At 47.0% G+C, this 57,671-nt stretch carries 52 protein-coding genes and 1 riboswitch (2 of these 53 only partly in view); of the genes, 33 read left to right on the plus strand and 19 right to left on the minus strand.

The features are described from left to right. Positions 1 to 256, minus strand: the start of a protein-coding gene (locus Q0785_RS01170; RefSeq protein ID WP_298824020.1) for a glycerol-3-phosphate acyltransferase. The gene continues 389 nt to the left of window position 1, outside the view; the window shows 256 of its 645 coding nt (coding positions 1–256); it begins with the start codon at positions 254 to 256; its stop codon lies beyond the left edge, outside the window. Between the two features lie 132 nt (positions 257 to 388). Further along, a riboswitch (SAM riboswitch) is annotated at positions 389 to 505 on the plus strand. Between the two features lie 99 nt (positions 506 to 604). On the opposite strand from Q0785_RS01170, the gene Q0785_RS01175 reads away from it, so the two are divergent. Together Q0785_RS01175 and Q0785_RS01180 are read left to right on the plus strand one after the other, a co-directional pair. Beyond that, positions 605 to 1,897, plus strand: coding sequence for an O-acetylhomoserine aminocarboxypropyltransferase/cysteine synthase family protein (locus Q0785_RS01175; RefSeq protein WP_298824023.1), 1,293 nt, complete (start codon positions 605 to 607; stop codon positions 1,895 to 1,897). 12 nt (positions 1,898 to 1,909) lie between these two features. Then, positions 1,910 to 2,923: a homoserine O-acetyltransferase gene (locus Q0785_RS01180; RefSeq protein WP_298824028.1), complete on the plus strand. Its 1,014-nt coding sequence runs from the start codon at positions 1,910 to 1,912 to the stop codon at positions 2,921 to 2,923. Positions 2,924 to 2,979: 56 nt separating this feature from the next. Here Q0785_RS01180 and Q0785_RS01185 read toward each other — a convergent pair whose 3' ends face one another. Next, positions 2,980 to 3,210 carry a helix-turn-helix domain-containing protein gene (locus tag Q0785_RS01185; protein ID WP_215098966.1) on the minus strand — a complete coding sequence of 77 codons (231 nt, stop codon included), beginning with the start codon at positions 3,208 to 3,210 and terminating at the stop codon, positions 2,980 to 2,982. Between the two features lie 121 nt (positions 3,211 to 3,331). Between Q0785_RS01185 and Q0785_RS01190 the strand changes: the two genes are divergently transcribed. The 6 genes from Q0785_RS01190 (at position 3,332) to Q0785_RS01215 (ending at position 10,084) form a co-directional block, all read left to right on the plus strand. After that, on the plus strand, positions 3,332 to 4,207 hold the full coding sequence (locus tag Q0785_RS01190) for an EamA family transporter (RefSeq protein WP_298824793.1): 876 nt from the start codon (positions 3,332 to 3,334) through the stop codon (positions 4,205 to 4,207). A 94-nt stretch (positions 4,208 to 4,301) separates the two neighbouring features. Continuing rightward, entirely contained in the window at positions 4,302 to 5,564 is a 1,263-nt protein-coding gene (locus Q0785_RS01195; RefSeq protein ID WP_298824036.1) for a mechanosensitive ion channel, read from the plus strand. A 424-nt stretch (positions 5,565 to 5,988) separates the two neighbouring features. Then, positions 5,989 to 6,258, plus strand: a complete 270-nt coding sequence (locus tag Q0785_RS01200) for a hypothetical protein (protein ID WP_223639825.1) — start codon at positions 5,989 to 5,991, stop codon at positions 6,256 to 6,258. Positions 6,259 to 6,261: 3 nt separating this feature from the next. Then, positions 6,262 to 7,911 carry a sodium:solute symporter gene (locus Q0785_RS01205; RefSeq protein WP_298824040.1) on the plus strand — a complete coding sequence of 550 codons (1,650 nt, stop codon included), beginning with the start codon at positions 6,262 to 6,264 and terminating at the stop codon, positions 7,909 to 7,911. 3 nt (positions 7,912 to 7,914) lie between these two features. Next, positions 7,915 to 8,481 (plus strand): YIP1 family protein, encoded by a 567-nt coding sequence (locus Q0785_RS01210; protein ID WP_298824042.1) that lies wholly within the window; start codon positions 7,915 to 7,917, stop codon positions 8,479 to 8,481. A gap of 25 nt (positions 8,482 to 8,506) precedes the next feature. After that, a complete protein-coding gene (locus Q0785_RS01215) occupies positions 8,507 to 10,084 on the plus strand; it encodes an acyl--CoA ligase (RefSeq protein WP_298824045.1) in 1,578 nt (525 codons plus the stop codon). 558 nt (positions 10,085 to 10,642) lie between these two features. Here the strand turns inward: Q0785_RS01215 and Q0785_RS01220 are convergent. The 5 genes from Q0785_RS01220 to Q0785_RS01240 all read right to left on the minus strand — a co-directional run bounded on the left by Q0785_RS01220 (position 10,643) and on the right by Q0785_RS01240 (position 14,058). After that, positions 10,643 to 11,278, minus strand: coding sequence for a response regulator transcription factor (locus Q0785_RS01220; protein ID WP_298824048.1), 636 nt, complete (start codon positions 11,276 to 11,278; stop codon positions 10,643 to 10,645). Beyond that, a complete protein-coding gene (locus Q0785_RS01225; RefSeq protein ID WP_298824051.1) occupies positions 11,253 to 12,299 on the minus strand; it encodes a sensor histidine kinase in 1,047 nt (348 codons plus the stop codon). Before Q0785_RS01225 ends, Q0785_RS01220 begins: the two co-directional genes overlap by 26 nt. Further along, complete coding sequence (gene liaF, locus Q0785_RS01230) at positions 12,296 to 12,994, minus strand: cell wall-active antibiotics response protein LiaF (protein ID WP_298824053.1); 699 nt, start codon at positions 12,992 to 12,994, stop codon at positions 12,296 to 12,298. The genes Q0785_RS01225 and liaF overlap by 4 nt, the downstream gene beginning before the upstream one ends. 64 nt (positions 12,995 to 13,058) lie before the next feature. Further along, positions 13,059 to 13,697 (minus strand): PspA/IM30 family protein, encoded by a 639-nt coding sequence (locus Q0785_RS01235; protein WP_298824055.1) that lies wholly within the window; start codon positions 13,695 to 13,697, stop codon positions 13,059 to 13,061. 13 nt (positions 13,698 to 13,710) lie between these two features. Beyond that, positions 13,711 to 14,058 (minus strand): ABC transporter permease, encoded by a 348-nt coding sequence (locus Q0785_RS01240; RefSeq protein ID WP_223639878.1) that lies wholly within the window; start codon positions 14,056 to 14,058, stop codon positions 13,711 to 13,713. Between the two features lie 270 nt (positions 14,059 to 14,328). Here Q0785_RS01240 and Q0785_RS01245 point away from each other — a divergent pair, with 270 nt between their 5' ends. From Q0785_RS01245 to Q0785_RS01260, 4 genes are all read left to right on the plus strand, one after another. Next, positions 14,329 to 15,417, plus strand: coding sequence for a metallophosphoesterase (locus Q0785_RS01245; protein WP_298824062.1), 1,089 nt, complete (start codon positions 14,329 to 14,331; stop codon positions 15,415 to 15,417). 13 nt (positions 15,418 to 15,430) lie between these two features. Next, the gene (locus Q0785_RS01250) at positions 15,431 to 16,042 is read left to right on the plus strand and encodes a DedA family protein (RefSeq protein ID WP_298824065.1); all 612 of its coding nucleotides are present in this window, start codon (positions 15,431 to 15,433) and stop codon (positions 16,040 to 16,042) included. A gap of 75 nt (positions 16,043 to 16,117) precedes the next feature. Then, entirely contained in the window at positions 16,118 to 17,068 is a 951-nt protein-coding gene (locus Q0785_RS01255; RefSeq protein ID WP_298824068.1) for a D-glycerate dehydrogenase, read from the plus strand. A gap of 252 nt (positions 17,069 to 17,320) precedes the next feature. Further along, positions 17,321 to 18,283 (plus strand): rhodanese-related sulfurtransferase, encoded by a 963-nt coding sequence (locus Q0785_RS01260; RefSeq protein WP_298824070.1) that lies wholly within the window; start codon positions 17,321 to 17,323, stop codon positions 18,281 to 18,283. Between the two features lie 53 nt (positions 18,284 to 18,336). On the opposite strand, the gene Q0785_RS01265 is transcribed toward Q0785_RS01260, so the two are convergent. Both Q0785_RS01265 and Q0785_RS01270 read right to left on the minus strand, forming a co-directional pair. Further along, positions 18,337 to 18,465, minus strand: coding sequence for a hypothetical protein (locus tag Q0785_RS01265; protein WP_298824073.1), 129 nt, complete (start codon positions 18,463 to 18,465; stop codon positions 18,337 to 18,339). After that, a complete protein-coding gene (locus Q0785_RS01270; protein WP_298824075.1) occupies positions 18,458 to 19,327 on the minus strand; it encodes a MerR family transcriptional regulator in 870 nt (289 codons plus the stop codon). The genes Q0785_RS01265 and Q0785_RS01270 overlap by 8 nt, the downstream gene beginning before the upstream one ends. Before the next feature lie 385 nt (positions 19,328 to 19,712). On the opposite strand from Q0785_RS01270, the gene Q0785_RS01275 reads away from it, so the two are divergent. Continuing rightward, complete coding sequence (locus tag Q0785_RS01275; RefSeq protein ID WP_298824080.1) at positions 19,713 to 21,194, plus strand: aldehyde dehydrogenase family protein; 1,482 nt, start codon at positions 19,713 to 19,715, stop codon at positions 21,192 to 21,194. A gap of 18 nt (positions 21,195 to 21,212) precedes the next feature. Continuing rightward, entirely contained in the window at positions 21,213 to 22,379 is a 1,167-nt protein-coding gene (locus Q0785_RS01280; RefSeq protein WP_298824082.1) for a saccharopine dehydrogenase C-terminal domain-containing protein, read from the plus strand. Positions 22,380 to 22,478: 99 nt separating this feature from the next. Here the strand turns inward: Q0785_RS01280 and Q0785_RS01285 are convergent, their stop codons facing one another. Next, positions 22,479 to 23,390 carry a diacylglycerol kinase family protein gene (locus tag Q0785_RS01285; RefSeq protein ID WP_298824085.1) on the minus strand — a complete coding sequence of 304 codons (912 nt, stop codon included), beginning with the start codon at positions 23,388 to 23,390 and terminating at the stop codon, positions 22,479 to 22,481. A 109-nt stretch (positions 23,391 to 23,499) separates the two neighbouring features. On the opposite strand from Q0785_RS01285, the gene Q0785_RS01290 reads away from it, so the two are divergent. The 5 genes from Q0785_RS01290 to Q0785_RS01310 all read left to right on the plus strand — a co-directional run bounded on the left by Q0785_RS01290 (position 23,500) and on the right by Q0785_RS01310 (position 29,510). Continuing rightward, complete coding sequence (locus tag Q0785_RS01290; RefSeq protein ID WP_298824088.1) at positions 23,500 to 24,681, plus strand: DHHA1 domain-containing protein; 1,182 nt, start codon at positions 23,500 to 23,502, stop codon at positions 24,679 to 24,681. A 68-nt stretch (positions 24,682 to 24,749) separates the two neighbouring features. Then, complete coding sequence (locus Q0785_RS01295; protein ID WP_298824091.1) at positions 24,750 to 26,915, plus strand: beta-propeller domain-containing protein; 2,166 nt, start codon at positions 24,750 to 24,752, stop codon at positions 26,913 to 26,915. A 105-nt stretch (positions 26,916 to 27,020) separates the two neighbouring features. After that, the gene (locus tag Q0785_RS01300) at positions 27,021 to 28,160 is read left to right on the plus strand and encodes a zinc-dependent alcohol dehydrogenase (protein ID WP_298824093.1); all 1,140 of its coding nucleotides are present in this window, start codon (positions 27,021 to 27,023) and stop codon (positions 28,158 to 28,160) included. A gap of 114 nt (positions 28,161 to 28,274) precedes the next feature. Then, the gene (locus tag Q0785_RS01305; protein ID WP_298824096.1) at positions 28,275 to 29,030 is read left to right on the plus strand and encodes a threonine/serine exporter family protein; all 756 of its coding nucleotides are present in this window, start codon (positions 28,275 to 28,277) and stop codon (positions 29,028 to 29,030) included. 12 nt (positions 29,031 to 29,042) lie between these two features. Further along, positions 29,043 to 29,510 (plus strand): threonine/serine exporter family protein, encoded by a 468-nt coding sequence (locus tag Q0785_RS01310; RefSeq protein ID WP_223639946.1) that lies wholly within the window; start codon positions 29,043 to 29,045, stop codon positions 29,508 to 29,510. A 581-nt stretch (positions 29,511 to 30,091) separates the two neighbouring features. Here Q0785_RS01310 and Q0785_RS01315 read toward each other — a convergent pair. Then, a complete protein-coding gene (locus Q0785_RS01315) occupies positions 30,092 to 32,098 on the minus strand; it encodes a bifunctional diguanylate cyclase/phosphodiesterase (RefSeq protein ID WP_298824105.1) in 2,007 nt (668 codons plus the stop codon). 165 nt (positions 32,099 to 32,263) lie between these two features. On the opposite strand from Q0785_RS01315, the gene Q0785_RS01320 reads away from it, so the two are divergent. The 6 genes from Q0785_RS01320 to Q0785_RS01345 all read left to right on the plus strand — a co-directional run bounded on the left by Q0785_RS01320 (position 32,264) and on the right by Q0785_RS01345 (position 40,187). Then, positions 32,264 to 32,803, plus strand: a complete 540-nt coding sequence (locus Q0785_RS01320) for a copper resistance CopC family protein (protein WP_298824108.1) — start codon at positions 32,264 to 32,266, stop codon at positions 32,801 to 32,803. After that, positions 32,800 to 33,861 (plus strand): CopD family protein, encoded by a 1,062-nt coding sequence (locus tag Q0785_RS01325; RefSeq protein ID WP_298824110.1) that lies wholly within the window; start codon positions 32,800 to 32,802, stop codon positions 33,859 to 33,861. Before Q0785_RS01320 ends, Q0785_RS01325 begins: the two co-directional genes overlap by 4 nt. Before the next feature lie 54 nt (positions 33,862 to 33,915). Continuing rightward, complete coding sequence (locus Q0785_RS01330; protein WP_298824112.1) at positions 33,916 to 34,848, plus strand: EamA family transporter; 933 nt, start codon at positions 33,916 to 33,918, stop codon at positions 34,846 to 34,848. 792 nt (positions 34,849 to 35,640) lie between these two features. After that, positions 35,641 to 37,368, plus strand: a complete 1,728-nt coding sequence (locus Q0785_RS01335) for an ABC transporter ATP-binding protein (protein WP_298824114.1) — start codon at positions 35,641 to 35,643, stop codon at positions 37,366 to 37,368. Beyond that, a complete protein-coding gene (locus Q0785_RS01340) occupies positions 37,361 to 39,187 on the plus strand; it encodes an ABC transporter ATP-binding protein (RefSeq protein WP_298824117.1) in 1,827 nt (608 codons plus the stop codon). Before Q0785_RS01335 ends, Q0785_RS01340 begins: the two co-directional genes overlap by 8 nt. Positions 39,188 to 39,341: 154 nt before the next feature. Next, positions 39,342 to 40,187: a GNAT family N-acetyltransferase gene (locus tag Q0785_RS01345; RefSeq protein WP_298824120.1), complete on the plus strand. Its 846-nt coding sequence runs from the start codon at positions 39,342 to 39,344 to the stop codon at positions 40,185 to 40,187. A 95-nt stretch (positions 40,188 to 40,282) separates the two neighbouring features. On the opposite strand, the gene Q0785_RS01350 is transcribed toward Q0785_RS01345, so the two are convergent. Beyond that, complete coding sequence (locus Q0785_RS01350; protein ID WP_298824123.1) at positions 40,283 to 40,798, minus strand: YusW family protein; 516 nt, start codon at positions 40,796 to 40,798, stop codon at positions 40,283 to 40,285. Between the two features lie 137 nt (positions 40,799 to 40,935). On the opposite strand from Q0785_RS01350, the gene kynA reads away from it, so the two are divergent. Next, positions 40,936 to 41,790 (plus strand): tryptophan 2,3-dioxygenase, encoded by an 855-nt coding sequence (gene kynA, locus Q0785_RS01355; RefSeq protein ID WP_223639976.1) that lies wholly within the window; start codon positions 40,936 to 40,938, stop codon positions 41,788 to 41,790. A gap of 10 nt (positions 41,791 to 41,800) precedes the next feature. Then, positions 41,801 to 42,514 (plus strand): glycerophosphodiester phosphodiesterase, encoded by a 714-nt coding sequence (locus Q0785_RS01360; RefSeq protein ID WP_298824128.1) that lies wholly within the window; start codon positions 41,801 to 41,803, stop codon positions 42,512 to 42,514. A 52-nt stretch (positions 42,515 to 42,566) separates the two neighbouring features. Here Q0785_RS01360 and Q0785_RS01365 read toward each other — a convergent pair whose 3' ends face one another. The 4 genes from Q0785_RS01365 to Q0785_RS01380 all read right to left on the minus strand — a co-directional run bounded on the left by Q0785_RS01365 (position 42,567) and on the right by Q0785_RS01380 (position 46,704). Continuing rightward, positions 42,567 to 43,586, minus strand: coding sequence for a DUF2804 domain-containing protein (locus Q0785_RS01365; RefSeq protein ID WP_223639982.1), 1,020 nt, complete (start codon positions 43,584 to 43,586; stop codon positions 42,567 to 42,569). A 135-nt stretch (positions 43,587 to 43,721) separates the two neighbouring features. Then, on the minus strand, positions 43,722 to 44,579 hold the full coding sequence (locus Q0785_RS01370; RefSeq protein ID WP_298824135.1) for a DegV family protein: 858 nt from the start codon (positions 44,577 to 44,579) through the stop codon (positions 43,722 to 43,724). A gap of 94 nt (positions 44,580 to 44,673) precedes the next feature. After that, positions 44,674 to 45,246: a glycerol-3-phosphate acyltransferase gene (locus tag Q0785_RS01375; protein ID WP_298824138.1), complete on the minus strand. Its 573-nt coding sequence runs from the start codon at positions 45,244 to 45,246 to the stop codon at positions 44,674 to 44,676. A 78-nt stretch (positions 45,247 to 45,324) separates the two neighbouring features. Continuing rightward, a complete protein-coding gene (locus Q0785_RS01380; RefSeq protein WP_298824796.1) occupies positions 45,325 to 46,704 on the minus strand; it encodes a dipeptidase in 1,380 nt (459 codons plus the stop codon). A 146-nt stretch (positions 46,705 to 46,850) separates the two neighbouring features. Between Q0785_RS01380 and Q0785_RS01385 the strand changes: the two genes are divergently transcribed. The 3 genes from Q0785_RS01385 to Q0785_RS01395 all read left to right on the plus strand — a co-directional run bounded on the left by Q0785_RS01385 (position 46,851) and on the right by Q0785_RS01395 (position 50,434). Continuing rightward, a complete protein-coding gene (locus Q0785_RS01385; RefSeq protein WP_298824141.1) occupies positions 46,851 to 48,095 on the plus strand; it encodes a CNNM domain-containing protein in 1,245 nt (414 codons plus the stop codon). 217 nt (positions 48,096 to 48,312) lie between these two features. Then, positions 48,313 to 48,849 (plus strand): RNA polymerase sigma factor, encoded by a 537-nt coding sequence (locus tag Q0785_RS01390; RefSeq protein WP_223640006.1) that lies wholly within the window; start codon positions 48,313 to 48,315, stop codon positions 48,847 to 48,849. Between the two features lie 130 nt (positions 48,850 to 48,979). Beyond that, positions 48,980 to 50,434 carry a phospholipase D family protein gene (locus Q0785_RS01395; RefSeq protein WP_298824150.1) on the plus strand — a complete coding sequence of 485 codons (1,455 nt, stop codon included), beginning with the start codon at positions 48,980 to 48,982 and terminating at the stop codon, positions 50,432 to 50,434. A gap of 42 nt (positions 50,435 to 50,476) precedes the next feature. Here Q0785_RS01395 and Q0785_RS01400 read toward each other — a convergent pair whose 3' ends face one another. Next, positions 50,477 to 52,042 (minus strand): ABC-F family ATP-binding cassette domain-containing protein, encoded by a 1,566-nt coding sequence (locus Q0785_RS01400; RefSeq protein ID WP_223640012.1) that lies wholly within the window; start codon positions 52,040 to 52,042, stop codon positions 50,477 to 50,479. A gap of 37 nt (positions 52,043 to 52,079) precedes the next feature. Next, entirely contained in the window at positions 52,080 to 52,262 is a 183-nt protein-coding gene (locus tag Q0785_RS01405; RefSeq protein ID WP_298824156.1) for an SE1832 family protein, read from the minus strand. A gap of 147 nt (positions 52,263 to 52,409) precedes the next feature. On the opposite strand from Q0785_RS01405, the gene Q0785_RS01410 reads away from it, so the two are divergent. Together Q0785_RS01410 and Q0785_RS01415 are read left to right on the plus strand one after the other, a co-directional pair. Then, entirely contained in the window at positions 52,410 to 54,233 is a 1,824-nt protein-coding gene (locus Q0785_RS01410; protein WP_298824159.1) for a sodium:proton antiporter, read from the plus strand. 153 nt (positions 54,234 to 54,386) lie between these two features. Then, positions 54,387 to 54,950: an NAD(P)H-dependent oxidoreductase gene (locus Q0785_RS01415; protein WP_223640018.1), complete on the plus strand. Its 564-nt coding sequence runs from the start codon at positions 54,387 to 54,389 to the stop codon at positions 54,948 to 54,950. Between the two features lie 159 nt (positions 54,951 to 55,109). Here the strand turns inward: Q0785_RS01415 and Q0785_RS01420 are convergent, their stop codons facing one another. After that, positions 55,110 to 56,045 (minus strand): nuclease-related domain-containing protein, encoded by a 936-nt coding sequence (locus Q0785_RS01420; RefSeq protein ID WP_298824166.1) that lies wholly within the window; start codon positions 56,043 to 56,045, stop codon positions 55,110 to 55,112. Between the two features lie 268 nt (positions 56,046 to 56,313). Here Q0785_RS01420 and Q0785_RS01425 point away from each other — a divergent pair, with 268 nt between their 5' ends. Next, positions 56,314 to 57,671 carry the 5' portion of a DNA topoisomerase III gene (locus tag Q0785_RS01425; protein WP_298824169.1) on the plus strand. The gene runs 802 nt beyond the window's last position, so 1,358 of the gene's 2,160 nt are visible here — the first part of the coding sequence; it begins with the start codon at positions 56,314 to 56,316; its stop codon lies off the right edge, out of view.

Raw genomic sequence — 57,671 nt, forward strand, 5'->3', positions numbered from 1 at the left:
TCATTTCAGGAGAAAGACTGCTGGAATCCAGCAAAAGACGTAAGCCTGCAACAGCAGCAAAGCCTTTAGAAATATCGATGAAAGCGACAAGCAAACCATATTTCCATCCCAGTACGATGGCTGCATTGGAAGCCCCGGAATTTTTTACACCTTCCTTTTTGACGTTGACCCCTGATAGAGCCTGAGCTGCAAGTGATCCATGAAAACAGCCGATTACATAACAGATAATAAATAATAGCAACATCCAGATAAACATGCCAATTCCTCCTCTACCTTAAAAGATAACGTTTGAAGCAGGACAAGGTTTCAAAATTTTTTGACTAATGGACTTGACAAATCGCGCTGAAATTTTTATACTTCTCAACAAGATGAAAAACCAAATCAAATACTCTTATCAAGAGTGGCGGAGGGATAGGCCCTGCGATGCCCGGCAACCAACAGACACACATGTCTGGAAAGGTGCTAATTCCTACAGGATCGAACGACTGATTCTGACAGATGAGAGGAGGAAACTCCGTAATTTACGGCCCTCTTCTTAGCGAAGGGGGCTTTTTGCTGCTTTCTTCGACCATTATGGATCAATAAAAAACAGGGGGAATGGAAAATGACGAATTTGAAACCAGAAACTTTATTATTGCACGGGGGACAACAGCCAGATCCGACAACCGGATCCAGAGGGGTACCGGTTTATAAAACAACTTCCTATGTCTTTAAAGACACACAGCATGCGCAGGATCTGTTCGGCTTGAAGGATACCGGCAATATCTACTCGCGCATCATGAATCCCACAGTCGATGTATTTGAACAACGGGTGGCATTATTGGAAGGCGGCACTGCTGCGGTTGCACTATCCTCCGGAATGGCGGCTATTGCGTTTTCTGTTTTGAATATTGCAGAAGCCGGTGACGAAATCGTAGCGGACAGCAATCTTTATGGCGGTACGTACAATTTATTCGCCAATACATTGCCGCGTTACGGCATCAAGACAATATTTGTCGATGCGACAAATCCTGAAAACTTTAAAGCAGCTATTACAGATAAAACCAAAGCGTTATTCGGCGAAATTATCGGCAATCCAAGCTTGAATGTCTTTGATGTTGAGAAGGTAGCGGAAATCGCCCATGCGAATGGATTACCGTTATTGATCGACAATACATTCGCTTCTCCATACGGCAGCAACCCGATCGAATTCGGTGCAGATGTGGTCATCCATTCCGCTACGAAATGGATTGGCGGACACGGCACGACAATCGGCGGCGTCGCAGTAGATGCCGGGAAATTCAATTGGGACAATCCGCGTTTCCCGAATTACACAGAGCCGGATGAATCGTATCATGGATTGCGTTACGGCATTGATGTGCCGGATGCAGCATTTGCGACGAAGCTTCGGGTGCAGCTGCTGCGGGATTTTGGACCTTCACTGAGTCCGGATAGTGCGCATGCTTTGCTGCAGGGTCTTGAGACTTTGCATCTTCGCATCCCTAAACACAACACCAATGCTCAAATTATTGCGGATTACTTAAAACAGCATCCGCAAATCGAATGGGTCAATTTCCTGGGCTTTGAAGATCACCCATCGCATCAATTGGCGAAAAAATATTTGAAGAATGACGGTTACGGTTCGATTGTCAATTTTGGCATAAAAGGCGGACGGGAAGCAGGCCGTAAAGTGATCGACAGCGTCAATCTTTGGTCGCATGTCGCAAACGTAGGAGACGCTAAATCATTGATTATCCACCCGGCTTCCACTACGCATCAGCAATTGAACGACGAAGAGCTGAAAGCATCGGGAGTTACGGAAGAGTTGATCCGTTTATCTGTCGGGTTGGAAAACGCTGAAGATTTGATTGCTGATTTGGAGCAGGCGATAAAGGCGGCAGTATTGGAAAAGGCATAAGGAGGGATTTTCATGAAGACAGTATCCATTGGCTCGTTAACCCTGGATTCAACTAAGACTATAGACAATGTAGAACTTGCATACGAACGTCATGGAGATGAAAAAGCTCCGGCTGTCCTGGTATGCCATGCATTGACAGGCGATCAATATGCAGTTGGCACAGAAGGAGATCCAGGTTGGTGGGCAGGATTAATCGGACCAGGCAAGCCGGTGGATACAAATGTTTTTCAAGTGATCATCTTCAATGTATTGGGAGGGTGTCATGGATCGACGGGCCCATTATCGATCAATCCTGCAACCGGAGCCCCTTATCGTGCGGAGTTTCCAACCTTGACGATACGTGATTTGGTGCGGGCAGAATATCAGGCCTTAAACAAACTGGGCGTCAATCATCTCGTTGGAGTGGTTGGGGGATCGCTGGGAGGGATGAAAACCCTGGAATGGGGTAAAATGTATCCGGAATTTGTGGATGCAGTTTTTCCGTTGGCCGTGACTCCGTATTATAGTGATTATGGAGTAGCTTTTAACCACATCGGTATTTTGGCAATAGAGAATGATAAAGAATTCAACAACGGTAATTACGAAGATTCGTCTCTGTTGAAAGGGTTTGAAGTAGCCAGGATGGCAGGGATGGTCACTTACCGCAGCGGCAATATGTTTAACCAACGTTTTGGACGCATCAATGATGGGGATGAATTCAACGTACAGTCCTACTTGAATTACCAGGGAAAGAAACTGGCAGACCGCTTTGATGCCAACAGCTATGTGCTGTTGTTGAAAGCGATGAATACACATGATATTCAGGAGGCTGTCCTGGAAGTTCCTGTTTATTCCTTATCATTTACGCACGATCTCCTTTACCCAAGTGAACTGATGGTTCCTTGGTTGGAAAAGCAGAAAGATGCGACTTGGAAAATCATCGAAACGGATTTTGGCCACGACGGTTTTCTGGTGGAGTTTGAAAAATGGGGCGGCTTTATCGAAGAAAAGCTGAAACGTCTTGTGGTGCCTGAGCTCACGCGTTGAAAACTCGATCTAAAAAGCATCTGAGCGGGACTGCGGTCCCGGCTCAGATGCTTTTTTTAGTCTTCGTCCTTAATATCCACATCATCTGGTATAGGAATGGCGCGCCATTCTTCCAGCGCTTGCTTAGCCTGTTCCAATTGCTGGAAATGGGTTCCGAATTGAGAGGTGTTGATCATGTATTGCTCCCCATCATGGACTGCGCGGATACGGCCTTCCAATACATAACGATTGACTTGTTCTTCAGGCATCGATAAGAATGCGGCAGTTTCCTGGACTGTCATATACATAGGATCTCCTCCTCCATTCTTTTCTTTTATTATAATGGAAGAAGACAGCTATCTCAAACCATTCGCGTCATGGTATGTTAAGGGAAAAAGTCCGGAAATGGGAGTGTTGCTGTTGAATTATATGGCGTATCTATTAGTTTTGCTGGCTGCTATTTTATGGGGGACGACTGGGACCGCTCAATCTTTTTTTGAGGGGTCTGCACATCCGTTGTCAATTGGCGCTTTCCGCTTAGCGATAGGCGGTTTTTCATTGTTGATTTTTGTTCTTGCTACAAAAAAGTTATCGGTCCAAACGATTCCCTGGCCGGCTGCACTCCTTTCAGCCCTGAGCATGGCACTGTTTCAGCCCTTGTTCTTTTCATCTGTCCAATTGACCGGAATCGCAATTGGAACTGTTGTAGCTATCGGCAGTGCTCCTGTGTTGACAGGAATGATCGAATGGGTGGCTTTGAAAAAAAAGCCCGATAGAGTTTGGGTGATTGCCACCATGCTGGCTTTAATCGGATGTGTCCTGTTATTTGCCAACAGAGGCCAGCAGTTGGTGGATCCAGTGGGTATTGCCATGGCATTAGGGGCCGGTTTTTCTTTTGCCGTTTATGCCCTTGTCAGCAAAACTGTACTCAAGAGTATGGAAACCGTCTCCGCTGTAGCAGTGATTTTTTCACTGAGTGCCTGTTGTCTGCTTCCTTTTCTCCTGTTCTTTGATCTTTCCTACGTAACAGTGCCAGGAAACTTATCGATCCTAATCTATTTGGGGATTGGAGCAACAAGCTTATCGTATATCCTGTTTTCATTTGGGTTAAAACAGATTCCATCTTCTTCTGCAGTCACCTTGTCGTTAGCGGAACCGCTGACCGCAGCTATTTTGGGTGTGCTGGTAGTTGGGGAAGTACTGAGTGCGCTTTCTTGGAGCGGAGTAGGGCTTCTCCTGTGCGGCATACTGGTATTGACCATCGGCAAGAGACAGCGGCTAACTGCTCCGCAAGGGCTTAACTGATCTTCGGATTTATGTATTGTCTTTTTGGAGTTTAACTGAGCCAAGGGAGGGGGATACTAATTAAGATATAAAAAAATAAAAAGGGGTTGTGTATATGAACGAAGTGGGTAATTCTTTTAGAGGCGTCGGAAATACAATCATCGACTACATTCCAAACGTTTTAGGAGCATTATTATTATTATTGATTGCATGGGTTGTAGCGACAATTGTGCGGGCGATCTTCACTAAAGGATTGAAAAAAGCAGGGGCAGACAGAGCGATGGTCAGAGGCCATATGGCAAAAACAAAAGAAGACGCAGACAGTAAATTGGATTCCATCGGGAAAATCCTGTATTACCTAATCTTCATTTTGTTTATTCCGAGCGTCTTGCAGGCATTGAATATGCACCAAGTAGCACAACCGATTTCAAATATGATGGACAAATTGTTGGCATTCCTGCCGAATCTTCTGATGGCCATCATTATTGTAGTCATTGGCTATTTTGTAGCCAAGTTTGTGAAAAATCTTGTGTTCAGCCTTTTGACCGCGGTGAATATCGATAAATGGTTCAATAAATTCACCAGTAAACCAGGCAGTGCATCAACAGGGACAAAAAGAATGGATGCGGGTGACAAATCGACCTTAGCGAATGTTTTAGCGAATGTGGTCTTCGTCATCGTCTTGATCCCAATTCTGACGATTGCATTGGAAACCTTGAACATCCAGTCTATTTCTGAGCCGATTGTCAATATGCTCAACCAGGTTCTGAACATGATTCCGAATATCTTTGTCGCAATCATCTTGATTTTGGCGGGGGTTCTGATTGCTAAATTCATAGGTGATCTGTTGATCAGCCTGTTGAATGGTACAGGAATCAACCGTTTTTCGACTTACCTGAACCCGGACAAAACCAAATCGCCAAGCTTCGATATCGCGAATATCATCGGCAAGGTAGTCCAAGCGATCATCATCATCTTCTTTACAGTAGAAGCGATGAACGTATTGCAGCTTGATGTGTTGAATGGAATCGGTGAAGCCATCATCGGATACCTGCCATTGCTCATCAGCTCATTGATCATTCTGGGTCTTGGATTGATCGGAGGCAGCTTGCTTGGAAACTACATCAAACAGGCTTCCGGCAACCGCTTCCTGGGAGCCATCGTCAAATACGCCATCATCATCATTGCCGTATTCATGACGCTTGACCAATTGAATTTCGCAACAAATATCGTTAATCTGGCATTCTTATTCATCATCGCTGGACTTGCAGTGGCATTCGCGATCTCCTTCGGTATAGGTGGACGTGAATTCGCTAAACGCCAGCTTGAAAACCTTGAAAAGAAAATGCAAAAAGAGAACGATAAACCAAATCTATAAAACCATCATAGAAATCCCTTTAGGCAGATGTGGCCTAAAGGGATTTTATATTTTTTTGGATTTCTGTATAAATATTCGTTGCGATGATAAAAAGGGAATTATTTCAACTGAATTAAAGACAATAAAAGATATATCAAAATATGAAAAAATATTCAATATGATTAGAGTAATCTAACTTTTATACACTATCACTCCAGATTTCAATCAAGTTCTTTGAGGAAGAGTGCTTTAAATGGTTAAAAAACACTATCAATATAGTATTTGAAATAATTAAAAAATTCAGTTGACTTGATTTTATGCAAGCGGTTACAATCAAAGGAGTTATTATCCATATAATATTTAGAAGGGAGAGTATTTTATAAAACTGAGTGAACGCTCAGTTGGGAGGAATCAGGCTAGAAACTAAGATGAAATGGGGGATACGATGAAAGCGTACAAAAAAGAAGTTCAGTTTACAGTCTGGATGACAGTCGCCTTTATTTTAGTGGGAAATGTAGGATTGATTTTTTCCATCTTTCCAGTAGATGCTATGTTATTCGGCTTTCCGGTCATGTACATTGTGCCGATCCTGATGGGGTGGTTTGGTGTATTCTTCCTTACCATTGTAGCTGGCAAAATCGGTAATCGTATTGACGATGAAATTGATAGTGAAAACGACGCGCTCGGAGTTTCCGACGAAGTAAAGGATGTGTAGATGATGGAAGCACAAAACTGGCAATTATCCAATCCGATTCTTGGTTTAGCGGTTGTGGGAGCGACGTTTTTATTATTCTATATCGTCGGATTCGTCTCCAACCGGAAAAGTGCATCGGCAAAAGACCTTTACATAGGCGGCGGAAACGTCGGGGCCTTCACCAATGGGTTGGCGATGGCATCAACTTATATGAGCCTGGCAACATTCCTTGGCATCACGGCATTGATTCTGCAGCTGCAGGTCCCATTCATCATGTTGTGGATCCAATTGATTCTGGCGATTCCATTGATTACAATCATCTACGGAACAAGCCTGCGCCGTATGGGCGCTTTCTCTCCTACGCATTTTATCCGTGACAGATATGGAGTGACGGCTTCCATCATTGCGGCTCTATTCATGATTTTGGTTTCAATCATGTATGCGCTGGGTCAGATGATAGGAATCGCCATTACGTTTGAAACATTACTGGGAATTCCTTATTTAACAGGACTCTTTGTTTTTGGGATACTTATTGTCGGCTATATCACAATCGGAGGAATGGCGGGAGCGACAAACAACGCAGCGATTCAGATGGTCATAATCGCTTTGATGTTCATCATCCCGCTTGGCGCCATCATGAAAGCGGTAGGAGCTGACGGGTGGTATTTCCCGCCGTTGTTCTATTCGGACATGGTTCCGGCAATGCTGGAGTCTTTGCCTACATTCTTTGATTACCAGTTCTCGCCGAAATGGTATTTCTCCATTATTCCGGCTTTGACAATCGGGGCATTGGGGCTGCCGCACTTGGCAATGCGTGTCTATACGGCATCCAATCTGAAAAGTGCACGCTCGGCAATGGTCTGGTTCGCCTTTATTCTTGGGTTGGTGTTCTCAGCAACTTACGCAATGGGCTTTGTCGGTGTTTATGCGACAGCTACTCAAGGGCTGACGATTTCAGAAGGGGATGCTGATAAATTAACCATCATCCTCAATTTGGTCTATAACCCGGAATGGGTGACTGCACTTGTTATCGCCGGCGCCATTTCAGCGGGACTTTCAACTTTAAGCGGAAATCTATTGGCGATCGGTGCCTTAATTTCCCAGGATATCATCGCCACCTTAAAGCCGAATATCCCTCAGCGTCTGAGCCTTCGGATTGGCTTCATCGCCATCTTTGCAGGTGGATTGGTCAGTATCTTACTGGCAATCCAACCGCCGGCCTTCCTGGTCGTCAGTATCCTATGGGCTTTCGGTTTAGCGGGAGTTACGAATGCACCGCTAATTATAGTCGGAGTTTGGTGGAAAGAGGCCAATAAATTCGGTGCCATAGTGGCTTCTGTCGTTGGTGGTGCCATCTACATCATCGTGTCGCCATTCGTTTTCCCGAGCATCGTATTGACGGGGCACGGCGTTACCGATGGAATGGGCTTATCCGGCGCGATGCTTGCTGTGCCGATCAGCTTTATCCTGTTGATCGTCGTTTCCTATATCACAAACCGTATGCCGGGTCTTCAAAGCAAACTGACCAAGCAATCGGATATTGAATTGATTGAACGCATCCACGGATGGAAGGACATCAAATCGTATCGTTACAACAGTACGGTAGGTGCCGGAATTACGGTAGTGGTTTCTTCTGCTGTTGCAATCTGGGCACTGATGCCTTGGGGGATGTAGGGAATGAAAGAAAGGGTGAGTAAAATGGTCGGAAAAATGGTTGCTTTAAATGATTCATCTTTTCGGTCATTTTTAGAATTGCCGAAAACCCAATGGGTGAGCAATCTGCTGCTGCTCATCGTTGGTTTGGGCTATGGCGCGATTTCAATCGCGTCAAATGCCTCATACATAGCAAGTTTCGATTCGGCTTTGCTGCAAAACTTCATTGTTCCGGCAATTTTCATCCTTTTTGGGCTACTGATGGCTTTCATAACAAAAATAGGCCTGGCGCTGCTGCTTTGGGCAGGCTCAAAGGGTCTTGGCGGAAAAGGGTTGCTGCGGGACATCAATCGCGCGGCGCCGGTTGCTTTGCTGCCTGGTCTTCTGGGGGCGCCATACCTTGCCGATGCAGGAAATGGCCATCCGCTGGTCTATGTGCTGCTGGCGATCGGTCTCATCTGGATGTACTTGGTCTGCGTCAAAATCATTAAAACCACGCAGAATTTTTCAACTAAGAAAGCTTACCTGGCGACGTTGGCGGCATTCGTATTTTTAGCGAGTGTCTACTACCTGATCATCCCGCCAGCATGAAGATAAAACGATCGGAGGTTAACATATGGAATTCAAGGATTTAATTGCTCCAGAGCAGTACAATATCACATTGGAACTTGAAAAATACAAAGAAGAAAGCGACAGACTGGCGATTCGGTGGTTGGACAGTGAAGGCAATCGGGAAGATCTTTCGTATAAAGAATTGGTCGGCAAAATGAATCAATATGCACAGGCTCTGCTGAAACTGGGCATTGGTAAAGGCGACCGGATGCTGATCATCCTTCCCCGGATTCCGGAAGCCTATATTACGTATTTGGCCTGTCTCCGTGCTGGAATTGTCGCAATTCCTTGTTCGGAAATGCTCCGAAAGAAAGATTTAATATACCGGATGCACCATTCTGGCGCTAAAGGAATTGTTGCGCACTATAAAACCACTGCAGAAACCAACTCCATTGATGAAGACTTGGAAACACTGAATAATAAGTTGATCATCGGCGGGACAGAAGATGGCTGGCAGTCTTTCGAGGAACTGGCCGAAAAGGAATCACCGGATTTCGAAGCTGTGCCGACTCACCGGGAAGATATAGCTTTCCTGTCTTATACATCCGGCACCACCGGAAATCCAAAAGGCGTCGTGCATGTCCATGGCTGGGGCTATGCCCATGTACGGACTGCAGCGACAAAATGGCTTGGCGTACAAAGCGGAGACATGGTGTGGGCAACTGCAGCTCCAGGTTGGCAAAAGTGGATCTGGAGTCCATTCTTGTCGACGATTACACTAGGAGCAACTGCTTTTGTCTACAACGGACCCTTCGATGCATTGAAATACCTGGATTTATTGAAGGAAGAAAATATCAATGTCTTATGCTGTACGCCGACAGAGTACCGGATCATGGCAAAAGTGGAGAACTTGAATTCCTACAAGCTGCCGGCATTAAGATCGGCGGTATCTGCTGGAGAACCTTTGAACCGACAGGTCATCGAGGCGTTCCAACAGGCATTTGATATCAATGTCCGTGACGGTTATGGACAGACAGAAAACACCTTGCTTGTCGGAACGCTTCAGGATATGGAAGTGAAGGCCGGGTCGATGGGCAAACCGACACCAGGGAATCCGGTTGATATCATCAATGATGAAGGAAAGCCGACAGCGGTCGGGGAAGTGGGCGATATTGCGGTACACCGTGATTGTCCGGCATTGTTCCGGGAATATTACCGGGATTCCGAGCGGACCCAAGCGGCGTTCCGCGGCGACTGGTATTTAACGGGGGACCAGGCAACACGTGATGAAGACGGCTACTTCTGGTTTGAAGGGCGGAGCGATGATATCATCATCAGTTCAGGTTACACAATCGGGCCTTTTGAAGTCGAAGATGCGCTCATGAAGCATGCGGCCATCCAGGAATGCGCCGTAGTAGCCGCTCCGGATGAAATTCGCGGGAATATCGTCAAAGCCTATGTCGTGCTCCGCAATCCGGACGATTCTCAAGACAAAGAAGCTTTAGTGAAAGAGCTGCAGGATCACGTCAAGGAGATTACCGCACCATACAAATATCCAAGGGTCATCGAGTTTTTGGATGAACTGCCTAAGACAGCTTCGGGAAAAATCCGCCGCGTGGAACTGCGGAAACTGAATGTGTAAAAAGAAAAGCGAAAGCGCCCATGTAGCTCTGCCGGGCATAAGACAGACCAGAAGAGTGGCGCTCTTTGCAACGGCGCTGGGTTGGCTTATGACCCAAAGAGTTGGGCGCTGGAGCCTGGACAAAGAAAAGCGAAAGCGCCCATGTAGCTCTGCCGGGCATAAGACAGTCCAGCAGAGTGGCGCTCTTTGCCACGGCGCTGGGTTGGCTTATGACCCAAAGAGCTGGGCGCTGGAGCCTGGACATAGAAAAGCGAAAGCGCCCATGTAGCTCTGCCGGGCATAAGACGATCTGGCGAAGCGGCGTTCTTTGCCGCATAGCCGGAGTGGCTTATGACCCAAAGAGCTGGGCGCTGAAGTCTGGACAAAGAAAAGCGAAAGCGCCCATGTAGCTCTGCCGGGCATAAGACAGACCAGCAGAGTGGCGCTCTTTGCCACGGCGCTGGGTTGGCTTATGACCCAAAGAGCTGGGCGCTGAAGTCTGGACACTGAAAGAACAGCTGAAAAATCATATTTCACTAAGCAAAAAATCCGGACAGCATCTACGCTGTCCGGATTTTTTTATTTAGGTGGAGAAATCAGCTTATGCTGGAAGGCATAGATGACCGCTTGGGTCCGGTCATGGACCTCCAGCTTTGCAAGGATGTTGCTGACATGAGTCTTGACGGTTTTCAAGGCGATGAACAATTTATCGGCAATTTCCTGGTTGGTCAAACCGCAAGCCAGCAACAGAAGGATTTCCATTTCGCGTTCGGTCAAATCGTCGTGAAGGACACGTTCATGGCGCATCTGCTTCATCATTTTGGTCATGACTTCGGGTTCGAGAACCGGGGTGCCGTTCATGGTTTCACGAATAGAGTCGGCGATCCGTGACGCTTTTGATGTTTTTAATATGTAGCTGACTGCTCCCGCCTGAAGGGCCGGGTAGACTTTGTCGTCATCCAGAAAACTGGTGACAATCATGATTTTCGCTTCCGGCCACCGGTCGATGATAGCTTTTGTCGCTTCTGCACCATTCATGACGGGCATCACCATGTCCATTAAAATCAGGTCGGGGCGCAGCTCCAATGCCATTTCAACCGCCTCCTGGCCATTCGTGGCTTCACCGGCAACCTCCATATCCTTTTGGGATTGCAAGTAGGCAGAGACACCGATGCGCACCATTTCATGGTCATCCACTAATAAGATTCGAATCATGGGTTTTCTTCCTTTCGATCGGAACTTTTACTTCCACAATCGTACCTTCAGAAGGCACGGAAACGATTTTGCTGGTCGCACCGATTTCAATGGCGCGTTCTTCTATATGTTTTAGGCCGTAGGAAGTCGATTTGGATTGTTCGCTTTCAAAGCCGACGCCATTGTCCTGAATGCGCAGGATCGCGAAATTATCACGCTCGACAAACAGGATATGAACCTCGGTCGCTTTGGAATGGCGCAATGTATTCGATAACGTTTCTTGCGCAATGCGGAACAGATGGTCTTCGGCCCCTTTTTGCAAAGGTACCTCTTCCAGTTTATGCTCGATTGTAAAATAGACTTTTTCCTTCAGCTCACTGACCAACTCGAACAATCCCTGGCGCAGGCTCTTGTCGTGCAGGGCAGCGGGACGCAAATGCAGCAACAGCGCCCGCATCTCCAATTGGGCCTGCTGGACCATCTTCTCGGTCTGAAGCAGCCCTGGCTGCGCGTCCCCACTTTCGGTCATGGAAGACAATAGCATGGATGCAGCGAACAATTGTTGGGAAACAGAGTCGTGGAGCTCTCTTGCTAAACGCTGACGTTCCATGATTAAGCGCTCCTGGATGATTTGGTCCTGTGTTTCCGCACGTTCATTGGCAATGCGGGTCAGACTTTTGCGCTGTGACTCCAGAAGCTTCTGCAATTTCAGGATGGAACTGGATAAATTACGCGGCAAGGTTTTCATTTGGGCAGCTTGGACAACGGTCTCGTCTTCATTGCGCAAGAGTGCCTGGAAAATCTCTTCAATTTCCTGTACCTTAGACCGTGACAAGGATTCGGTCCACCAGGAGATGCCGACAGACAAAGCGAGCATCAGAACAAGCAGCCAAATACCAAGAGGCAGGCCAGCAATGAAATCTTCCCACAGGACCGACCAGCTATTGACTGTCGGCAGTCCGAGCAAGGCAAAAAGGATGCTGAACACGATCAAGGCAAAGAGGGAAATGAAAAACAGGCTGCGGGGCAAAATCTGTCTCATCTGCGGATCACCTCGACATCTCCCATCCAGGTGGTCACGGAAATGATCAACTCGGCTTTATTGCCGGCGTCCGCTGGGTATCCATCTTCTGCGTGGACCGTGCCATTAAGGATCCGTTGGTTGTTCCCGTTGAAAAAGCGGGCTTCTCCCAACAGCGTCGAATAGAAGATTCTTACAGGAATTTCGTAGGGGACGACGACTTGGACTTTTCCAAAACCTTGCCGTATGGAAATCAATGAGGTCTTTTTCGGCAATACGGTTTGGGTGGCGTCCACCAGAATATCACCGATAAATCCCTGTACATGAATATCTTTCCACTCATAAGATTCAATGGGTGTGCTCTGTGCGGCCATGACTTTGTTCTGGATCAGGCCCTTATCTGTAGAGCCTTGGAGCGGTGCAGTCTGCAGCCATTCTTCCCCTTTCCACAACCGGATCAGGAGGTAGATGGCAAGCCCGAAGACCATCAGCCGCAGGCTCCACATCGAGAGGATGGAAACCCCGATGAGGAAGGCGCCCGTCCAAAAGTAAGAACGGCGGTATTTCACTTTATTTCGTAATGCATAGTAGATCGTTCCGATACCAAGAAGGATCAAAAACACGCTGCCGTTTCCGAAAAAAGCAGCTTCCACGAAGATCAATAATAAAGCGCTCAATAGAAAAAACGCTTGTCTGTTTGTTGTAAAATGCTGCATGGCTTTTGCCTCCTTCTTTGTATCAGAAAAAATGAGAAGAAGAAAAACTTCTTCTCATTTCAGTTTAAACAATTTCTTTTTGGTTTGCGCTATTTTTTTCTAAAGATTCCAAGCGTCGTTCCATTGCGGAATGCTCATGGCGTTCTTCAACTTTAGCGCCAAGTGTTGTAATATAAGACGCCATGTCGTCAAATGAACCGATGCGCTCGGCGACAAGTTCCGGGCTCAGTACTTTATCCATCTGATGATGGGCGCGCGTTGCATTTTCCTTGCCCATCAATTGCAGCTGCTTCACTTTCATGTCTTTCACTTTGTGCTTCATTTCCTCGTAGCGATGCTCAAGGCCCGTCAGTTCGGCAATGTTTTCATCCAGGTTGTTTTGCAGCACTTTAACGCGTGCAGCATAAGCCTCGACTTCCATAGCGGCAAAATCAGCAAGATCGCTCTCACCCGAAGACTGAGCCAATTCCAACTGATTTTGGCGCTTGTCGAGCATAGCAGAAGCTTCAGCCAATTCCTTCTCCAGTTTACCATTCAGCTGTGCTTGGCGCTCCACCCATTTTCCTGTAGCTGTTGTCTGGTTTTCTGCTTCTGTGATATAGCGGTTCAATAATGCAAGTGGATTTTTTTCCTCTTTCTTTGCGACGACGGCATCCAGGTCGGTTGCGACGGCAAATTTGAAACGGTCCCATAAAGTTGTCATATTCGTTTCCTCCTTATTTGGTCAATTTGTTCCATTGCTGTTCAAAGTTCGTGAATGGATCGCTTTCTTTTACAGCTGCGACCGAAACGCTTTGGCCATTCCATGCGCGGTAGATCATCCACAATCCGGCAATTGCAGCAACGCCGATCAATGCCGGCACATTCGATATGGCTGCAAGTCCTCCGAGTACGCCGACGAAAGCCCACCAGAATTTAGCCAAGGCCGAGATGCTTCTTAAGTAATAATGCACCCCTGCGTATACGACTAATAGGGATACGGCCAATCCGATGATGGGTCCCAAATTGGAAAGTGCGACGATTCCGGCAATGATGCCGAGGGTGGTTAACCAAAATTTGTTCATCTTGTTTCCTCCTCTCAATTTCTACCCTAATCATACTAAGTGGGCGCATTTTCCAATACGGTCTCTGACTGCATCTTTTACTAGGTCTTGAGGCGTAGAAGCATCTACATCCGACTTTCAGGAGTTCTGCTGCGAAAGATTGGCAGATGGAATGCTATAATAATTTTCACGATACAAGTTGAACTGAAGAAACTGGCTTTTAACTAATGCATGGAGAACAATGAACTTTGTATATGCTCCATCTTATAAAGAAGAAAGAGGCGTTTTTCTATGAAAATACTGACGGGCATTGGCGGTGCCCTATTGATCTATACTGGGCTTATTGCATATCTCGGCTGGGCAGTCTTCAGTTGGCTGAGCAGTTTTGTAGATGGAATCAACCCTTGGTTATTTGCGGTTCTCTGGGTAATTATCGCCTACAGTTATGTCATCGGGCGGATCGGCCACAAATGGCTTGGCTTTACGATTCTCGGTTCGTATTGGTTCGCTTTTTTGCAATATGCGATTCTACTGATACCCGTGGCGAATCTCATCGTGTTAGTGGTAAATTTTAGAGACGATTTGTTTTTCATCGGATCGGCAACGGGTATCATTTTGCTTGCGATATTCATTGTCGGCACTTATTTTGCCTATAGCCCGGTTGTCCGTAAGTTGGAGCTCACAGTGGAAGGGCAAGAGGCAGAGCCGCTGCATATGGTTATCGGTTCTGATTTCCATCTGGGTGTTTTATCAGGCAAAAGGCATTTGCGGCGTTTTGTTGAAAAAACCAACTCGCTTGAGCCGGATGTTGTGTTTTTAGCAGGAGACCTGGTGGATGACGACCCGATTTGGTATGCGCGTTATGGCATGTCAGAAGTGATGGAGCAGTTGAATCCATCTCTTGGCGTTTATGGCGTTTTAGGAAACCATGAGTATTACGGCAAAAAAATCCCGTTATTGGTGCGGATGATGGAAAAATCAGGTGTGAATATCTTAAGAGATGAAACTATTCTAATCGCGAATCGTTTTTATTTGACGGGGCGTGAAGACCGAACCAATGGGAAACGGCGTCCTCTGTCTCAGTTGAAGCCGGAAAAAGGGGGACTGCCCTGGATTATAATGGATCATACCCCCTCCGATCTGAAGATGCCGGTCGAGTTAGGTGCGGACTTTCATATGTCTGGGCACACCCACAAAGGCCAGATGTGGCCAAACCATCTATTGACGAAGCGGATTTTTGAGTTGGATTACGGCTACCGTCTAATTAAGAAGACGCATTTTTTGGTGTCTTCAGGATTCGGCTTCTGGGGACCGCCATTGCGGATTGGAAGCCGTTCAGAGTTGTGGTCGGTCACGATGAATTTCCGGCCAACTTCGTAAGAGGAGTGTTTACATGGAAGATTGGATTACTTCGGTTATGTCAGATTATGGTTATTTCGGAATTTTCCTGCTCATCATGTTGGAGAACGTATTCCCGCCGATTCCGTCGGAAGTGATTTTGACGGTCGGTGGATTTATGACGACAACGACTGAAATGACGATACCGGGAGTAGTACTGGCATCCACTGCCGGATCGGTCCTTGGAGCAGTTATTTTGTACGGCGTCGGTTTATTGCTGGATGTCGAGCGGCTGGAAAAGATCATCGACAAATACGGCAACTGGCTGCGTGTAAAGAAGGAAGATATCTACAAAGCGGACGCTTGGTTTGATCGCTTTGGTGTTTGGACTGTGTTTTTTGGCCGCTTGGTCCCATTGCTCCGCAGCTTGATTTCCATTCCTGCCGGGATGTCGAATATGAAGTTCTGGTTGTTTATAAGCTTCACCACTCTCGGCACCTTGCTGTGGAATACGGTGTTGGTGTTTGTCGGTGAAGCAGTCGGGGAAAACCGGGAAGAGATCATGCGGCAGTTGGAACTTTACTCCAACGTGGTCTATGCATTGATCGGACTGTGTGCAGTTGTGGCTGTCTGGTATTACGTCAAAAAAATAAGAACACGCGACTAACAGGAAACTGCCGGCAATTGCCGGCAGTTTTTTTAATTGTTATAATTATAGGATAATAGAGGATGGAGGGTTTCTATGAAGCCGATCGTATTCATTACGCAAAAGTTGCCAGATCAGGCAGTAGCCGAATTAGAAGAATTGTATGAAGTCCGGATGTGGCCGGAAGAAGACACACCTGCGCCGCGCGAAAAGTTACTGGAAGAAGCGAAAGAGGCGCATGCGCTTTGGACCATGCTGTCCGATCAAATAGACAATGAGGTGTTTGAAGCGGCACCCAATCTGAAAATCGTCAGCAACCTGGCAGTTGGCTACAACAATATCGACTTGGAGGCTGCCAGAAAACATGGCGTGACCGTCACCAATACACCGGATGTCTTAACAGAATCCACAGCAGACCTGACCTTTGCCTTGATGTTGGCTACCGCCCGCAGAATCATTGAGGCAGAAAAATCGGTTCGTTCAGGGGAATGGAAATCTTGGACGCCGATGGGGATGACTGGCCAGAACGTTGCTGGTGCCACGCTTGGCATCATCGGAATGGGACGGATCGGTGAAGCCGTGGCCAGGCGAGCCCACGGTTTCGGTATGGATGTCCTGTACCACAACCGTACGCGCCGGAGCTTGGAAGACGTACGTTATGCCGAGTTTGAGGAGCTGCTGAAGGTTTCGGATTATGTCGTGATTCTGACACCGTTGACGCCTGAGACAGAAGGGATGATCGGAGCGGACGAGCTGGCCTTGATGAAAGAAACGGCCTGTTTGATCAATGTCGCCAGAGGGGGCATCGTTGATGAAATGGCTTTGTATGAAGCATTGAAAGAAAACAAAATCTGGGGTGCTGGCCTCGATGTGTTTGAACAGGAACCGGTGCCGTTGGACCATCCCTTATTGACGCTGCCGAATGTGACAGTGCTGCCGCATATCGGCAGTGCCACTGTTCAAACCCGTCTTGAAATGATGGCTTTGAATGCCGAAGCAATCAAGGCGTGCCTGGAAAATAAATCAGTGAAGAATAGAGTCTGCTGAGTGAGGCAGGAAAAGGCAGCTGACGTTCAGCTGCCTTTTTTGAAATGCAAGAACCAGCTGCCGCTTGGATCTAAATGCGGCAAGGTGGCCCTTCAGCAATGGAATATCGAGCATAGCGCAAGGCCTGAACTTGGGCTCTGCACTTTTTCAACTTTGCAGAAGTTGAAGTTTGGCGTTATTTATTGTAAAATGATTGAGGTTTTGCTGCCTTTATGGCACAGAAGCAAATTGAGGAAATAGGAGGTATGATTCATGCAAAATCATACACACAATGTTTTACTTTATTATTTATATACACCGATTGAAAACCCGGAGGAGTTTGCAGTTGAGCATTTGGCAGCATGCAAAGGACTCGAGCTGAAAGGCCGTATCCTCGTATCCGAAGAAGGGATCAATGGGACGTGTTCAGGAACGATTGAACAAACTGAAGCTTATATGGAAATGTTGAAAAGCGATCCGCGCTTCTCCGACATCGTTTTTAAAATTGATGCCGCTGAAGGGCATGCGTTTAAAAAAATGCACGTACGTGCGAAAAAAGAAATTGTTCATCTCGGACTGGAAGAAGACATCAATCCGAACGAATTGACAGGGACTTATCTGGAGCCGGTCGAATTCTACAAACAAATGCAGGAGCAGGACACGATCGTTTTGGATGCGCGCAATGATTATGAATATGACCTTGGGCATTTCCGTAACTCGGTCCGTCCGGATATCGAAAACTTCCGCGACCTTCCTGAATGGATCCGCGATAACAAAGAGCAATTTGAAGGCAAGAAAATTTTGACGTATTGCACAGGCGGAATCCGCTGTGAAAAATTCTCTGGCTGGCTTAAAAAAGAAGGTTTTGAGGATGTCGCTCAATTGCACGGGGGAATTGTCACTTATGGAAAAGACCCTGAAGTGAAGGGTGACCTATGGGATGGCCAATTATACGTATTCGATGAGCGGATTGCTGTACCGGTAAACCAATTGGAACACGTGATTGTCGGCAAAGATCATTTTACAGGCGAACCTTGCGAACGCTATGTAAACTGCGCAAATCCAGATTGCAACGCGAAGATTCTGGCTTCTGAAGAAAACGAGCACAAGTATATGCGATCATGTTCAGACGAGTGCCGCGAACATCCACGCAACCGTTATGCTTTCGAACACGGTTTGACTGGGGAGCAGGTACAGGCGCGTCTGGATGCCTTGAAAGAAACAACTGAAGTATAAATGAATACAAAAGAAGCTGCCGATTGATTCGGCAGCTTCTTTTTTTGTTCGCTTTATTTTTCGACTTCTTCCTGGCAGTCGAAGCAGACCAATTCCCCGTCTACATAAACTCCATCGAGAAAACCATCACGGCAATAGACGTCTTTGCCACAATTACTGCATGGCCCGATCAGCTCAAGCATCCTGTAAACCTTCGGCGTAGATGTACATCGCGTCTTTCAGGTATTTAGCCAAGCCTTTGCCGTGCTGGTCGATATTGTTGGCGAAACGGCTATCTGATGCATATAGATCGCCAAGGCCACGGAACATTTTCGGTGAGCAGTCATAGAAACGATTCAAAAGCGTATAATATGCTTTCATTTCCTGTTGGACGGCATCCGTCTGTGGATGCAGGTGCATCAAGCTGGCGACCGTGTTGTAAATGCGATCCCCTTCGCGGTTGATCTCATCTAAATCTTCTTCTTCTTTTTCCACTTGTACCGGCTCGCTCATTGTTGCGGCAGGTTCTTCGTATAGAGCTGTTTCAACGGGTGCGACCGCAACGGCAACAGCTGACTCTTCACCGTATCCGCCGGATGCAGCCTGCAAGGATTCCAGCTGCGGTTCAACCGGTTCCAAAACAGATATGCCGGTGTCGGGTTTTTGGTATTTCTTCATCAAGTCTTCTGCTTTACTGCTCGCGAAAGCGGAAAACCGTTCGGTGTCGGTCAAACTCTGTGCACCCTGCAGCTCTTGCTGGGTCAGTTCCGCATTGCGGATCAGATTTTCGATGCGGTGTTTTTTCTGTTCCAGCAACTCAATGTGCTGCGACAATGCGTATTCCCGATCAAAGCCATCAGCTACCAGCTCCTGGATTTTCTTTAATGAAAAATCCAGTTCCTTCAAGAATAAAATCTGTTGAAGCAATTTTAAATCTCCACCATTGTAATAACGATATCGGTTCGTTCCGATATTTGATGGTTTCAATAAACCGATGCTGTCATAGTGATGGAGAGTACGGACACTGACGCCCGCTATTTTTGCTACTTCTTGTACTTTGTACAATCTAATCACCTCTCTCTTTAAAATACACTATAACGCACCGTCAGTGTCAATAGTTTAGGGAAAAAGACGTGAAAATGTATTATTTCTTTCTTATAGCAGTGTAGAAAAGTCGAAGAACTGGGTGTCGGCATCTACTACCTGCTTTGAAATGGATTCGCGTTGTTCGGCAACGGCTGATATTGCATTAGAAAGTACAGTTCAAAACCTTTATGCAAAAACAATCCTCTTGAATTGCCCCTTTAGAAATCAGTATAGAGTATAAGGATTAGCTTATAGAAAAATAAAAAACAGATATTTCAGAAATCTCCTAGGATTTACTAGATATCTATGAAATAATGAAGTTGAAAGCGCTCTCATTAATCGCTATAGGAAAGGGGCAATGACAATGAAATTGACCAATTTTGTAAACGGCAAATGGCAGCAGGCTGAACAGGCGAAATTCCAGCCCGTACTGAACCCGGCAAATGGGGAAGAGTTGGCGCAAGTGCGCATGTCTACCGCAGAAGATGTCGATGCAGCGGTAAAAGCGGCCCAGACAGCACAGAAAAAATGGGCGAAAGTTCCGGCACCCAGGCGTGCGGATTATTTATATGAAATCGGGCGGCTGATGAAAGAGAGAAAAGAACAGCTGGCTCAAGTGTTGACCAAAGAAATGGGGAAGGTCATCGAAGAAGGGCGTGGCGAAGTTCAGGAAGGAATCGACATGGCCTATTATATGGCCGGGGAAGGCAGGCGACTGTTCGGTGAAACGACGCCATCGGAACTGGCGGACAAATTCGCGATGAGCATCCGCTCTCCGATTGGTGTGGTGGGGCTGATTACTCCATGGAATTTCCCGATAGCCATCGCCACCTGGAAATCGTTTCCGGCGATTGTGGCCGGCAATACCTTTGTTTGGAAGCCAGCAACCGAAACGCCGATGATGGCTTATGAAATGGCGAAGATATTTGAAGAAGTCGGCCTTCCCGAGGGCGTCGCGAATATTGTCTTTGGAGCTGGTTCAGAGGTCGGGACCGCACTTATTGAACATGAAGGCGTGCGGGTCATTTCATTTACGGGATCGACTGAGACAGGACGCAAAGTGGCAGAAGCGGGAGGACGCAACCTGAAAAAAGTATCACTTGAAATGGGCGGCAAAAATGCTGTCATTGTCATGGAGGACGCTGACCTGGATTTGGCTGTGGAAGGAATCTTGTGGAGTGCATTCGGTACTGCCGGCCAGCGCTGTACGGCCTGCAGCAGGGTGATTGTCCATGCAGAAGTCAAAGAGGAGTTGCAGAAACGTCTGCTGTCGAAAATGGAAACCTTGACGATCGGCGATGGCACAGATGAATCGATTAAAGTGGGACCGGTCATCAATCGGAAAGCCCTTGAAAAAATCCATTCCTATATCACGATTGGCCAAGAAGAAGGAGCCAGCCTTTTAGCAGGTGGAGAAATCCTGACAGGCGGCATCTATGATAAAGGGAACTATTACGCTCCGACATTGTTTGCGGATGTGACGCCGGATATGCGTATTGCGCAGGAAGAGATTTTTGGTCCAGTCGTATCGATGATCGAAGTCTCGAGTTTTGAAGAGGCTATTGATGTCAATAATGGTGTGATCTATGGTTTGTCCAGCTCTATCTATACGGCTGATGTCAATCGTGCGTTCAAAGCTCAGCGTGATTTGGATACGGGGATCGTCTATATAAACGCAGGAACGACAGGAGCAGAAATTCACTTGCCGTTCGGCGGGACGAAAGGCACTGGCAACGGCCACCGCGATTCCGGCGTTGCGGCATTGGATGTCTTTACGGAGTGGAAAAGCGTCTATGTCGATTACAGCGGTAAATTGCAGCGTGCCCAAATCGATAATGAAGTTTAAGGGAAAGGGGATAGAGAGATGAAAGTCGTCGTATTAGGTGCAGGCTTGATGGGGAAGCAGGCGGCTCGGGACTTGGTCGCTGACGATGCTGTGGAACTGGTAATCTTAGCAGATCGGAATACTGAACAGGCCACACTCTTCAAAGACCAGCTCGGCAGCAGCAAGCTGGAAGTGCTGGAATTGGATGCGGCCAATGACGAAGCATTGGCCGCAGTTATTGCAAAAGGAGATATCGTCATTAATGCGCTTTTCTATACCTTCAATGAAAAAGTGGCGGCTACTGCGCTTGAATGCGGTGTCCACGCTGTCGATTTGGGCGGCCATATTGGCGGAGCGACGGATGCTGTGCTGGAATTGCATGAACAGGCACAGCAAAAGGGTATTACGCTCATTCCAGACTTGGGGGTAGCGCCTGGAATGATCAATATCCTTACGGGTTATGGTGCCAGCAAGCTTGACCAAGTATCGGATATCCGTTTGTATGTCGGTGGCATTCCCGTTCATCCGGAACCGCCGCTCGAATACAATCATGTTTTTTCGCTGGAAGGCGTGTTCGACCATTACACGGATAAATCCCATGTCATCCGTGAAGGGAACCTGTTGGAAGTTGAATCCTTATCTGAAATTGAACATGTCGAATTTGAAGGCTTCGGTGAGTTGGAAGCCTTCCACACATCTGGAGGAACGTCGACGTTGACGGATACCTTCAGCGATATAAATTCACTGGAATACAAGACGTTGCGCTACAAAGGCCATGCTGAGAAATTTAAACTATTGGTTGATTTAGGATTTACCGACCGGACAAAAACAGTCCAAGTGGAAGGGCATGAAGTGAAGCTACGTTCGGTCTTGAAGGCTGTGTTGGAACCCATAACGGCACTTGGGGACAAGCAGGATGCCGTTGTTCTGCGGGTGATGGTGTCAGGCGTGAAGGCTGGAGAGGATATCAGCTATGAATACAATATGGTGACGGTGAAAGATCCTGATACGGGCGTTACCGCAATGGCGCGTGCGACCGCCTATACCATTTCAGTTGTCGCACAGATGATCGGCAAAGGCATAATCGATAAGGCGGGTGCCTACCCACCGGAAATGGTTGTGCCAGGAGATGAATATATTGCAGAGATGGCAAAGCGCGGCGTGGAAATCAAAGAAACCGTTCATCGTTCAGCTCTTCAGAATTAAAGGTTTGTGTGTATCTATAGAATGAAGAGCGCTAAAGTATGTACAGTCAAGAAGTAAAAGAGGGATGGCCCCAATCGGTGCCATCCCCCTTTTCAATTCCTATAGAAGTTCTTCCACTTTTTTCGGGACCAGCATTTTCAGGCTGCCAGGCTGAATCTCGATGTCGAGTGGCGTGGTCAAATAGATTTCGCCATCGGTATCCACGTCGAGTTCTTCTTCTGTTTTGATGGAAATGGATTTTCCCTGGTAATGGGTGATATGCTCCAATTCCTCTGCGACCACTTCAGGCTGTGATAAAGAAAACCACTCTCGCAAAGCGGCCAAAGATGAAGTTTGGATAATAAACAGGTCCAGCAGCCCATCTGCCGGGTCAATCGTTGCGAGTGGAAAGTTATGCGTACCGATCGACTTGCCATTCATGACAAGCACCAGCACACCCTCCTCGGCATAGCTGATTCCGTCAATCTTCAAATGCACTGGAAATGGTTCTGCCTGCCGCATTGACTGCAGCGCGCTCATGAAATAGCTGATTTTTCCATAACGTTCTTTCAGGTGGGGATCAATGTTTGAAGAAGCATCCGTAATCAGGCCGATTCCGGCAAAATTGAGAAAAGAGCCGCCGTTGATTTTTCCTGTATCGATCTCTTTGATTTCCCCATTGACCAATTCTGAAGCCGCTAAGTCCAAGTCCAAAGGAATGTTCAAGGTACGTGCGAAATCATTACAGGTACCACTTGGAATAATAGCCATTGGAGGCGGAGCGGGAACGGAGGCTAAAGCACGGACCGCAGAATGGACAGTTCCATCACCACCGGCAATAAACAGAATATCCGCATGCGTTGCAGCAGTTTGACAGGCATTCTCGAATTCCTCCGGCGAATCGGTTTTGATCAGCTCGAGTGACTTGGACACTTCAGCCAGATGAGGTACAGCCAGTCGCAGAACCGCGTCTACCGTAGACGCTCCTGCATTGCCGTTATACAATAATACGGAACGATTGAACTTAGGCATTTCATATGTCCTCCTGTACTTCTATTTGTTTATGTAATTCCACTAATCCAGATTACATAAACAACGGAAGCCAGTAAAATGAAAGCAACTATAAAAAAGAGGTGCCACTATGACAATTAAATTATATTACCAGGATTCGAAAATTTCAGAAGTTCAAGTGAAGGTGGTGGACAGCAGAAAGGACGCAGCCGGCTATTACGCCATCCTGGACCAAAGCTGCTTCTATCCTGAAGGTGGAGGACAGCCGGCAGATACAGGGGAGATTGGACCTGCCAAAGTCCTGGATGTACAGTCGGTCGAAGGAAAAATCCGCCATTACACGGATATCCAACTGCCGAAAGACAGCTTTTCTGCCCAACTGGATTGGCAGAGAAGGTGGGATCATATGCAGCAGCACGCGGGGCAACATTTATTGAGTGCTTTGCTTGAAGATGATTTCGGTTTCAAGACCCAAAGTTTTCATTTAGGAAAAGAGCGGGTCTCCATCGATTTGGATTTAGATTCGGCAACAAAAGAACAGTTGCTGGCAGTCGAGAATAAGGCGAATCATTTAATCCGCCAATGCCTTTCGATTTCCGATCGCTGGGTCACTTCCGAACAAGCAAAAGAGCTGAATCTGAGAAAGCCGCCGGTAGTGGAAGGCGATATCCGGCTGGTTGAAATTGCAGGAATTGATTTCAATCCCTGCGGAGGAACCCATCCCAACAATACAGCGGATATCGGTTTGTTGAAGATCATTTCCACAGAGAAAGCCAAAGGCGGAATGCGGGTTTATTTTTTATGCGGTGATCGTGCCTTGCATCATTTCAACTTTCTGATGGAAACGACTGATAAACTGGTGGCTCAACTGAATGCACCGGCTGCCGAATTGCCGGAGGCAGCGAAAGCTCTGCTGGCTGACAAGGCATCTGCTGACAAAACCATCAAAAATCTTCAGGAACAGCTGTTGAACCTGGAAGCTGAGACGATTAATCCGGCTGATGGAATTGTAGAAAAGCTCTTTGAAGGCCGCCCGATTAAGGAACTGCAACAGCTTGCCCGCTTGGTGATTGGTAAAAATCCTTCAGTAACCGTACTGTTCATCAGCACTTCAGAAGGAGATGTGCGCTTTGTCTGTGCAAAAGGAGAACAGGCGCCGGGTGATATGCGTGAAGTGCTGCAGCAACTTTTGGCGTTGACTGAAGGCAAAGGCGGTGGGAACGCACAATTTTCTCAAGGTGGCGGTGCTACCGATAAATCACCGGAAATATTCAAGGATGTTTTCCGGACAGCCATAAAAAATTTCAAATGAAATGTGTAACTTTTCCAGTGCTTCTCTGTCTAATGGATAAAGGGATGTCTGAAAGGGCGTGAGTGGTCATGAAGAAGAAAAAAATCTGGCTCATTGCTGCCATTGCGATTGCAGTTGCCGGTCTGGCGTTTGTTTTTTTCAATGATAAAGTATCAGTCAGTGCTTCCTCTGTCGCTTTAGCAGAGCAGGGATGGAAGGCCAATTTTTCTTCATCGCTCCATCAGGAGGCCGTTGATAAGGGGTATATATACATCACGGATGAAAATGGTGACCGTGTCGACACCGAAATATTTATCCATGAAAATGGAAAGACGCTGGAAATTCGAGGGATTCCAATAGGTGAATACCAGTTGCATATCAAAAACGCAGCATTAAAGAACAGTTTTATGAAAAGTTTAGTGGATACAGAAGTTTCTTTCGCTGTACAGGAACAACTGGAAAAACTATCGGGTGAAGAAGAGTTGCGGAACTATTTCGCGCGTCTGATGGAAATGCAGCAAAACAACCGGCAATTCGGAGGTATCATGCAGGAAGGCAGTGAAGAGACCGCAGAATCCGCCGACTCTGCAGCAGGTGAAAGCGGAAGCTCGGGAGCGAATGGGGATTATTCGACTACCAATAACCAGGTGGAAGGTGTGGATGAAGCCGATCTTGTGAAAACGGATGGTTCGTATATCTACTCCATCAGTGAATCGCGTGTGGTGATTTCTGATGTCCGAAATCCGCAGGAGATGGTTGTCGCAGCTGAGCTGCCCTTTACAGAAGAAACCTACCCGCAGCAGCTTTTCTTATCGGAAGATACATTGGTGGTCATGGGAAGCCGTTTTTCAGCCATGCCAATCGATAACTTTCAGCTGCCGCAAAGCCAATTGCCACATTTAGGCATCACCTCTGTCTATTTATATGACATCAGCAGTCCTGAATCCCCCCAGCTGATCCGAGAATTCGGCGCTGAAGGAAATTTAAGTGGCGCAAGGCTGGCAAACGATGTCCTATACTTTGTCACCAACGTCTATCCGGATTATTGGGTTCTGGAAGAGCAGGATGAACCTGAACTGCGGCCGCATCGGTATGACTCAAATGACGGAGGCGAGCTTCAGCCTCTGCCTTATGACAGCATCGCGGTTTTGCCGGGGACTATGGAGGGCAGCTACAGCGTCATTACAACCATCGATTTGAATGCTCCTGAAACCAACGACATCTCGACAGAAGGGTATTTAGGAGGCAATGAGCAGCTTTACATGAATGAAGAAAGTCTTTATTTAACAGCTTCTGCTTATGTCCCATTGGATGAGGAGCAAATGCCAGGCAACAGGGAAATGGCTATCTGGCTGCCACAGCAGGCAAATACTGAAGTCTTTAAATTCAGTTTGAGCGGAACAGCTGTCGATTTTCTGGCTTCTGCAGAAATAACAGGTTCCTTGCTCAACCAGTTTTCCATGGATGAATACAATGGCTACTTTAGGGCAGTAACGACAGAAGGAATTGCATGGGACTTGACTTCCCCGTCGAAGAATCATCTGTTCATCCTCGATGGGCAGATGAACCAAGTGGGATCGGTGGAAGATCTGGCTCCCGGAGAACGGATCTATTCAGCCCGTTTTATTGAACAAAAAGCCTACATGGTGACCTTTAAAGAAACCGATCCGCTTTTCGTCATTGATGTTTCTGTCCCATCTTCTCCAGAAGTGCTTGGAGAACTGAAAATACCGGGCTTCTCAAATTATCTTCACCCGTTGGATGAGGATCATTTGATCGGCTTTGGCTATGATACGAAACTGGTGCCAGTAAAAGGTGGAGAACCTCGGGTTGTGACAGGCGGCATGAAAATTTCTTTGTTTGATGTCAGCGATTTTACTGACCCACTGGAAAAAGATACAGAGATTATCGGCGGACCCGGAACCTATTCGGCGCTCCAATATGACCACAAAGCATTGTTTACGCATCAGGAAAAAAACCTGTTTGGTTTTCCTGCTGCGCTATACGCAGAAACTGGTGGTGACTATGTGGAGTTTGAAGGGGAAGGTGCACTGATCTACACCATTACACCAGACGGAATTTCACAAGCCGCAAATTTAATTGAACAAACCGATGACCAATACGAAGACTGGAATACGGCCATTCAGCGCATCCTCTATGTTGGCGGGGAATTGTACACAGTGGCGAATGGTGAAATCAAAAGCTATGGATTGGATACATTCGAACCAATCGGTAGTCTGGTATTTGATAGATAGCGGGAAGAGGCGGATTTTTATCGCTCTCTTCTTTTTTTATGTTTTTAATTAGCAGAAAAAGGGAAGTTGAGAAGTATTCTGAAAACTATAAATGGAGGGATATCGATGAAAGCAGTAACGTTTCAAGGAACAAAAAATATGCAGGTGAAAAATGTTAAGGATCCTGAAATTCAGAAAAAAGAAGATATCATTGTAAAAATAACTTCAACCGCTATTTGCGGTACAGATTTGCATATTTATCAAGGTGCATTGCCGACAACAAAAGACACCGTCATTGGCCATGAGCCAATGGGGATTGTGGAAGAAGTCGGACGGGATGTCACCAAAGTGAAAAAAGGCGATCGCATCGTCCTTCCTTTTAACGTCAGCTGTGGCCACTGTTTTTATTGCAGCAATGAATTAGAGAGCCAATGCGACAACTCAAACGGCAATCCCCATTTCGATACGGGCGGGTATTTTGGGTTAACGGAGCGCTATGGCGATTATGCAGGAGGGCAAGCTGAGTATCTTCGCGTACCTTATGGCAATTTCATGCCTCTTGTTATTCCTGAATCCTCCGAATTGGAAGATGAATCATTGCTGTTCCTATCAGACGTCTTGCCGACAGCCTGGTGGAGTGTTGAAAATGCCGGTGTGAAAAAAGGGGATACTGTAGTCGTTCTGGGATGTGGCCCGATCGGACTCATGACACAGAAATTTGCTTGGATGCAAGGCGCGAGCCGCGTTATTGCAGTGGATGAGATTCCTTACCGAATGGAACTTGCCAAAAAAATGAACAATGTAGAAATTGTTGATTTCAGTAAACATGACAACACGGGCGCGCTGATCCACGAAATCACGCAGGGTGGCGCGAATGTCGTCATCGATTGTGTAGGGATGGACGGTAAAAAGTCACCGGCCGAAGCTGCACAGCAAAAGCTGATGCTGCAGGGCGGTACGCTCAGCGCCATTGATATCGCAAAAGACGCTGTCAGCAAATTTGGTACCATTCAATTGACTGGTGTTTACGGACTGACTTACAATATGTTCCCGCTTGGTAACATGTTCGAACGGAATGTCACCTTGAAAATGGGACAGGCACCAGTTATCCACTTGATGCCGATGCTGTATAAAAAAATCGAAAATGGCGAATTTGACCCGCGCGAAATCATTTCGCATATCGTGCCGTTGGAAAGTGCCAGTGAAGCTTATCAAATCTTCAATGACCATCAGGACAATTGTACGAAAGTCGTCCTGAAACCATAACTTCCCACATACGATAAAAGTTTTATTAAACGCCCCGATTTACTGGGGCGTTTAATTTTTTGCCTATGTGCGTTATGATGAGTACAGAAACCGACAGCGAGAGGAGAGACGCATGTGGCGCAAATAGGAGAGACTAGGCGTGAACTCGCGTTGGATTGTTTTTTGCTGGCTGGCAGAATCATGATGGAAAGTGGAGCTGAAACCTACCGTGTCGAGGATACGATGATCCGGATGGCGGTATCACAAAATATGGTGAATTCCCACTGCTTCGTAACACCCACAGGTATCATGTTTTCTCCAAGTGAAGAGCTTGCTACACGATTTGTCCGCATCAATAACCGGAGTACCGACTTGGAACGGGTGGCGCTTATCAACTCGGTTTCACGCAAACTGGTATCCGGTGAATATACATTGCAACAGGCTTATGATGAAATGATGATTATTGACCAAACCAATTACCGAACCAGTGTATGGGTGCAGACACTGGCTGCTTCAGTGGCGAGTGCCTGCTTTTTTATTTTATTGGGTGGCAGTTGGTCCAATATTCCTTTTCCTTTTGTGATCGGCGGAATTGGGTTCATCATTGTGGAAGCTATACTGATTGAAACACGCGTAAAGATTTTTGCTGAATTCATCGGCGCTTTTGTCATCGGAATACTCGCGTCCATCGCTGTTTATACCGGAATCGCGACAAATTTGGATACGTTGATCATCGGTTCCATCATGCCGCTGGTTCCGGGATTGCTGATTACCAATGCGGTACGTGATTTGATGGCAGGTTATTTCGTATCAGGATTATCCAAGGGAGCAGAGGCTTTTTTGACGGCATTTGCTATCGGCGCTGGAATTGCAGTAGTACTATCATTTTAAGGGGGTAATCAGATGAACTGGCCATTGGAAGCATTTCTCAGTTTTTTGGCAGCAGGCGCATTCGGTGTCATCTTCAATGCCCCGCGCCGGACCCTGGTCAGCTGCGGGCTGGTCGGGATGAGCGGCTGGCTCATCTACCGCGCATTCTTTCTGGCCTTTGACGATTCGGTTCAGGCTTCTTTTGCCGGCGCATTTGCTGTTTCGATCGTGGCACATTTGCTGGCTAAAAAATTCCGGATGCCGATGATCATTTTCAGTATCGCTGGAATTATTCCATTAGTGCCAGGAAGCAAGGCGTACAACGCTATGAGAAACATCGTCGAAAACAATCACTTGGAAGCTATCGCTTTTGCTTCCGAAGCATTGATGATCTCCGGAGCTGTTGCGATGGGGCTGGTTTTTGCTGAAGTGCTGATGCAGCTGTACTTTAAGCGGCAGGCTAGAAGAATACAAAGAAAAATGGGCCTGACACAAGAATAATTCTTGTTTGTCAGACCCATTTTTATGTTTTAGGTAAATGTTGGTTGGGTTGTGCTTTTGGGCGCTTGCGCTTTTCGTGTTGTCCAGTTGCAGCAGCCAGATTCTAGGGTCATAAGCCAATCCAGCCGCGTGGCAAAGAGCGCCACACTGCTGGTCTGCCTAAGACCTTATTGCTCCTGCAGCACTCTGTGCTTCGTCGCAAAGAGATGGCTCAAACTGCCTTTGAGCCATCTCTTGCCTGTCGGAGCTGAACGGCCGTTTCCGCTTTTCTTTGTCCAGCTCCAGCAGCCAGCCCCTCGAGTCGCTTCAGCCTTACCCGCAATGGCAAAAAGAACGCCATTACCGGTAAGGCTTCCAGCGCTTGTCGGAGGGCCGCAGGATGCGGGTCAGCTAACCGTTGCGACAGGAAGTCGCGTTCTTAGGTTAGCTTCTGCTGTTGGCCGTTTCCGTTTTTCTAGTGTCCAGCTCCAACGGCCAACTCCTCGGGACATAAGCCACTCTGGCTGTGCAGCTGAAAAAATGCTGCTTCGCCAGACCGTCTTATGCCTGTCGGAGCTTAACGGCCGTTTCCGCTTTTCTGTCTACCCCAACCACTTCTCCAAATCCCCGGCACTCATCGGGTGGCCGATGATGTAGCCTTGGAGGCTGTCGCAGCCCATGGCGCGCAGGAGTTCAAATTGTTCGTTTGTCTCAACGCCTTCTGCTGTTACTTGGAAGTCGAGGGATTTTCCGAACTGAATCATGCCGTTGATCAATTTTTGTATTTTTTCTTGTTTTGTGATCGACTGTATAATCATTTGATCTATTTTTAATGAAGATATTGGCAACATAAGCATATAGCGGAACGAAGCGTAGCCAGTCCCGAAGTCATCCAATGCAAAACTTATGCCTGCCTGATGGAGAGTTTTCATTTGTGCCATGATCGAACGTTCTGCTTCGGCTTCGAGAGCGAATTTCTCAGTGATTTCGATCATCAATGAACTGGCTTGGCAATTATTGACCTTCAATTGTTCAAGCAGCATCTTCGCCATATCCTTGTCCCTGAATTCACGGATGGATGAGTTGATGCTGATCTGCAGATCGATGTCTTTGGCCTTCCAGTCTTTTAATTGTTTGCAGGCTGTTTCAATAACGAAGCTGCCGATTTCGTTGATCAAGCCATTTTCTTCTGCAATCGGGATGAGCTCATCTGGCGTGACTACACCGATTTCTGAATCGGTCCAACGCACCAATGCTTCGACGCGCTCCACTTTACCGTTCTTCAAATTGACCTGTGGCTGGTACAAAAGCTGCAAGTTCTTACGGTCCAATGCGTAGATGAGCCGTTTTTCGATAAGTGCTTTACGATTCAACCGTTCATGATCATCGGATGTCAACGCGGCAATAGCACTGCCCCCGCGATCTTTCACTTTTTTGATTGTTGCATAGGAAGCTTTGATCAAATGCATGAAGCTTTGCTGATCTTCGGGGTATTTTGTAATGGCGCCGCTGATGGTCATCGGCACCGCCGTACCCTTCAGGTAAATCGGATGTTGCTGAAGGTAATGGAGAAATCCTTCGATAAACCAATTGCTTAAAGGGGTCACTAAAGCAAATTCATGCAGACCGGCACGTGTGATGATGGAATCGGAAAAGTACATCCGCAGGCGCTTGGTGAATTCGGTGAGCAATTCGTTTTCCGTGTCTGTATCGGAAACATCGCGCAGCGTATAGAAACGGTCAATATCCAGAAAAATAAAGGAGAAATGCCGACCTTCTTCTATGTATTCATTGACTACCTGCTCAAGCCGGTGACGGTTTTCCAATCCAGTCACAGGATCGATAAAAGCGATTTCTTCGAGATGCTGTTGGGCTTTCTTATTTGCTGTAATGTCTTTTTCCAGGAAAATATAATACGTGTCCTCACTCGAAAGTTGCATCGGAATTGCTGTCAAATCAACCCAATAAACTTCACCGTCTTTTTTCACCTTTTTCGCTTCGCCGTTCCAGACATTACCTTCTCTTAACGTGGAAAGAATGGAATCTACGAATTGGACTTCTTCTTCACCGTCTCCGAACATATGCCATACAGGCTTTCCTAAGATCCGTTTCGGAGTCCATTTGCTCAATTTCAGGAACAATGGATTTGCATATGTGATCAAAAATTCTTCATCAAAATACAGCAGCATGAACGAGTCATCCAAACCATTTCGTAATTGATTTAATTCTTTAGGGGCAGAGCCGTCTTCATCCGCTTCATCGAGTTCATAGATGGTCATGACGAACTGTTCGTTGTCGGATGTATAGGATTTGGCTACTACTGTTGTATACGCTTTTATGCCCTCGCTCAATTCTATTTCCACATCTTCAAATCTCACCGGTTCCTCAGTATGCAGTAATTTATCCCATGGATGTTTGCTTAATGCTGCTTTTTCGGGATTCATATAAGGAGAAAGCTGTCCTTTGACGGCTTCGGATTCTATTTGGAAAACGCGCTCGGCATGCTGGTTGCACCAGACAATCAAGCCGTTTTTATCGATTATGATGATGGGGAAAGGGATATGATTAAAAACGAGGGTATCAGCCAGTTTTCCTTGCAATTCACTCATTTATTAACGCTCCTTAACCGTAGTTATTTTCATTATAAAGAAGAAAAGGTCTATCGTCATCCTTTTCAAAATAATCTCTACAGGAAATTCACGGATTTTTCACTATCCTTTCGCTGGTAATCGTGAGAGAATAGGCATAAATCATATGAAAATAGAGGTAAGAAAATGTTAAAGAAACTTTTTGTATTATTATTCCTAATTACAAGTATACCTTTTTCGGTTCAAGCGCATACAACTTTATTGTCCTCAACGCCCGCTGAAGGCGAAAATGTAGCTGAAGCTTTAGAGGAAGTGCAGCTGGTTTTCGGGACGAAAATCGAAGAAGGCAGCACAATGACAATTGAAGGAGAAAGCGAGTCTTTCGAATTCGCCAATATTGCTATTACAGAGGATACGATGGTAGGGGATTTCAAGGAAGCTTTACCGAATGGATCGTATCGTATTCTATGGAATATTATCGGAGAAGACGGACATCCGATTGAAGGAGAAGTAGCCTTCGGTGTCTCTATTGAAGCTGAGGAAGAAGTGGAGACTTCGCCAGTCGAGACTGAGGTAGCGGAAGAGCTGGAAAACCCCGTTGTTGAGTCTGCTGAACAAGCGGCTGAAGATGAGGGTGGCGGTAATTGGATGGTGACCGTCTTGCTTGTCCTTGCTGGTGTTTTGGTCATCTATGGAATCTATAAATTACTGTTGAAGAAAGAATGACGTTTTTCACCGCAATTGCCGATGTCTTGCTGTATATCGCTTTTTCGTATCTTGCTGGTTATATCGTGTTGCAGTTTGTACCGGAAGACCGGAAACCACCGCTTGCTGAATCTAAAATTCTGCTCCTGCTCAGTACCACAGGCATCGTTCTGCTATCATTTTTCCCGGTTTATGAACTGGTGGTCTTTCTGCAGGGAAGCCAAGGCTGGGGAGAAGCTTGGCTGAATGCCATTACCGGGTTTCGGATTGGACAGGGATGGTTGATCACTTTACTGCTCAGTATCATCCTGTCTTTCACCATCTATTTTGGGGGCAGCCGGCATACCCAGGGATTGTATTTGTTCCTGCTTATTTTGACAGTCGGTTTCTATAGCCATATTTCGACGCTTGACCTCTGGACTGGATTTGCGCTTCAATCGATTCATATTCTCTTCCTGTCGATGTGGGCTGGAGTTTTGCTCCATGTGGCTTGGTTTACAAAAGATGGAGCGAACTGGCGCAGTTTTCTGGCCTGGTTTACTCCTTTTGCTTTTTTCTGTGTAGCTGCGGTTATTGCCAGTGGAATTGTCATCATGTTCTTTTTCGTGGCACCATCCGATTATGCAAACTCTTGGGCTTTGCCGTATGGACAATTGCTGCTGTTGAAACATATAAGCATCATTCCGGTGCTGCTGGCAGCATTAATCAATGGATTTCTCAACAGACAGAAAGTGTTTCAGCAGTCTTGGTTGAAGCTTGAAAGCGTATTGTTGGTTGTCGTCTTTGTCTTTACTGCTTTTATGAGCAAGCAGGCACCGCCTCACGATGTTAATGATACCTTGCGTATCGAAGGCGGTGGATGGTTTATTGAACAATTGGCTGGGCCATTATACATCCCGCTTACAGCTGGACTGGATTTGACGCTGAATGGCTCGCTGCTGATGGGGCTGAGCTTGCTCTTACTGGCATTGATGCTATTGGGCTTTTCCCGTCAGTTGAATGCCTGGCTGTCCTTGTTGTTCGGTATTGGATTCATCATCTGTTTCTACACAGGATTGATGTTGAATCTTTCATTTTAATTAAGTTGCAGCCAATCTTCCGGGATTGGTTTTTCTATGGAAAGGAGTGGGGGAATGGAACGTTTAAAAGGGATTTCCATGATATTGATCGGGGCCATACTGTGGGGAGCTACAGGTCCTTTGATGGAATGGACAATGGAAGTTTACGGTATCTCTGTACCGTTTCTTTTAACCATTCGTTTGACCGTAGCGGGTCTTTTGTTGCTTCTGTTCCTGAAACTGAAAGGCGTCCGAATTACAGCAATTTTCCGCAATAAGTATTGGGTTCGGCCCTTGCTGATATTCTCGATACTCGGAATGCTCGGTGTCCAGTACAGCTTTGTCGCGGCCATTGAAGCAAGCAACGCAGTAGTGGCGACATTGATGCAATTCTTGGCTCCTGTTTATGTCATTCTGTTTGTTTCCATGACCCATAAAAAAATGCCGCCCAGCTACCAGATCATCGGAATGGTAGGCACTTTAGCCGGGTTATTTCTATTGCTGACCAATGGCAGGCCGGATCAACTGATCATCAGTGGAGAAGCTTTTTTCTGGGGAGTTCTCGTGGGATTGGCTTTTACCTTCTATACGCTGTATCCAGCGCGGCTCATGCAGGAATGGGGAGTTTTGGTTGTTGTGGGATGGTCGATGCTTTTTGGCGGGGTTTTCCTGGGACTGGTAAACCCGGTTTTCCTGTCAGATGAATGGCCGATTTTAGCCGAACCGCCTGTTATTGGGGCAATCATCGCGATCATCTTCATCGGAACAGCAGCTTTCGTCCTGTTCCTCAGCAGCATGCGTTATATCACGGCAGTTGAAACCAGTATCCTGTCATCACTTGAGCCTTTAACGGCAATGGTCATTTCCATGTTCTGGTTCGGCCAGGTCCTGTCGCCGGTTCAAATGCTCGGCGCGCTGTTGATGCTGGTGTTCGTCACGTGGCTGTCGCTCGCCGGAAATACGAAAAAGAAAAAAGGGCGGACTCAGGAGCCGCAGTCTTCTGAATAAACACAGATAAAGCAAAACTAGTTTTGCTCAGACTGTAGACAAAGTCTGAGCAAAATGTATAGCGGTGCATAATCCCCAACCGGTCCAGCCACTTCGCTTTCCGTGGGCTCAGCTTCAGCCTCCTCGTCACTGGAAAACCCATGCTCCTGCATCGCTGCGCTAGCTTCGTCGCAAAGGCTTGGCCTCACAAGTTTCGGCCAATGCCTTTCCTGCGGGGTCTTCAGCTTTCGTCGCTGCGCTGCTCCCACAGGAGTCTTCGTGGCCAGCCCGGTGGGGAGGGTGTTGCTTTAATCAAAGAGAGAAGCTTGCTAGTCAACTTTAGGAAATGTAGTCTCTACAAATCTGGTAGGATTCTTCACTCAAGGATCCGGAGCGCCAGGCGGCGAAGGGCAAAGATATGCTCCTGCATCGCTGCGCTGCTTCGTCGCAAACGAGTCAGGCACAGCCCGACTCGCTTCCTGCGGGAACAGCGAAGTGCCGAAATCCACTCGGGCGCCAGTCCGAGTTAGTTCGGCGCGAGCCCGTGGAAAGCGTCCGCCTGAAGCGCAGGATCCGGTATAAACATGATGAAGTGTGTGTTCATTCTTTAAATGACATCAATATTCTTTTGTCTACAAGCTCAGCAAAACTAGTTTTGCTGATTTCTGCCTATATAATTTTAATGCCAGCGATGCCGCTTAAAACGGCATCGCTTTTACGCGCAAAAATAGAAATCTCTATTCGATATCTGAAAATTATGGCATACTATTCAGTACAAAGGTTCGAGTTTCGAAACGTTTAGGAGGCACTTCCATGAAAACAGTTTTTTCATATGCCAAACCATATAAATTTTATATCGTCATCGCGTTGATTTTAATGCTTCTGGAACTGACGGTGGAACTGATGCAGCCGCTAGTCATCGCCAGCATAATTGATGAAGGAATTGTGGCAAGGGATCAGGACGTCATCATCCAGTTAGGGATTGTGCTGATGGCCTTATCCGTCATCGCTTTTGTTTCAGGGATCGTCAATTCCTATTTTGCGGCGCATGCTTCGCAAAGCTTTTCGTTTGATCTTCGGCAAGCCGTTTACGGGCGCATCCAATCTTTTTCATTGGCGATGTTCAATAAATTCCCGGCTTCCGGCTTGATCACTCGGTTGACCAGTGATGTCACATTGGTCCAGCAGGTTCTTTATATGGGCCTGCGGATTATGCTGCGTGCTCCTTTGCTTGTGGTGGGAAGCATGATCATGGCATTTGTCGTTAATCCTAAACTGGCTTTCTATTTGGTGATCGTTTTTCCATTTTTGCTTATTTTTCTGTATGTCATGGTTAAAAAAGGAGTCAGCTATTTTGGCTTTGTCCAAAAACGTTTGGACCGGGTCAACCGGATCGTCCAGGAGAACTTGCAGGCTGTGCGTCTGATTAAAGCCTATTTGCGCGGCAAATATGAAACCAACCGTTTTGCTGAAGTGGCAGGCTCCTTGAAGGTTGATACGGTGAAAGCTTTCAGGATCATGGAAATCATTTTGCCGATTTTATTATTCGGGATGAACCTGTCATTACTGGCAGTATTATGGTTTGGAGCATTTGAAATTCGGAGCGGCGGAGCGCAGATCGGTGAACTGGTGGCCATCGTCAATTATGCGATGCGGATGACCGGTGCTTTCTCCATGTTCTCCTTCATCATCATGATTTTTGCACGTGCGAAAGCTTCTTCCGAGCGGCTTGAAGAAGTGCTGCTGGCGGAAGATATCCGTGAAAAAGAGGAAGTTGGAGAAAGTGAAGCTATCCGCCGTGGTGAAATCCGTTTCGACAATGTTTCATTCACCTATCCGGAAACTTCCCGGCCTGTGCTGAAAAATATCTCTTTCCATTTGAAAGCCAATGAAAAACTGGCCATCATGGGAGCGACAGGATCGGGGAAATCCTCTTTGCTGCAGCTGATTCCCCGGTTTTATGATGCAACTGGGGGAACGGTGTCGGTGCATGGCGGTGATGTTACAAAATGGTCGCTGCGGGCATTGCGCAAAACGATCGGCATCGTGCCTCAGCAATCGCTTCTTTTTACAGGAACCATATCCAATAATCTTTCCTGGGGAAAAGATGAAGTGGTGCAGGAGGAACTGGCTGATGCAGCCATCAAAGCGCAGATCCATGAAACGGTGGAACGTTTTCCGAAAGGGTATTTTACCCGTGTCGGACAAAAAGGCGTCAATTTATCCGGAGGCCAAAAACAGCGCCTGTCTATTGCGCGCGCTTTGGTGCGTAAGCCATCGATTTTAATTTTGGATGACAGCACAAGTGCATTGGATGTCAAAACCGAGGCGGCATTGTGGGAAGAGCTGGACCGGGAAGAAGCGACAATGCTGATGGTCACGCAAAAAATCAGGACGGCGATGAGAGCCGACCGCATTTTGCTGTTGGAAGATGGCATGATTTCAGCTTATGGGACGCATGAAGAGCTTATGAAGAGCTCTGAACTGTATCGCCAGATTGCCATGTCCCAGCAGGAAGAGGAGGTTGATGAATATGTTTGATGCGATTCGCCGTCCTTTCGGCCATGAACCGATCCTTACCAAGGAAGACTTGAAGAAAAAGAAAGACGACAAGAAAACGGAGCGTGCGGAAAATTGGAAATCGACGCTGCTGAAGATCTGGAAACTGGTGGATGAGCAGCGTTTCCTGCTGATCGTGGTATTGGCGCTTGTTTTCGTCAGCTCGGCTTTGGCATTGCTTGGTCCGTATTTAATCGGCTTCATCATCGATGAATATATTGTTCCGCAAAGCTTCAACGGCATGGGAATTGTGGTGCTGTGGCTGATTGTCGTGTATATCGGCCATTCTGTTTCTCTATATCTGCAGAATTTTTGGATGGTGGGGATTGCCCAGCAGGTGATTTTCCGTATGCGGACGCGGCTTTTTTCACATCTCCAGCGCTTGCCTGTCACTTTCTTTGACAAACGCCAGCACGGAGAATTGATGAGCCGGATGACGAATGATATCGAAAACGTTTCTTCGACGTTAAATACATCCTTCATCCAAGTGTTTTCAAGCATTTTGACCTTGACCGGTACGGCGATCGTCATGTTGACGCTTAGTCCTTTACTGACGTTATTGACGCTGATCATCATTCCGCTCATGTACATTTCCATTCAATGGATCACCAAACGCACAGGCCGTCTCTATAAAGAGCAGCAGAAAGCGATCGGGGAATTGAACGGGATGATCGAAGAAACGATTTCCGGTCAAAAAATCATCAAAGCCTTTTCTCAGGAACCGCGTGTAATGGAAGAATTCCGGGAGAAAAGCGAGCGGCTCCGGCGTGCAGGATTCTGGGCATGGACCTATGCCGGGTTCATTCCTAAAGTGATGAACTTCCTCAATAATGGCAGTTTTGCGATTGTGGCCGGTGTCGGAGGGATCCTGGCGCTGAACGGTTCTGTATCGATCGGTGTCATTGTGATTTTTACGGAGTATTCACGGCAATTTACACGTCCGCTGAACGACCTGGCCAACCAGTTCAATACCGTACTGTCGGCAATTGCCGGCGCTGAACGGGTTTTCTCCATCATGGATGAGACGGAAGAAAAGGATGACCAGGTCTTCAATGTCGAAAAGAAATTGGAAGGCGAAGTGGTTTTCGACCGCGTGTCCTTTAAATACGAAGGAACGGAAGAAGACTGGACCATCCGTGATGTCAGCTTTACCGTCGGCATTGGCCAAACCGCGGCGCTTGTCGGTGCAACCGGTGCAGGGAAAACGACCATCATGCAGTTATTGGCGCGCTTCTATGATGCCAATGAAGGGGAAATCCGATTGGACGGCACACCGATTGCTGATATGCCGCGTGAAACATTGCGCAAACAGATCGCTTTCGTGCTGCAGGATCCTTTCCTCTTCGAAGCGACTGTCAGCGACAATATCCGTTACGGCAAATTGGACGCTACGGATGAAGAAGTGGTGGAAGCAGCAAAAGGTGCAAACGCGCATGACTTTATCGAAAAGCTGCCGAATGGCTACGACACGATCTTGACTGGAGACGGCTCCATGATCAGCCAGGGCCAGAAGCAATTGCTGTCGATTGCCCGCGCCTTGATTGCCGACCCTGTCATTCTGTTGCTGGATGAAGCGACGAGCAGCATCGATACCGTCACCGAATTGAAGATACAGGAAGCATTGGAGCGACTTATGGCTGGGCGTACCAGCTTTGTCATCGCCCATCGATTGAATACGGTGCGAAAAGCCGATTTGGTTCTGGTCATGGAGATGGGAGAACTGGTGGAATCAGGCACACAGCAGCAGTTATTGAGCAAAGACGGCATTTACGCCAATATGCTGGCTGACGCAAAATTATAAAGAAGAGCCAAGTCCAGCTAAATGGACTTGGCTTTTTTCGTAGCATTCCTTACATTCCAGAGGCTATATGATACGATAAAAATAGAGAGGCATTTCATTCAATCGGAAGTTCAATGCCATTGAATGTCAACGCATAAGCTGAGGAGGCATAAGAATGGATTTATCGTTATCTATTGTTTCATTTCCGATAGACGAACAAACCGCGGGGGATATGACGCAATTGCTGGAGGAATTGCCGGAACAGCAAAGAATGGTTCTTCATCCATCCCTATGGAGAGCACCGGATGCGAGAGGCTTTGGTGTAATTGCCTACACGGACCAGGAGGAGCTCATCGGCTTTGCCGCAGCGGCGGATATGGTGGGACTGCACCATTACGAGTGGTCAGTGTTTGTCCATCCGGATTACCGCAGACTTTCGCTTGGAACGGCTTTGGCAGATGGTGTATCCCACGCCTTGTCGCAGCGCCAGGCTGAAAGTGAGTTGGCGGCTTTTGTAGATGATGTGGAAATTGCTGCATTTATGGAAAAGATCGGCTACCAACCGGACTTCAATGAAATTCTTCTTTCTGCTGAACCATTGCCGGAGAGCACTGTGCCTGAGGGGATAACGGTTTTACCGTATCAAGCGGAAGCTGAAGAATTGACCGAGTTGCTGACTGCGGCATTTGATGACACGATCGTGCCGATTCTGGAGCATAATTTAGTGGATCCGGAAAGGGAGATCTGGCTGCTTCGGAAAGAGCAACAGCTGGTCGCCACTGCAACGCTGCTGACTGAAGAAGGAGCATTGTGGGTAACGGCTTTTGCAGTGCATCCTGTTCACCAGGGCAGGGGCTATGGCAAAGCGTTTTTGAAATGGTGCCGGGTGCTTGCTTCCGAGCGGGGGTTGACGAAAGTCCTGCTGGATGTCGAAACGGATAATGAAGCATTACATGTCTACGAAAAATCAGGATTCCTGCGGATACAAACCATTTCTTATTGGAAGCGCGAAGCTGTATAGCGAAAAGCCCCATCCGCACATACCCGATTCAGGAAAGGCGGGTAAGCGAATGGGTTTTGATGCAACACAAGCTGAAAGTTTATCCAGAGGCTGAATCAATTGCTGGTTTGTCTGTATTCTTTATCTGTGCCGTCAGGATATGTGACTTCGATTTCAATTTCAGTAAATCCGTCCTCAATCCCAAAAGCGTCAATGACTTGTGTGATGACTTCGTCATCGGAAGTATCCGTTGTCAGTTCCAATTGGCTGAGTCCGGGTTCAATTTCATCCATGGCATCATTTCCAGATAAATCCGTTTCCGTCATTTGGTTTTTAAATTCAGCTTCAACTTTATCGCGGTCCTCCTCATAGCTGATTTCGATCATATCATCCATATCAGGGTAGTCGACATTGACGCCGAGCTCAGTGAAACCGAATGTTTCGCCACCGATGCTGTCCTGGTCCAATCCGCCTTCAGGAGAGGCATTTTCCGTGCCTCCAGGATCGGCAGGCTGTTCCTGGCTTTCGTTGTCCACAGGTTCCGTTACTTGCTCGTCATCACCACAGGCGGCTAACAGCAAGGCAGAAGAAAACAGCAGAGGCGCCATTATATTTCTTTTATTGAAGATCATCTGATTTCATCCTTTCCCTTAGCTTATACTTATTACTATGCACATTCCCGAATTTTCTGGAATTAATCAATAGCTTATAGAAAAGGCACCAACTGAGCCCAGCAGAGAACAAGCCGAGATTGAACGGAGCAACTTTGATGAACAACTACGAAAATGGACAGAATATCGCCGCAGCAGCCGAAAAGAACATTCGCACAGATTTCAAGGAAAGCATGACTTATGGGGAATACTTGCACTTGGACAAGCTGTTGACAGCCCAGGAAGGGGTCAGTGGACATCATGATGAAACCTTATTCATCATCATCCACCAGGTTTCAGAGCTGTGGATGAAGCTGATTTTGCATGAACTGCAGGCGGCCATCGACAATGTCAATAACGACGATCTGCAGCCGGCATTCAAGCAATTAGCACGGGTGTCACGCATCCAATCGCAAATTATCCAAGGCTGGGATGTGCTGTCGACGCTGACGCCTGCTGAATACATGGAGTTCCGCGATGATTTGGGGAATGCCAGTGGATTTCAGTCTTACCAGTATCGAATGATTGAATTTGCCCTTGGCTACAAAACTAAACATGTGCTGAAGATCTATGAAAAAGATGCGCCGCTTCATGTGGAACTTGAAAAGGCATTCAATGCGCCGGGCCTTTATGATGCAGCGATCCAAAAACTGGCCAGAAGCGGATTTGCCATCGATCAGGAAATACTGGAACGGGACGTCAGTATGGTCTACGAATCCAACGAAAGTGTGCGCGAAGCATGGAAAACCATCTATCGCGATGTGGATACCTATTGGGAGTTGTACCAATTGGCAGAGAAATTAGTGGATATTGAAGATTGGCTGCAGCAATGGCGATTCCGTCATATGAAGACAGTGGAGCGCGTGATTGGATTCAAGCAAGGAACTGGCGGCTCATCAGGAGTCAACTATTTGAAGAAAGTTCTTGATCAATACTTCTTCCCGGAACTATGGGAAATACGGACAGATATTTAGGAGGGGTTTTGTGAAGATTTATGCGCATAGAGGTTGCTCAGGGAATTATCCGGAAAACACATTAGTAGCCTTTCGTGCAGCGGCTGAATTGCCGATTACGGGTGTCGAAATTGATGTGCATTTAACCAAAGACGGCGAAATCGTTGTCATTCACGATGAAAAAGTCAACCGCACGACAAATGGCAAAGGCTATGTAAAAGAAATGACTTTAAAAGAACTGAGGGAGCTGGATTGCGGTTCCTGGTATTCCGAAGAATGGAACGATGAAAAAATTCCGACCTTGGACGAAGTATTCGATATTTTTGAAGAAACCAACCATCGGCTGAATATCGAATTGAAGACCGATGTTTTCCCTTATGACGGCTTGGCCGATAAGGTAATCGACTTGGCCGCAAAGCGCGGATTTACGGATCGTATCCTGATTTCTTCCTTTAACCACGAAGATATTCATTCTATCGCCCAAGGAAAACAAGTGGAAAGCGCCATCCTGACCTTTGCGGTCCTGGTGGATGTCTACGATTATGCCCGTGTTGTCGGGACGAAGCGGATCCATGTTTCCTTGCCATCGGCGTTCAGGAGAATGACTACAGACGCTCTGCGCAAAGGGGCCATTGTCTATGTCTATACAGTCAATGACCAGACTTACGCAGAAGAACTGCAAAGAATCGGAGTCCATGGAATCTTTACGGATTATCCGGAAAAGATGCTGGCGCATTTCGGCTGATTAGGAATCATGAAAAAAGACGAATCGGATTTCTCCGATTCGTCTTTTTGGTTTACCATTTTGCGTAATGCTCCTCGATGGAACCGAGAAGCTGGGTGATCTTCAGTTTTTTGCCATCGGGATAACGGACATAACCATTATAATAGCCGAAACATTGATGGACTTCCGATTTGACGAGACGCACATCGGTTTTGGAAACACGTTCAAAAAACGGGGAGAAGGTCAGTCTGACATCATCGGAAAATTTGCTGTGGATCAGCCACGGCTTCTTATAATCTTCCTTATCGTAATGGAACAGGACATCCTCATGGATTTTCGTCATTTTGCCATTTACGAAAAAAGCGTTCTCGGTCATTCCCGTGCCATCGGTCCATTTACCGCCTAAATTCAAGCCGATCACTTTTCCGAGCGAGCGTTGGGATGCCATTCCCCAGTTCCAGACGGATTCCCGCGGCCAGACGCCGCGGCCGTAATCCAATACGGCGAAGCTATCAAGTTTTTCAAATTCAAACTGTTGGCTGCCGATTTTCACCATCCCACTGACCGGCAGGGATGTATGTTTGCCGGTGAATTGGAAAGTTTGGCGATTCCAAGGCACGACGACGTTCAAGGATTCATAATCTTCGGGATGGGAAATGACTAAAAGCGCTTCCAGATCTTCTCCATCAAATTCTTTGACGCTGACTGTTAAATGTGTAGCGTCCTGACTATATACTGATTCGATTGTCATGGTTTCACTGCGGAAATAGCAAGGATCCAATGCGTTTTCAGATAGTTTTACATGTCGCGTGAAAGGAACTACAATCGTTTTTTCATAAAACCGCTGCGTTTCGTAATTAAGGAAGTATACGAAGCAGACAGTTGCATAATCCAGATGGGAAATTGTAGCAGAAAACAGGATTTCGTCTCCGAACACACACCAATAATTCCATTTTTTCTTCCGCATGAAATTGCCGCGTAAATTGCTTTCCACCAATGGCTGTTTGGCATACCCAATGGCTTTTGGATTTAATTGGCCTCTTGCATCACAAAGTTTTACAAATTCAGTAAGCTCTCGTTCCACATGTTGCATTAAATCCACCTCACCATCATTCTTCTACTCTTATTGTAGCAGAACAAAAGAGGAATATCCGTTTAGGGAGGGCCGGTTCAGCCGAAAAGTCTGAAAAATAAAAATGAATTACATGTCATTAGTCGCAGTTTACTTTTACAAAGCGTCCCGTCTCCACTGGAAGGCAAGTGTTCCTTCTCCTGCATGGACAGCAAGTGATGAACTCAAGTCTCCGATTAGAATTTCAGCATCCGGCATCTCTTTCAACACTTCTTGTTTTAGGCTTTCGGCTTCTTTCATCACATGGCCATGCATGATCTGGAAGTGTCGGATGCCAAACTCCTCGTAATCTTTTTTCGCATGATTGATCAAATATTGAATTGCTTTTTTGTGGGATCGGACTTTGTCGATCGGCTGGAGTTCACCTTCGGAAGTAAGCTGGACAATCGGTTTAATCTGCAGCAGGCTTCCCAAATAATACTGGGCCCCGCTCATTCGGCCGCCTTTGTATAACTGTGTCAGGTTGCCGATTAAAATGTAGTTGCGGAAATTTGCAGTTTCCTTTTCCAGGCGTTGCGCAATTTCTTCAGCTTCAAGTCCCTGCTCCTGAAGTTTGAGGCCACGCTCGATTAAGCCTGACAATCCATAGGATAACGCCAGGGAGTCGATTGCATAGACCTTAAACTCGCTCATTTCAGCGCCGGCAGTAGAAGAGGCGATCGTTCCGCTGAGTTTTGCAGAAGCGTGGACGGCAATTGCGCATTCATATTCTTCTTTGAGTTTGTCGTAAAGTTCGGCAAATTTACCGGCGGATGGTTGGGAGGTTTTAGGGAATTCGGATGCCTCCTTTATCCGTCGATAAAGTTCGTCGTTCGTCAGATCCACCCCATCATCAATGAATTCTTCGGTCCCAAAATGGATGTTCAACGGAACAATGTAGACGTCCGGATGAGCCTTGAATTCCTCTGTTACAAATCCTGTGGTATCCATAACCCACGCAATCGGCTTTTTCATGATATAACCCCCGCCTTTTTAGAATAATTAGAATACAAAAACTATAACATGGATAATATGTCTGCGGTAGCAATAGCCGTCGAAGATGAATTCCTTACAAAGAAGAAGCGCGGAATCGGTTGTTGAATGATTCTACAATATCGGATTTATGTTTAATTACAATAATAAAAATAGCTGCAATCAAAGGCCAGATAATGAGCCAGACCTGGAGGATGATGGCCATTGCAATAAAACCGGAAAAGCTGGCAAGCATCGAAAGTGTGGCGCTTTTGAGCCAAGGATAAAATGCCAGGAAGAGAATGAGCATCGCCAAAAACAAATCCGGCGTTAAGCAGAATGTGACACCGATGAAAGCGGCAATTCCTTTGCCGCCGCGGTATTTGAGCCAAAACGGGAATAGATGGCCAAGAATGACAGCGAGACCCGCAACAGCGATTTCCCAGATCGGGAAATTGAAAAAGAGCCCGATCCAGACAACCAGTGCCCCTTTGCCGGCATCACCAAGAAAAGTCAAAATAAAGGCAGGTTTTCCAAGGATGGCACCGGCGTTCCGCGCTCCCAGGTTGCCGCTGCGCTGCTGACGCAGATCAACGCCTTTCCATTTGCCGATCCACCAGGCTGTCAAAAAATTACCGATAAAATAAGAGAATAGCCAGTATGCGATCATGAGGAAGCCTCCAATTTTGATAGTAAAGCAGAGTAGAAAGGCCTCCCCTGCATAGCGGGAAGGCCTTGATAATAAAGCTTATTTTAGCTCTGCAGCTTCGAAAAGGTAGTCGCTGATGACGCGAAGGCCTTTATCGAAATTTTCAAGATGGAAATGTTCATTAGGTGCATGGAAATTCTCTGAAGCAAGCCCGAAGCCCATCAAGACGATAGGCAAGCTAAGAATTTCATCGAATGCAGCAACGATCGGAATGGATCCGCCCATACGGGTGAACGCAGTCGGTACGCCATAGATTTTTTCATAAGAGCGGCCCGCTGCCTGGATGGCAGGGTGGTCGAAAGGAGTCAGGAAAGGTTTTCCTTTATCGAACTCGGAGATCTCAACTGTGACCCCCGCCGGCTTATGGGATTCCACGTGTGCTTTCAGTTTTGCGACGATATCGTCAGGATCTTGATTCGGCACCAGACGGCAGGTGATTTTCGTGCTGGCTTCTGCAGGCAAAACGGTTTTGATGCCTTCACCTGAAAAGCCGCCAGTAATGCCGTTGACTTCGAGTGTCGGGCGAATCCACGTACGTTCCACAAAAGAATAACCTTTTTCGCCGAAGTCTTCTGAAATGCCGATCTCTTTTTTCTCGTGCTCAAGATCGAATTCAAGCGCCGCAAATTCTTCTCGCTCTTTATCGGAGACTTCGAGTACGTCGTCGTAAAATCCGTCTACTTGAATCAAGCCTTCCTGGTCGCGGAACGATTGCAGGATTTCAACGATGGCATGCAGCGGATTTTGGACTGCGCCGCCGTATAGTCCGGAATGCAGGTCGCCTTTTGGACCTTTAACGTCGATCTGGATGCCGGCAAGTCCACGCAGTCCATAGCAGACAGCAGGGCGTCCTGGCCCCTGCATGCCGGTATCGGATATGACGATGACATCGGACTTCAATAAGTCCTGGTTCTCTTCGACATATTTCGGAAGGTTCGGGCTGCCGATCTCTTCTTCGCCTTCAATGATGAATTTGATGTTGACCGGCAATTCGCCGTTCAGTTTCAGAAGAGCTTCAGCAGCTTTGATGTGCATGAATACCTGGCCTTTGTCATCACTTGCGCCGCGGGCGTACAATTTGTTGTCGCGCACTTGCGGTTCGAATGGAGGTGATTCCCACAGCTCCAGTGGATCCACTGGCTGGACATCGTAATGGCCATAAACCAATACGGTCGGTTTGCCTTCCGCATGCAGCCAGTCAGCATAAACAACCGGATGTCCATCGGTTTCATCGATTTTTGCGTTTTCCAGGCCAGCACTTTCAAATGCGGTGATCAGCCATTCAGCCCCTTTTTGCATATCCGCTTTATGTTCGGATAAAGAGCTGACAGAAGGGATGCGCAAAAACGTTTTTAATTCGTCCAGGTGTGCTTCCCGGTTGTCTTTGAAGTATTGGTCTATCGCTTGAGCGTTCATCAGGATCCCTCGATTCGTGTATTTTGAGTATGAAAAAATTATAACATACCAGGTTTTGGTTTTCGACAAGTGGAAATTGGCTGTGGTATAGTGTTTACTACGGAAAGAGTTCGTAAAATTATGTGTTTAAGGCACTGGAGGAAATAAAATTGTTTATAGCATTAGGTATCTTTTTGGTGATGTCGTTCTTCCTATCCGGAAGCGAAACGGCATTGACCGCAGTAAATAGGATGAAGGTCCATCTTCGCGCAGAGCAGGGTGACGCCAAGGCGCAGAAACTGCAGAAATTAATTGCGAAGCCGGACCGGATGATTACGACAATTTTAATCGGCAATAACATCGCCAACATCATGCTTCCGACATTAGTGACGACTATTGCAATTACACGGGGATGGGAAGTCGGGCTTGCGACAGCTATTCTGACGATTGTCCTTATTATCTTCGGGGAAGTGCTGCCGAAAACAATTGCGGCGACATTTGCTGATAAAGTAGCTTACATTGTATTCCCGGTCATCAGTTTCCTGGTTGTCATTCTGATGCCGTTGACTTGGTTGCTGGCGCAGTTTACAAATATCTTCATTCGCATCATCTCAAAAGGTTCGGTGAAGGAAGCGACTATGACAAAAGAAGAGCTGCGGACGATGGTTGACATTGCATCGACGGAAGGGACGTTTGAAGAAGATGAATCCGAGCGCATCAAAGGGGTTTTGGATTTTCCCCATAAAGACGTATCGGACGTCATGTCGACTCACCGAACCGATACAGTGGGCATTGCGATCGGCTCGACCTATGAAGAAGTTCGCGACTTGATCCTGGATTCCTCCTACACACGCTATCCGGTTTATGAGGAAAGCATGGATAATGTCGTCGGCTTGTTTTATTCGAAGAAACTGATCGAATGGTCGATGAATCCGAACTTGACGCTGGAAGAATTGATGGACGATAACCCGCTATTTGTAGTCCAGTCGGTCAGCGTTGAAAAAGTCTTTAAGATGATGATGGCGAAGAAAAAGCATATGGCTGTTATTTTGGATGAATACGGTGGAACACTTGGAATTGTCACGCACGAAGACATTATCGAAGAAATGATCGGCCAGGATATCGAAGATGAAACTGATGAAGAAGATGATGAACTGGTCTTTGAAATGACGGATACCTTATTGTCATGCCATGGCCGTCTTGAAATTGAAGACGTCAATGACATGTTCAAAGTGGAAGTACCCAATGACCACGACACCATCGCCGGATTTGTCATGCAGCAATTGGGGCATGTGCCGGACGAAGGCGAACAGTTCACCTATGAAAACCTTCACGTTGAAATCAACGAAATGGACCGTAACCGTATTGTGCGCTTAACCATCACAAAAACAGACAAAGAAGAAGTAATGGCATAGCGAACTCCTGTCCTCGGACAGGGGTTTTTTTCGTTCAGGCTGGATTCAACCGAAAAGAAACCCGGTTTGTAAAAAGTTCCCTATATTACACCTTTGTAAGGAAAATGAAAGTAGAAGCGATAGAGTGAAAGGTAAACTTCCGTCAAGATAAGGATATAAGAGAAAGCGGAAGCAACAACAGCTTCGCTGGACAAGCAGAACGGACGGGGGCACGATCATGGAAACCTTATACACAGAATATAATCGGTACATCTATCATTTATGCTTGAAACTGACACGCAATAAAGCCGAAGCGGAGGACTTGATGCAGGAAGTTTGGCTGAAGGTTGTACGCTATGAATCTTCGATTGCTGAAGTGGATCATGTAAAGGCATGGCTGACGACAATCTGCATGAATACGTTCCGTGATCGTTACCGCAAAAATGTACGGCGCAGCAAACACCTGATTCAACAGCCAGAAGGCTTGGATGTTTCGTTGTTGGATCTGATTCCTTCTGATTCAGCCGGTGCAGCTGAATTGCTTGAGAAACAGGATGTATCTGTCATGATCCGCCATAAGATTTCAGAACTGGACACGATTTACCGCACGACGATCCTCTATTTCTACGTCCATCAATATTCGTTGATTGAAATTGCAGACGCGATGAAAGTATCGATTGGAACAGTGAAATCCCGTCTGTTCCGCGGCAAGCAGCGCTTGAAGGACATGCTGATGGAAGACGATCGTACACGCGAATATGTAGTAGCTATTTAAAATTGAAAAAATTTATGTTTTTACACCGGAATTGTTGGAAACTGCCAACAAGTCCGGTGATTTTTTTATGGAAAATATTATAAGGATTTTATTCTCTGACTGGTTATAATAAACAGGAGGGGGAAAGTCCATGAAAAAGAAGAAGTTTCAGGATTGGAGCAGAAGAAGGCGGATTGTTATGGGCACCGTCGGCATTCTGGCATTCCTGTATATCGCAGTCATCGTATGGCAGACTTTCAAGCCTTTGCCTGAAGGAATTTCAAGCGCAGGTGACCTCCATGCAGTTGAACAGGTAGAAATGATTTATGATTTATCTTACGCGCAAGATAAAGAAGGTACGGAAACTGAAAGCGAATTACGGATATTCAATGAAATTTACGACATGATCGATGAGGCGGAAGAATTCATCGTTCTGGATCTTTTCCTTTTTGATAATTACAATGACCAGGATACGGACTTTCCAGCGGTATCGGAAACTTTGACGGATCATTTACTCGACAAAAAAGAAGAAAATCCGGATTTCCCCATCTACTTTATTACGGATCCGCTGAACTTTGGCTACGGATCCTATGAAAATCAATTTTTGGGCACGCTGGAAGATGAAGGCGTCGAAGTCATTACGACAGACCTGGACAAGCTGCGAGATTCTACGCCACTGTATTCGGGGTTTTACCGGGTGATTTTCCAATGGTTTGATGCTGGCGGAAAAGGCTGGGTACCGAACGGGATGTCCAGTGATGCATCTGACTTAACCTTGTCTTCTTACTTGAAGATGATGAATATTAAAGCCAATCACCGGAAAACGGTCATTACGGAAAATGAAGCATTGATCAGTTCGGCGAATCCCCATAATGCCAGCGGCTTGCACGGCAATATGGCCTTTAAAGTCAGCGGACCGGTTGTGAATGATATTTTGGAAGCAGAGGAAGCCGTGTCTCGATTTTCAGGTGGGCCTGAGCTGCCCAGAATCGAGGCGGCTGAACAACAGGGAGACTATCAAGTGCAATACTTGACGGAACGGAAAGTGTTGGATGCTTTGCTTCCGGATATTGAAAAAACGGCAGAAGGCGACACCATCCAGTTGGCGATGTTCTACATCGCTGAAAGCAGTGTGGTCAAGGCTTTGACGGACGCAGCCAATCGCGGAGTGGAGGTCCGCTTGATCCTGGACGCCAATGAAAATGCTTTTGGTACTGAAAAGACAGGTTTGCCGAACCGGCCGGTGGTCCATGAGATGTTGGCTGAAACGGAAGATCGTCTGCAGGTCCGCTGGTATAATGCGGTTGTCGGACAATTCCATACAAAGTCCATCATGATTCAAACATCGGACGAAACAATCGTTTCGGGCGGTTCCACAAATTACACCGAGCGGGCGTTCAATGATTATAATCTGGAAAGCAATATCAGGATTGTGGCGCCGAACGACAGCGAACTGACTGGAGACATGGAAACTTATTTTGATCGGCTCTGGAATAATGAAGATGCCTTATATACATTGGATACTGAAGAATACCAAGATGACTTCACATTTTGGCAGCGCGGCATCTATGGATTCCAAAAACTGTTCAAATTGACGACATATTGAAAAAAGCCTCTTCCGGGAAAACCGGAAGAGGCTTTTTTGTTATTACGATTGTACCGGTTTGCCGGCTGTAATCCATTCTTCAACGTCCCAGACTTTTGTTGCCAGGCCTTCGTAGAAGTCAGGTTCATGGCTTACCAGAACGATGGTGCCTTTATAAGCTTGCATCGCCCGTTTCAGTTCAGCTTTTGCATTGATATCCAAGTGGTTGGTCGGCTCATCGAAAATCAGCCAATTGCTTTCTTCCATCATCAATTTGCAAAGGCGGACTTTGGCTTGTTCGCCGCCGCTCAGCTGTGTCATCGGACGTGAAATATGTTCGTTCTTCAAACCAGTACGGGCAAGAGCGCCGCGCACCTGGCCTTGGTCCATACTTGGGTAAGCTGCCCAAATTTCATCGAGCGGTGTATGCGTCGGTGCTTTGACTTCCTGTTCGAAATAACTTGGAGTCAAATATTCACCGCGGAGCACATCGCCGTCCAAAGGCTTGATTTTGCCGAGCATCGTTTTAAGCAAGGTCGATTTCCCCACACCATTCATGCCGACAAGGGCAATCTTTTCACCGCGTTCGATCATGAAGGTCAATGGTGGCAAGAGCGGCTTGTCATAGCCGATGGAAAGAGCTTCGGCTTCAACGACGTAGCGGCTCGGGCTGCGTGTTTCCTTGAATGCGAATTGCGGATTTGCCGCAACTTCCGGCTTGTCGATACGATCCATGCGGTCCAGTTGTTTTTGGCGTGACTTGGCACGGCCGGTTGTAGAAGCACGCGCTTTGTTTTTCGCGATGAAGGTCTCGGTTTTCTTGATCATGTCTTCCTGTCTCTCGTAAGCGTCCAAATGCTGTTGCTTGCTCAGCTCAGCAAGTTCGATGAATTTTTCGTAAGTCGCTGTGTAACGCGTCAGGCGTGAAAACTCCAAGTGGAAAATGACGCTCGTAACACTGCTCATGAATTCTGTATCGTGAGAAATCAACAGGAAGGCATGCGGATAGTTCTTCAAATAATTGACGAGCCATTGAATATGCTCTTCGTCTAGATAGTTGGTGGGCTCATCCAATAACAATACTTTCGGCTTTTCAAGAAGCAGCTTCGCCAATAGCAGCTTGGTGCGCTGTCCACCGGAAAGAGCTTCAACGTTGCGGTCAAGCCCGATTGCATCGAGGCCTAAACCACGTGCAATTTCTTCGACTTTGCCGTCCAATGTGTAAAAATCTCCAGCGTCCAAAGCGTCCTGCGCTTCCGCCATCTGCTCAAGCAGTTCTTCCAACCGTTCAGGATCGGCATCACCCATTTGCATGGCGACATCGTTCAATTCCGCTTCTTTCTGGTAAAGAGGCAGGAACGCGTCCTGAAGGGTTTCGCGGATTGTGCGTCCAGACTGCAGTTGGGTGTGCTGATCCAAATAACCATAATGGGTCCGTGGCTGCCATTCAACGCGTCCGTCATCGTGGATGATCTTGCCCGTTAAAATATTCATCATTGTCGATTTCCCGACGCCATTGGCCCCGACTAATCCTACATGTTCACCTTCGACCAATCGAAACGATACATCGTTGAAAAGGGTCCGGTCACCGAACGTGTGGCTTAAATTTTCTACTGTCAATAAACTCATTTAATAAATTCCTCCATTATCATAAAAAAAATCGCGGTTACAGATCCGCGAGTTTTTGGTTTAATTCCGCAAGTTTTAGTTCCATTTTTTCCAAACGCAATTCCGCTTTCTCAACCATTCCGGCATGTCCAGTCGTTTCCAGCTTCTCGATATCACCTTGATGGCGCACGTAATCCATCTTCAGCTCAGCAATCGCGTATTCCAATTCCTGCTTGTTCACAAAATCACCCTTATTTTTCTACCATTGTAACACAAAAACACAAAAGTTGAATCCTTAACGATTTTCATTCATTATATAAAACCTGTATAATTCCAAAAAAAGAACAAAAGGAAGTGACTTGCCATCGATACCTTATTATTCGACTTGATGCTAATTATTTTTCTGGGAGTGCTCTCCCAATGGATCGCCTGGCGTCTTCAGCTTCCTGCCATTGTCCTGATGTCGATCGCAGGTCTCCTGGTCGGACCGATTTTCGAAGTGATCCATCCAGCTGAAAGTTTCGGAGATCTGTTCAATCCCTTTATTTCGTTAGCGGTTGCCATCATCCTGTTTGAAGGCAGCTTGAACTTGAATTTCAAGGAAATCCGCACTTTCGGCAAGCCGATCTTACGAATCGTCACACTTGGTGCTTTCATCGCCTGGATTGTCGGATCGCTCGCAGCGCATTATATCGCCGGATTGTCCTGGGCGGTAGCCTTTGTCATTGGTGGACTATTCATCGTCACAGGCCCAACGGTTATTCTGCCGTTGCTTCGGCAGGCAAAGCTGAAATCGCGTCCTGCTGCCATCCTGAAATGGGAAGGCATTATCGTAGATCCTTTCGGGGCGCTGCTGGCTTTGTTTGCCTTCCAGTTTGTGCTGTTCGCCAATGGCGACGAAACAGCCGCCGCTTTTGGCCTGTTCTTCCTGGCATCCCTTTTTGCAGCCGTACTTGGCGCAGGAGCGGGGGGGCTGATGGGGCTGATGTTCGAGAAAGGGCAGGTCCCGGAATTTCTGAAAGCGCCGATGGTATTCGGTATGGTGCTGCTGACATTTGTCGTGTCGGATCTGATTATGCATGAAACCGGGCTGCTGGCAGTTACCGCTATGGGCATGATCATGGCCAATATGAACATCGCCTCGATCAACGACATGCGCCATTTCAAGGAGAATATCTCTGTCTTGTTGATTTCCAGTATTTTTGTCATGCTGACGGCTTCTTTAAGTCTTGATGTATTGGTCGGAATCTTCAATTGGCAAATCATTTCATTTGTCCTGGCGACGTTGTTCGTCGTTCGTCCATTGTCGATCTGGCTGTCGACGATCGGCACTGATTTGACCCTGCAGGAAAAGACACTGGTCGGTTGGATTGCGCCGCGCGGAATTGTGGCATTGACGGTTTCCGGTTATTTTGCGGGAGTTTTGCTCGATGCCGGTTTCGCGGATGCGGAACTCCTGACCGCCCTGACATTCGCGCTGGTCTTTTCGACAGTTGTGGTCCACGGCTTCACCATCGGCTGGCTGGGCAGAAAGCTTGGCCTGGCGACAGCCGACGATCCGGGCATCATCATCGTGGGTGCCAGCCGGTTCGCAACCAAGCTTGGCGAAGCACTGGCTGACTTCAATAAAAATGTGCTGATCATGGATCCATCCTGGGGCCGTCTCCAAGGGGCCCGCCAGGTTGGATTGAAGACTTACGCCGGTGAAATCCTGTCGGAGCACACAGATTACGAAGTGGAATTGACGCCATATGAGACGATGATCGTCGCAAGTGAAACCGATTCCTACAATGCGCTTGTCGTCAATAATTTTGTCCCGGAACTGGGCCGCGCAAACCTCTATCAGACGGCCATCCACCAAGGAGATCCGGCCGATTTTCATTCCTCATTGAGTGGGCGGACCCTGTTCGGAGAGACATGGAACATCCACGAATTGGAGATGAAGACAGAAGAAGGTTATACGATGCGCAAAACGCAGTTGACGGAGCAGTTCAGCTTTGAAGATTTCCAAGGCAAATGGACAGGTGAAAACATTCCGCTGTTTATCCAGCGGCCCCAAGGAAAAATTGAATTCTTCGCTGAAAACAATAAGCTTGAGCCGAAAGCTGGAGATACCATTGTCAGCTTCACTTCACCATCTCGCCAGTCGGATCGTGCACAAGAGCGCTTGGAAAACAAACGTTTCAAGCTCGCCACTCAGTCTAAAGAATGAATTCATACGCTTCTAAGCTTTTCGATGCGTATTGTGAAACAGGGTTTGTTATGATGAAAACAAACGGATTGTTGCGGATTTTATTGTAATGATGCGAATTCAAAAACAGACAACCGACAGTTACTTTACGCATTCTGAGGAGGACATAGGATTATGAAGGTTTTATTAGTAGACGGAACGATTCTGGGGAGCAAGACCGGTGCCATTCTGGAGCAGGTGGAGATCTACATCAAGGAATTCAATCCCGAAATGGAATTAACGATTTTAAAGCTGGCCGATTATGACCATCAATTCGTCGATGGCCGCCCACTCGGCGAATACAACGACAGCATGCAGGAAATCGTCCGCCGCTTTGAAGACGCCGACGGCTACATCATCGCGTCGCCGATTTTCCAGGGGTCGATTCCTGGTGTGCTGAAAAACACCTTCGATATGCTGCATCCGCGCACGATGCGCTACAAGCCGGTATCGATTGTGGCGAACGGCGGCACGTATCAGCATCACCTGGTCATCGAAAACCAGCTCAAGCCGATTCTCGATTACTTCCGCTGCCTGGTGACGCCGAACTATGTCTACACCCACAGCAGCCATTTCGATGAAACCAATACCATCACCAACGAAGATGTCCACAACCGTCTGCGCGAATTGGCGCGTGTCTTCGTGCAATACGCCGAGATGAGCAAGCATCTATCGAAGGAAACGCTGGATAATCATTGATTGATGAGAAAAACCTCCCTGTGTGGGAGGTTTTTTTGTTTGTGTTCCGCTGGAAATGAAATACGTTCCATAAGCCTGGAAATACGACTCGTTAGGAATAGGATACGATCCACAGCCACGCATATATGATCCATTGAGCCCGAAATACGATTTTCCTCCCTATTTGGCTTTATTCCGCAAGTCCATCTCAGGAATCATATATCTGAGGCTTTTATAGTTGCCAACAGTTTTGAAACCGCAACGCTTTAAAATTTTCACAGCGTTCGACCTTGACTCCATCTCCGTAAAGCTCCGGAATTCCTGATTCGAAATAGTGTTTGCAACTAATAAGCGATAATCTTGCAGGGCTAATAAATGAGCATCCTGCTGCCTATGGCTGCAATTGAGGCACCGCCATAAATCGCGGGAATAGACCATTTTCGAAAAAGAGCATGCGGAACAAAAAACACCGGTTTGTAATGGGAAAGTAATGGGTTCGGACTGATAGGCTGTGGGTGGACATTGGTAAGCCAGGAGAAGATCGCATAGTTGGGGAACATCAAATGACGGGTAGGTGGCATGTTGTTCAATCAATTGATCTAATACAAATGGGAGCCCGGAGAGATGGATAACTCGTCGTTCAACAGCTTCGAGCTTGAGGATGCTTGAGGGATTTGTAAATACAACAATGCCGATAACAGGAATCTTATAGTTGGTCAGCTGCCGGATCTTTTTTTCGTGGCGATAAAGCTGATCGTCGGGATTTCTCATACCCATGGTTTCTGTATGCAGTGTGCGGGTGAATTGCCGAGTCGTTCCGTCCATTTCAATGACTCCACCGATGTTTTTTATCTCGATAATGGCAATGAATTTGGAAAAGACACAGACGGCATCCATTTGATGAGAAGGAATAGCATAGTCGGGGATAACTCTGAAGACTTCATCATTTGCATAATCATGCCAGAGTCGGTCAAACCACTTTTCGCCGGCATATCCAGCGGTCCAGGTCCTCACTTTTTCTTTTACATCGGCATAGGTTGGATGATGAGGGGTTCGGGCAAGCAATGCTTCCAAATAAATAAGGATATTAGGCCGCCGGCGTTCAAACAGTTGCAAACACATCATTCCTTTCAAGGGAGTTTAAAATAATATAGCGTTATCGACTAATGAAATCAAGAATATTCCGACTTTATTTTCAAGGTAATGCAGTTTTAACTGGATACGACGATCCATTGGGAGTGAAATACGTTCCATTGGTTCTGAAATACGACTCACAAAAATTTAAATATGTTCCATTGAACGAGAAATATGATTCTGGCGCATTTTTTTCCTTTAAAATCAGAAAATGTTACAATAATCACATCAGAAATGAGGGTGGATCCAAATGAAATCAATCGTTTTAGCAGAAAAGCCGTCCGTGGCGCGTGATATTGCGCGTGTTCTCGGATGCGAACAAAAAGGCAACGGGTACCTGGAAGGCAAGCAGTATATCGTCACGTGGGCGCTTGGCCACTTGGTGACGCATGCCCAGCCGGAGCAGTACGACAACGACTTTAAGGAATGGAAGATGGACACGCTGCCGATCATTCCGAAGCCGTTCAAGCTGGTGCCGATCAAGCAGTCGATGAAACAGTTCAACGCGGTTAAATCACAGCTGCAGCGCGGCGATGTCAAAGATGTCATCATCGCGACAGACGCCGGGCGCGAAGGCGAGCTGGTGGCGCGCTGGATCCTGGAGAAAACGAATACGCGCAAGCCTGTGAAGCGGCTGTGGATTTCGTCCGTCACCGACAAAGCCATCAAAGACGGCTTCAATAACCTGAAAGATGGCAAAGCTTACGAAAACCTTTACGCGGCAGCTGTCGCGCGTGCGGAAGCGGACTGGGTGGTCGGCATCAATGCGACGCGCGCGCTGACCGTCAAATACAATGCGCAATTGTCGACTGGCCGTGTGCAGACGCCGACATTGGCGATGATTGCCGAACGTGAGCAGCAAATACGCAATTTCCAGCCGAAGCCGTATTACGGCATGCAGGCGATTACGGACAAAGCGGCATTCACCTGGACGGACGGCAACTCAACGCAATCCTTCGATAAGGACAAAGTCGATCAGCTGTTCAATAAACTCCAGAATACGCATGAAGGCACGGTGAAGGATATCAAGATTACGCCGAAACGGCAGCCGGCACCGCCTTTATTCGACTTGACCGAACTGCAGAAAGAAGCCTACAAGCGCTATAGCTGGTCGGCGAAAGAGACGCTCAACACGCTGCAGAATCTGTACGAGTGCTATAAAATCGTGACCTACCCGCGGACCGACTCGAAGCATCTGACGAGCGATATGCGCGATACCTTGAAAGACCGCGTCAAAGCGGTGCAGATGGGACCGTACCGCAGCTTGGCCGCGATGATCCTGAAAAATCCGGTGGCCCCGCAAAAAGGTGTGATCGACGATGCCAAAGTTTCCGATCACCATGCCATCATCCCGACGGAAGAAACGCCGCCGCTGCATGATCTGTCCGACAAAGAGCATAAATTATACGACATGATCGTCAAGCGGTTCCTCGCGGTATTTTATCCGCAGTATGAGTACGACCAGACGACCGTCAAGCTGACTGCCGGCGGGGAGACCTTCCAGGCGAAAGGCAATACGATTCGCAATGAAGGATGGAAACGCGTCTACAAAGATGAAGGCGACGACAACGATACGACACTGCCGCCATTCGAAAATGGCCAGAAGCT

The sequence above is a fragment of the uncultured Planococcus sp. genome (assembly GCF_947501725.1).
Lineage (GTDB): Bacteria > Bacillota > Bacilli > Bacillales_A > Planococcaceae > Planococcus > Planococcus donghaensis_C.

What these genes read in the sequence shown, in the direction of transcription:
- Q0785_RS01185 (WP_215098966.1), bottom strand. Translation starts at nt 3,210, where the DNA reads ATGTATATGACAGTCCAGGAAACTGCCGCATTCTTATCGATGCCTGAA.
- Q0785_RS01260 (WP_298824070.1), top strand. Translation starts at nt 17,321, where the DNA reads ATGCAAAATCATACACACAATGTTTTACTTTATTATTTATATACACCG.
- Q0785_RS01240 (WP_223639878.1), bottom strand. Translation starts at nt 14,058, where the DNA reads ATGAACAAATTTTGGTTAACCACCCTCGGCATCATTGCCGGAATCGTC.
- Q0785_RS01235 (WP_298824055.1), bottom strand. Translation starts at nt 13,697, where the DNA reads ATGACAACTTTATGGGACCGTTTCAAATTTGCCGTCGCAACCGACCTG.
- Q0785_RS01190 (WP_298824793.1), top strand. Translation starts at nt 3,332, where the DNA reads ATGGCGTATCTATTAGTTTTGCTGGCTGCTATTTTATGGGGGACGACT.
- Q0785_RS01345 (WP_298824120.1), top strand. Translation starts at nt 39,342, where the DNA reads ATGGATTTATCGTTATCTATTGTTTCATTTCCGATAGACGAACAAACC.
- Q0785_RS01225 (WP_298824051.1), bottom strand. Translation starts at nt 12,299, where the DNA reads ATGAGACAGATTTTGCCCCGCAGCCTGTTTTTCATTTCCCTCTTTGCC.
- Q0785_RS01400 (WP_223640012.1), bottom strand. Translation starts at nt 52,042, where the DNA reads ATGAGTTTATTGACAGTAGAAAATTTAAGCCACACGTTCGGTGACCGG.
- Q0785_RS01200 (WP_223639825.1), top strand. Translation starts at nt 5,989, where the DNA reads ATGAAAGCGTACAAAAAAGAAGTTCAGTTTACAGTCTGGATGACAGTC.
- Q0785_RS01310 (WP_223639946.1), top strand. Translation starts at nt 29,043, where the DNA reads ATGAACTGGCCATTGGAAGCATTTCTCAGTTTTTTGGCAGCAGGCGCA.
- Q0785_RS01285 (WP_298824085.1), bottom strand. Translation starts at nt 23,390, where the DNA reads ATGCCTAAGTTCAATCGTTCCGTATTATTGTATAACGGCAATGCAGGA.
- Q0785_RS01375 (WP_298824138.1), bottom strand. Translation starts at nt 45,246, where the DNA reads ATGATCGCATACTGGCTATTCTCTTATTTTATCGGTAATTTTTTGACA.
- Q0785_RS01290 (WP_298824088.1), top strand. Translation starts at nt 23,500, where the DNA reads ATGACAATTAAATTATATTACCAGGATTCGAAAATTTCAGAAGTTCAA.
- Q0785_RS01180 (WP_298824028.1), top strand. Translation starts at nt 1,910, where the DNA reads ATGAAGACAGTATCCATTGGCTCGTTAACCCTGGATTCAACTAAGACT.
- Q0785_RS01275 (WP_298824080.1), top strand. Translation starts at nt 19,713, where the DNA reads ATGAAATTGACCAATTTTGTAAACGGCAAATGGCAGCAGGCTGAACAG.
- Q0785_RS01175 (WP_298824023.1), top strand. Translation starts at nt 605, where the DNA reads ATGACGAATTTGAAACCAGAAACTTTATTATTGCACGGGGGACAACAG.
- Q0785_RS01265 (WP_298824073.1), bottom strand. Translation starts at nt 18,465, where the DNA reads ATGCTTGAGCTGATCGGGCCATGCAGTAATTGTGGCAAAGACGTCTAT.
- Q0785_RS01220 (WP_298824048.1), bottom strand. Translation starts at nt 11,278, where the DNA reads ATGATTCGAATCTTATTAGTGGATGACCATGAAATGGTGCGCATCGGT.
- Q0785_RS01245 (WP_298824062.1), top strand. Translation starts at nt 14,329, where the DNA reads ATGAAAATACTGACGGGCATTGGCGGTGCCCTATTGATCTATACTGGG.
- Q0785_RS01280 (WP_298824082.1), top strand. Translation starts at nt 21,213, where the DNA reads ATGAAAGTCGTCGTATTAGGTGCAGGCTTGATGGGGAAGCAGGCGGCT.
- Q0785_RS01335 (WP_298824114.1), top strand. Translation starts at nt 35,641, where the DNA reads ATGAAAACAGTTTTTTCATATGCCAAACCATATAAATTTTATATCGTC.
- Q0785_RS01340 (WP_298824117.1), top strand. Translation starts at nt 37,361, where the DNA reads ATGTTTGATGCGATTCGCCGTCCTTTCGGCCATGAACCGATCCTTACC.
- Q0785_RS01195 (WP_298824036.1), top strand. Translation starts at nt 4,302, where the DNA reads ATGAACGAAGTGGGTAATTCTTTTAGAGGCGTCGGAAATACAATCATC.
- liaF (WP_298824053.1), bottom strand. Translation starts at nt 12,994, where the DNA reads ATGCAGCATTTTACAACAAACAGACAAGCGTTTTTTCTATTGAGCGCT.
- Q0785_RS01350 (WP_298824123.1), bottom strand. Translation starts at nt 40,798, where the DNA reads ATGATCTTCAATAAAAGAAATATAATGGCGCCTCTGCTGTTTTCTTCT.
- Q0785_RS01320 (WP_298824108.1), top strand. Translation starts at nt 32,264, where the DNA reads ATGTTAAAGAAACTTTTTGTATTATTATTCCTAATTACAAGTATACCT.
- Q0785_RS01410 (WP_298824159.1), top strand. Translation starts at nt 52,410, where the DNA reads ATGCTAATTATTTTTCTGGGAGTGCTCTCCCAATGGATCGCCTGGCGT.
- Q0785_RS01210 (WP_298824042.1), top strand. Translation starts at nt 7,915, where the DNA reads ATGAAAGAAAGGGTGAGTAAAATGGTCGGAAAAATGGTTGCTTTAAAT.
- Q0785_RS01295 (WP_298824091.1), top strand. Translation starts at nt 24,750, where the DNA reads ATGAAGAAGAAAAAAATCTGGCTCATTGCTGCCATTGCGATTGCAGTT.
- Q0785_RS01205 (WP_298824040.1), top strand. Translation starts at nt 6,262, where the DNA reads ATGGAAGCACAAAACTGGCAATTATCCAATCCGATTCTTGGTTTAGCG.
- Q0785_RS01255 (WP_298824068.1), top strand. Translation starts at nt 16,118, where the DNA reads ATGAAGCCGATCGTATTCATTACGCAAAAGTTGCCAGATCAGGCAGTA.
- Q0785_RS01395 (WP_298824150.1), top strand. Translation starts at nt 48,980, where the DNA reads ATGAAAAAGAAGAAGTTTCAGGATTGGAGCAGAAGAAGGCGGATTGTT.
- kynA (WP_223639976.1), top strand. Translation starts at nt 40,936, where the DNA reads ATGAACAACTACGAAAATGGACAGAATATCGCCGCAGCAGCCGAAAAG.
- Q0785_RS01330 (WP_298824112.1), top strand. Translation starts at nt 33,916, where the DNA reads ATGGAACGTTTAAAAGGGATTTCCATGATATTGATCGGGGCCATACTG.
- Q0785_RS01250 (WP_298824065.1), top strand. Translation starts at nt 15,431, where the DNA reads ATGGAAGATTGGATTACTTCGGTTATGTCAGATTATGGTTATTTCGGA.
- Q0785_RS01390 (WP_223640006.1), top strand. Translation starts at nt 48,313, where the DNA reads ATGGAAACCTTATACACAGAATATAATCGGTACATCTATCATTTATGC.
- Q0785_RS01415 (WP_223640018.1), top strand. Translation starts at nt 54,387, where the DNA reads ATGAAGGTTTTATTAGTAGACGGAACGATTCTGGGGAGCAAGACCGGT.
- Q0785_RS01325 (WP_298824110.1), top strand. Translation starts at nt 32,800, where the DNA reads ATGACGTTTTTCACCGCAATTGCCGATGTCTTGCTGTATATCGCTTTT.
- Q0785_RS01215 (WP_298824045.1), top strand. Translation starts at nt 8,507, where the DNA reads ATGGAATTCAAGGATTTAATTGCTCCAGAGCAGTACAATATCACATTG.
- Q0785_RS01365 (WP_223639982.1), bottom strand. Translation starts at nt 43,586, where the DNA reads ATGCAACATGTGGAACGAGAGCTTACTGAATTTGTAAAACTTTGTGAT.
- Q0785_RS01370 (WP_298824135.1), bottom strand. Translation starts at nt 44,579, where the DNA reads ATGAAAAAGCCGATTGCGTGGGTTATGGATACCACAGGATTTGTAACA.
- Q0785_RS01315 (WP_298824105.1), bottom strand. Translation starts at nt 32,098, where the DNA reads ATGAGTGAATTGCAAGGAAAACTGGCTGATACCCTCGTTTTTAATCAT.
- Q0785_RS01300 (WP_298824093.1), top strand. Translation starts at nt 27,021, where the DNA reads ATGAAAGCAGTAACGTTTCAAGGAACAAAAAATATGCAGGTGAAAAAT.